The 54,111-nt window shown below is 72.1% G+C and carries 58 protein-coding genes (2 of these 58 cut by a window edge); 27 read left to right on the top strand and 31 right to left on the bottom strand.

Translation table 11 applies throughout. The features are described 5' to 3' along the window. Positions 1-195: the 3' portion of an SAM-dependent methyltransferase gene (locus M8C13_RS16105; RefSeq protein ID WP_252481401.1), read on the top strand. The gene continues 855 nt to the left of window position 1, outside the view; only the last 195 of its 1,050 coding nucleotides appear in the window; its start codon lies beyond the left edge, outside the window; its stop codon occupies positions 193-195. Here the strand turns inward: M8C13_RS16105 and M8C13_RS16100 are convergent. The 7 genes from M8C13_RS16100 to M8C13_RS16070 are packed head-to-tail and all read right to left on the bottom strand — an operon-like array spanning position 167 to position 7,112. Beyond that, complete coding sequence (locus M8C13_RS16100) at positions 167-1,435, bottom strand: glycosyltransferase (RefSeq protein ID WP_252481400.1); 1,269 nt, start codon at positions 1,433-1,435, stop codon at positions 167-169. The genes M8C13_RS16105 and M8C13_RS16100 overlap by 29 nt on opposite strands. Further along, positions 1,428-1,805 carry a cupin domain-containing protein gene (locus M8C13_RS16095; RefSeq protein ID WP_252481399.1) on the bottom strand — a complete coding sequence of 126 codons (378 nt, stop codon included), beginning with the start codon at positions 1,803-1,805 and terminating at the stop codon, positions 1,428-1,430. The genes M8C13_RS16100 and M8C13_RS16095 overlap by 8 nt, the downstream gene beginning before the upstream one ends. A gap of 5 nt (positions 1,806-1,810) precedes the next feature. Further along, positions 1,811-2,560, bottom strand: a complete 750-nt coding sequence (locus M8C13_RS16090) for an SDR family NAD(P)-dependent oxidoreductase (protein ID WP_252481398.1) — start codon at positions 2,558-2,560, stop codon at positions 1,811-1,813. Further along, positions 2,557-4,245 (bottom strand): thiamine pyrophosphate-binding protein, encoded by a 1,689-nt coding sequence (locus tag M8C13_RS16085; RefSeq protein WP_252481512.1) that lies wholly within the window; start codon positions 4,243-4,245, stop codon positions 2,557-2,559. The genes M8C13_RS16090 and M8C13_RS16085 overlap by 4 nt, the downstream gene beginning before the upstream one ends. Continuing rightward, positions 4,208-5,230 (bottom strand): glycosyltransferase family 2 protein, encoded by a 1,023-nt coding sequence (locus M8C13_RS16080; protein WP_252481397.1) that lies wholly within the window; start codon positions 5,228-5,230, stop codon positions 4,208-4,210. The genes M8C13_RS16085 and M8C13_RS16080 overlap by 38 nt, the downstream gene beginning before the upstream one ends. After that, positions 5,227-6,354, bottom strand: a complete 1,128-nt coding sequence (locus M8C13_RS16075) for a histidinol-phosphate transaminase (RefSeq protein ID WP_252481396.1) — start codon at positions 6,352-6,354, stop codon at positions 5,227-5,229. Before M8C13_RS16075 ends, M8C13_RS16080 begins: the two co-directional genes overlap by 4 nt. A 26-nt stretch (positions 6,355-6,380) precedes the next feature. Continuing rightward, the gene (locus tag M8C13_RS16070) at positions 6,381-7,112 is read right to left on the bottom strand and encodes a PIG-L deacetylase family protein (protein ID WP_252481395.1); all 732 of its coding nucleotides are present in this window, start codon (positions 7,110-7,112) and stop codon (positions 6,381-6,383) included. Between the two features lie 690 nt (positions 7,113-7,802). On the opposite strand from M8C13_RS16070, the gene M8C13_RS16065 reads away from it, so the two are divergent. Continuing rightward, on the top strand, positions 7,803-9,632 hold the full coding sequence (locus M8C13_RS16065) for a condensation domain-containing protein (protein ID WP_252481394.1): 1,830 nt from the start codon (positions 7,803-7,805) through the stop codon (positions 9,630-9,632). Here M8C13_RS16065 and ilvA read toward each other — a convergent pair. Next, positions 9,629-10,864 (bottom strand): threonine ammonia-lyase IlvA, encoded by a 1,236-nt coding sequence (gene ilvA, locus M8C13_RS16060; protein WP_252481393.1) that lies wholly within the window; start codon positions 10,862-10,864, stop codon positions 9,629-9,631. The genes M8C13_RS16065 and ilvA overlap by 4 nt on opposite strands. A 95-nt stretch (positions 10,865-10,959) precedes the next feature. Here ilvA and M8C13_RS16055 point away from each other — a divergent pair, with 95 nt between their 5' ends. Continuing rightward, complete coding sequence (locus tag M8C13_RS16055; protein ID WP_252481392.1) at positions 10,960-12,003, top strand: hypothetical protein; 1,044 nt, start codon at positions 10,960-10,962, stop codon at positions 12,001-12,003. Here M8C13_RS16055 and M8C13_RS16050 read toward each other — a convergent pair. After that, positions 11,961-13,316, bottom strand: coding sequence for an MFS transporter (locus M8C13_RS16050; RefSeq protein ID WP_252481391.1), 1,356 nt, complete (start codon positions 13,314-13,316; stop codon positions 11,961-11,963). The two genes, M8C13_RS16055 and M8C13_RS16050, sit on opposite strands and share 43 nt — an antisense overlap. 91 nt (positions 13,317-13,407) lie before the next feature. On the opposite strand from M8C13_RS16050, the gene M8C13_RS16045 reads away from it, so the two are divergent. Together M8C13_RS16045 and M8C13_RS16040 are read left to right on the top strand one after the other, a co-directional pair. Then, positions 13,408-14,382, top strand: coding sequence for an Lrp/AsnC family transcriptional regulator (locus tag M8C13_RS16045; RefSeq protein WP_252481390.1), 975 nt, complete (start codon positions 13,408-13,410; stop codon positions 14,380-14,382). A gap of 99 nt (positions 14,383-14,481) precedes the next feature. After that, a complete protein-coding gene (locus tag M8C13_RS16040; RefSeq protein WP_252481389.1) occupies positions 14,482-15,225 on the top strand; it encodes a VOC family protein in 744 nt (247 codons plus the stop codon). 46 nt (positions 15,226-15,271) lie between these two features. Here the strand turns inward: M8C13_RS16040 and M8C13_RS16035 are convergent, their stop codons facing one another. From M8C13_RS16035 to M8C13_RS45440, 3 genes are all read right to left on the bottom strand, one after another. Further along, a complete protein-coding gene (locus M8C13_RS16035; protein WP_252481388.1) occupies positions 15,272-16,636 on the bottom strand; it encodes a DUF2079 domain-containing protein in 1,365 nt (454 codons plus the stop codon). Positions 16,637-16,931: 295 nt separating this feature from the next. Continuing rightward, positions 16,932-17,156 (bottom strand): DUF3072 domain-containing protein, encoded by a 225-nt coding sequence (locus tag M8C13_RS44530; protein ID WP_256509142.1) that lies wholly within the window; start codon positions 17,154-17,156, stop codon positions 16,932-16,934. Between the two features lie 18 nt (positions 17,157-17,174). Next, the gene (locus M8C13_RS45440; protein WP_252481387.1) at positions 17,175-18,362 is read right to left on the bottom strand and encodes a PP2C family protein-serine/threonine phosphatase; all 1,188 of its coding nucleotides are present in this window, start codon (positions 18,360-18,362) and stop codon (positions 17,175-17,177) included. Between the two features lie 17 nt (positions 18,363-18,379). Here M8C13_RS45440 and M8C13_RS16020 point away from each other — a divergent pair, with 17 nt between their 5' ends. Further along, positions 18,380-18,553: a hypothetical protein gene (locus M8C13_RS16020; protein ID WP_252481386.1), complete on the top strand. Its 174-nt coding sequence runs from the start codon at positions 18,380-18,382 to the stop codon at positions 18,551-18,553. Between the two features lie 33 nt (positions 18,554-18,586). Then, positions 18,587-19,249, top strand: coding sequence for a phosphoribosylanthranilate isomerase (locus tag M8C13_RS16015; RefSeq protein ID WP_252481385.1), 663 nt, complete (start codon positions 18,587-18,589; stop codon positions 19,247-19,249). On the opposite strand, the gene M8C13_RS16010 is transcribed toward M8C13_RS16015, so the two are convergent. Beyond that, entirely contained in the window at positions 19,246-19,860 is a 615-nt protein-coding gene (locus M8C13_RS16010) for a nuclear transport factor 2 family protein (protein ID WP_252481384.1), read from the bottom strand. The two genes, M8C13_RS16015 and M8C13_RS16010, sit on opposite strands and share 4 nt — an antisense overlap. A gap of 166 nt (positions 19,861-20,026) precedes the next feature. On the opposite strand from M8C13_RS16010, the gene M8C13_RS16005 reads away from it, so the two are divergent. Continuing rightward, positions 20,027-20,608 (top strand): TetR/AcrR family transcriptional regulator, encoded by a 582-nt coding sequence (locus M8C13_RS16005; protein WP_252481383.1) that lies wholly within the window; start codon positions 20,027-20,029, stop codon positions 20,606-20,608. 385 nt (positions 20,609-20,993) lie between these two features. Here the strand turns inward: M8C13_RS16005 and M8C13_RS16000 are convergent, their stop codons facing one another. From M8C13_RS16000 to M8C13_RS15985, 4 genes are all read right to left on the bottom strand, one after another. After that, positions 20,994-21,512 (bottom strand): CHRD domain-containing protein, encoded by a 519-nt coding sequence (locus tag M8C13_RS16000; protein ID WP_252481382.1) that lies wholly within the window; start codon positions 21,510-21,512, stop codon positions 20,994-20,996. Between the two features lie 90 nt (positions 21,513-21,602). Beyond that, positions 21,603-22,472 (bottom strand): DUF4394 domain-containing protein, encoded by an 870-nt coding sequence (locus M8C13_RS15995; protein WP_252481381.1) that lies wholly within the window; start codon positions 22,470-22,472, stop codon positions 21,603-21,605. A gap of 105 nt (positions 22,473-22,577) precedes the next feature. Next, entirely contained in the window at positions 22,578-22,898 is a 321-nt protein-coding gene (gene trxA / locus M8C13_RS15990) for a thioredoxin (protein WP_252481380.1), read from the bottom strand. A 17-nt stretch (positions 22,899-22,915) separates the two neighbouring features. Continuing rightward, complete coding sequence (locus tag M8C13_RS15985; protein WP_252481379.1) at positions 22,916-24,631, bottom strand: cytochrome c biogenesis protein DipZ; 1,716 nt, start codon at positions 24,629-24,631, stop codon at positions 22,916-22,918. Between the two features lie 188 nt (positions 24,632-24,819). On the opposite strand from M8C13_RS15985, the gene M8C13_RS15980 reads away from it, so the two are divergent. The 3 genes from M8C13_RS15980 to M8C13_RS15970 all read left to right on the top strand — a co-directional run bounded on the left by M8C13_RS15980 (position 24,820) and on the right by M8C13_RS15970 (position 26,893). Further along, on the top strand, positions 24,820-25,473 hold the full coding sequence (locus M8C13_RS15980; protein ID WP_252481378.1) for a fasciclin domain-containing protein: 654 nt from the start codon (positions 24,820-24,822) through the stop codon (positions 25,471-25,473). Positions 25,474-25,559: 86 nt separating this feature from the next. After that, a complete protein-coding gene (locus M8C13_RS15975) occupies positions 25,560-26,165 on the top strand; it encodes a sigma-70 family RNA polymerase sigma factor (RefSeq protein ID WP_252481377.1) in 606 nt (201 codons plus the stop codon). Beyond that, complete coding sequence (locus M8C13_RS15970; protein ID WP_252481376.1) at positions 26,165-26,893, top strand: anti-sigma factor domain-containing protein; 729 nt, start codon at positions 26,165-26,167, stop codon at positions 26,891-26,893. The genes M8C13_RS15975 and M8C13_RS15970 overlap by 1 nt, the downstream gene beginning before the upstream one ends. A 10-nt stretch (positions 26,894-26,903) precedes the next feature. On the opposite strand, the gene M8C13_RS15965 is transcribed toward M8C13_RS15970, so the two are convergent. The 4 genes from M8C13_RS15965 to M8C13_RS15950 form a co-directional block, all read right to left on the bottom strand. Beyond that, entirely contained in the window at positions 26,904-27,560 is a 657-nt protein-coding gene (locus M8C13_RS15965) for a TetR/AcrR family transcriptional regulator (protein ID WP_252481375.1), read from the bottom strand. 41 nt (positions 27,561-27,601) lie between these two features. Then, a complete protein-coding gene (locus tag M8C13_RS15960) occupies positions 27,602-29,533 on the bottom strand; it encodes a penicillin acylase family protein (protein ID WP_252481374.1) in 1,932 nt (643 codons plus the stop codon). 241 nt (positions 29,534-29,774) lie between these two features. Next, on the bottom strand, positions 29,775-30,377 hold the full coding sequence (locus tag M8C13_RS15955; RefSeq protein ID WP_252481373.1) for a DNA-binding response regulator: 603 nt from the start codon (positions 30,375-30,377) through the stop codon (positions 29,775-29,777). Continuing rightward, positions 30,374-31,498, bottom strand: coding sequence for a sensor histidine kinase (locus tag M8C13_RS15950; RefSeq protein WP_252481372.1), 1,125 nt, complete (start codon positions 31,496-31,498; stop codon positions 30,374-30,376). The genes M8C13_RS15955 and M8C13_RS15950 overlap by 4 nt, the downstream gene beginning before the upstream one ends. A 110-nt stretch (positions 31,499-31,608) precedes the next feature. On the opposite strand from M8C13_RS15950, the gene M8C13_RS15945 reads away from it, so the two are divergent. The 4 genes from M8C13_RS15945 (at position 31,609) to M8C13_RS15930 (ending at position 35,334) form a co-directional block, all read left to right on the top strand. Next, the gene (locus M8C13_RS15945) at positions 31,609-32,490 is read left to right on the top strand and encodes an ABC transporter ATP-binding protein (protein ID WP_252481371.1); all 882 of its coding nucleotides are present in this window, start codon (positions 31,609-31,611) and stop codon (positions 32,488-32,490) included. Between the two features lie 25 nt (positions 32,491-32,515). After that, positions 32,516-33,235 (top strand): ABC transporter permease, encoded by a 720-nt coding sequence (locus M8C13_RS15940; protein WP_252481370.1) that lies wholly within the window; start codon positions 32,516-32,518, stop codon positions 33,233-33,235. 126 nt (positions 33,236-33,361) lie between these two features. Further along, a complete protein-coding gene (locus M8C13_RS15935) occupies positions 33,362-34,339 on the top strand; it encodes an alpha/beta hydrolase (protein WP_252481369.1) in 978 nt (325 codons plus the stop codon). A gap of 20 nt (positions 34,340-34,359) precedes the next feature. Beyond that, on the top strand, positions 34,360-35,334 hold the full coding sequence (locus M8C13_RS15930) for a helix-turn-helix domain-containing protein (protein WP_252481368.1): 975 nt from the start codon (positions 34,360-34,362) through the stop codon (positions 35,332-35,334). A gap of 2 nt (positions 35,335-35,336) precedes the next feature. Here M8C13_RS15930 and M8C13_RS15925 read toward each other — a convergent pair whose 3' ends face one another. Genes M8C13_RS15925 through M8C13_RS15915 form a run of 3 tightly spaced genes read right to left on the bottom strand, consistent with a single transcriptional unit; the run spans position 35,337 to position 38,079 of the window. Beyond that, positions 35,337-35,732, bottom strand: a complete 396-nt coding sequence (locus M8C13_RS15925) for a hypothetical protein (protein ID WP_252481367.1) — start codon at positions 35,730-35,732, stop codon at positions 35,337-35,339. Between the two features lie 46 nt (positions 35,733-35,778). Further along, entirely contained in the window at positions 35,779-36,135 is a 357-nt protein-coding gene (locus M8C13_RS15920) for an STAS domain-containing protein (RefSeq protein ID WP_252481366.1), read from the bottom strand. A 3-nt stretch (positions 36,136-36,138) separates the two neighbouring features. Continuing rightward, positions 36,139-38,079, bottom strand: coding sequence for a heavy metal translocating P-type ATPase (locus M8C13_RS15915; protein WP_308202804.1), 1,941 nt, complete (start codon positions 38,077-38,079; stop codon positions 36,139-36,141). A gap of 93 nt (positions 38,080-38,172) precedes the next feature. On the opposite strand from M8C13_RS15915, the gene M8C13_RS15910 reads away from it, so the two are divergent. Continuing rightward, entirely contained in the window at positions 38,173-38,544 is a 372-nt protein-coding gene (locus M8C13_RS15910; protein WP_252481365.1) for a metalloregulator ArsR/SmtB family transcription factor, read from the top strand. A gap of 16 nt (positions 38,545-38,560) precedes the next feature. On the opposite strand, the gene M8C13_RS15905 is transcribed toward M8C13_RS15910, so the two are convergent. Continuing rightward, positions 38,561-39,943 (bottom strand): ankyrin repeat domain-containing protein, encoded by a 1,383-nt coding sequence (locus tag M8C13_RS15905; protein WP_252481364.1) that lies wholly within the window; start codon positions 39,941-39,943, stop codon positions 38,561-38,563. Between the two features lie 241 nt (positions 39,944-40,184). Between M8C13_RS15905 and M8C13_RS15900 the strand changes: the two genes are divergently transcribed. Then, complete coding sequence (locus M8C13_RS15900) at positions 40,185-41,216, top strand: TrkA family potassium uptake protein (RefSeq protein ID WP_252481363.1); 1,032 nt, start codon at positions 40,185-40,187, stop codon at positions 41,214-41,216. Between the two features lie 15 nt (positions 41,217-41,231). Here M8C13_RS15900 and M8C13_RS15895 read toward each other — a convergent pair whose 3' ends face one another. Then, complete coding sequence (locus M8C13_RS15895; protein WP_252481362.1) at positions 41,232-41,765, bottom strand: hypothetical protein; 534 nt, start codon at positions 41,763-41,765, stop codon at positions 41,232-41,234. A gap of 342 nt (positions 41,766-42,107) precedes the next feature. Between M8C13_RS15895 and M8C13_RS15890 the strand changes: the two genes are divergently transcribed. After that, on the top strand, positions 42,108-42,449 hold the full coding sequence (locus M8C13_RS15890; RefSeq protein ID WP_252481361.1) for a hypothetical protein: 342 nt from the start codon (positions 42,108-42,110) through the stop codon (positions 42,447-42,449). 59 nt (positions 42,450-42,508) lie between these two features. Then, positions 42,509-42,721 (top strand): hypothetical protein, encoded by a 213-nt coding sequence (locus tag M8C13_RS15885; RefSeq protein ID WP_252481360.1) that lies wholly within the window; start codon positions 42,509-42,511, stop codon positions 42,719-42,721. 37 nt (positions 42,722-42,758) lie between these two features. On the opposite strand, the gene M8C13_RS15880 is transcribed toward M8C13_RS15885, so the two are convergent. Further along, positions 42,759-43,412 carry a TetR/AcrR family transcriptional regulator gene (locus M8C13_RS15880; RefSeq protein ID WP_252481359.1) on the bottom strand — a complete coding sequence of 218 codons (654 nt, stop codon included), beginning with the start codon at positions 43,410-43,412 and terminating at the stop codon, positions 42,759-42,761. Between the two features lie 105 nt (positions 43,413-43,517). Between M8C13_RS15880 and M8C13_RS15875 the strand changes: the two genes are divergently transcribed. Both M8C13_RS15875 and M8C13_RS15870 read left to right on the top strand, forming a co-directional pair. Next, complete coding sequence (locus tag M8C13_RS15875) at positions 43,518-43,883, top strand: DUF1761 domain-containing protein (protein ID WP_252481358.1); 366 nt, start codon at positions 43,518-43,520, stop codon at positions 43,881-43,883. A gap of 11 nt (positions 43,884-43,894) precedes the next feature. Beyond that, complete coding sequence (locus M8C13_RS15870) at positions 43,895-44,296, top strand: DUF1801 domain-containing protein (RefSeq protein WP_252481357.1); 402 nt, start codon at positions 43,895-43,897, stop codon at positions 44,294-44,296. A gap of 16 nt (positions 44,297-44,312) precedes the next feature. Here M8C13_RS15870 and M8C13_RS15865 read toward each other — a convergent pair whose 3' ends face one another. Continuing rightward, on the bottom strand, positions 44,313-45,800 hold the full coding sequence (locus M8C13_RS15865) for an MFS transporter (protein WP_252481356.1): 1,488 nt from the start codon (positions 45,798-45,800) through the stop codon (positions 44,313-44,315). 54 nt (positions 45,801-45,854) lie between these two features. Here M8C13_RS15865 and soxR point away from each other — a divergent pair, with 54 nt between their 5' ends. Continuing rightward, complete coding sequence (soxR, locus tag M8C13_RS15860) at positions 45,855-46,316, top strand: redox-sensitive transcriptional activator SoxR (protein WP_252481355.1); 462 nt, start codon at positions 45,855-45,857, stop codon at positions 46,314-46,316. 31 nt (positions 46,317-46,347) lie between these two features. Here the strand turns inward: soxR and M8C13_RS15855 are convergent, their stop codons facing one another. Next, a complete protein-coding gene (locus M8C13_RS15855) occupies positions 46,348-46,518 on the bottom strand; it encodes a hypothetical protein (protein ID WP_252481354.1) in 171 nt (56 codons plus the stop codon). Between the two features lie 154 nt (positions 46,519-46,672). On the opposite strand from M8C13_RS15855, the gene M8C13_RS15850 reads away from it, so the two are divergent. After that, positions 46,673-48,898: a tetratricopeptide repeat protein gene (locus M8C13_RS15850; protein WP_252481353.1), complete on the top strand. Its 2,226-nt coding sequence runs from the start codon at positions 46,673-46,675 to the stop codon at positions 48,896-48,898. Here the strand turns inward: M8C13_RS15850 and M8C13_RS15845 are convergent. After that, entirely contained in the window at positions 48,895-49,872 is a 978-nt protein-coding gene (locus M8C13_RS15845; protein WP_252481352.1) for a YafY family protein, read from the bottom strand. The two genes, M8C13_RS15850 and M8C13_RS15845, sit on opposite strands and share 4 nt — an antisense overlap. A 100-nt stretch (positions 49,873-49,972) precedes the next feature. On the opposite strand from M8C13_RS15845, the gene M8C13_RS15840 reads away from it, so the two are divergent. Beyond that, positions 49,973-50,368 carry a RidA family protein gene (locus M8C13_RS15840; protein ID WP_252481509.1) on the top strand — a complete coding sequence of 132 codons (396 nt, stop codon included), beginning with the start codon at positions 49,973-49,975 and terminating at the stop codon, positions 50,366-50,368. 81 nt (positions 50,369-50,449) lie between these two features. On the opposite strand, the gene M8C13_RS44520 is transcribed toward M8C13_RS15840, so the two are convergent. Beyond that, a complete protein-coding gene (locus M8C13_RS44520) occupies positions 50,450-51,538 on the bottom strand; it encodes an alpha/beta hydrolase (protein WP_256509139.1) in 1,089 nt (362 codons plus the stop codon). Positions 51,539-51,781: 243 nt separating this feature from the next. Between M8C13_RS44520 and M8C13_RS15830 the strand changes: the two genes are divergently transcribed. The 3 genes in view from M8C13_RS15830 to M8C13_RS15820 are tightly spaced (each overlapping or abutting the next) and all read left to right on the top strand, a layout consistent with a single transcriptional unit that may run on beyond the window. Beyond that, positions 51,782-52,786: an aminotransferase class I/II-fold pyridoxal phosphate-dependent enzyme gene (locus M8C13_RS15830; RefSeq protein WP_252481350.1), complete on the top strand. Its 1,005-nt coding sequence runs from the start codon at positions 51,782-51,784 to the stop codon at positions 52,784-52,786. After that, a complete protein-coding gene (locus M8C13_RS15825) occupies positions 52,783-53,790 on the top strand; it encodes a polyprenyl synthetase family protein (protein ID WP_252481349.1) in 1,008 nt (335 codons plus the stop codon). The genes M8C13_RS15830 and M8C13_RS15825 overlap by 4 nt, the downstream gene beginning before the upstream one ends. Continuing rightward, positions 53,780-54,111, top strand: the 5' portion of a protein-coding gene (locus M8C13_RS15820; protein WP_252481348.1) for a UbiA family prenyltransferase. 670 nt of this gene lie beyond the right edge of the window; 332 of the gene's 1,002 nt are visible here — the first part of the coding sequence; its start codon is at positions 53,780-53,782; the stop codon falls past the right edge of the window. The genes M8C13_RS15825 and M8C13_RS15820 overlap by 11 nt, the downstream gene beginning before the upstream one ends.

The raw sequence follows: 54,111 nt of genomic DNA, 5'->3' as shown, positions 1-54,111 counted from the left end.
GTGATGCTGGACGCGGCCGAGCACCTGCTGCCCGGCGCGCTGTGCGTGGTCACCTTCAAGGTGGGCACCTACAAGCCCTACGACACCGTGCGCGTGGTGCTCGACCGGCTGCGCCGCCGGTACGAGATCGTCGAAGCCCGTCAACTTCAGCACAACCGGCACGAGATCACCGTGGTGGGGCGGAAACGAGGCTGAACCCGCGCGGGCGCAGCGCTTCTGAGTAGACCGCCAGCTGGCGGGCGAGGAACTCCGACGGGGCGTTGGCATGGGCTTGCTCCGCGCTCGGGGTGATCAGGGGGATCCGGTGGGCCGGGTCGGCCAGCCGCCGGATGGCCTCGGCCAGGCCTGCCGGGTCGCCGGGTTCGACGATCAGGCCGGTCCGGCCGTGCCGCACGGTCTCCGGCAGCGCGCCGACGCTGGTGCCGATCACCGGCATGGCCGCGGCGAAGGCCTCGGCCGCGGCCAGGCAGTAGGTCTCGGTCCAGGTGCTGGGGCAGACCATCACGTCGGCCCGCCGGAACAGCGCCAGCCTGGCCTGGCCGCGCACCGGCCCGTGGTAGGTGATCCGCGGGTCCAGTGCGGCCCGCTCGCGCACCAGGTCCGCTTTGACGCCCTCGCCGGCGATGTCCACCGCGATGTCCAGCTCCGGCACCCGGGTCAGGGCGTCCAGCAGCACCTCGACGCCCTTGTAGTGGTCCAGCCTGGCCACGAACAGGAACCGCGGCCGGGCCGCGGGCGGTGCGGCCAGCCTGCGCGCGGCCAGTTCCCTCGGCGGTCCCCACTCGTGCGGCGCGGAGTTGGGCAGCACCGTGGCGGGCACCCCGGCGAAGTAGCCGCGCGAGGTGTAGGCGTTGAGCGCGAAGGCCGAGGGCGCGCACACGTGGTCCACCCCGGCGCTGATCCGCTTGTGCCGCTGGGTGATCGGCGCGATCGCCCGGGGCGGCCGGGAGTAGATCTTGTGCGGCAGGTCGGGCAGGAACGGGTCGAAGTCCCACAGCGAGAACAGCTCGTGCGTGGTCTGCACCACCGCGAGGCCGGGGTGCGCGGTGAGCACCCGCAGCGCGCTGGGCGTGAGCGTGCGCAGCATCTGCACGTGGCACAGCTGCGGGCGGAACCGGGCCAGCACCGCGGCCACCCGGCGGGCGACCCACGGGTTCTGCATGGCCAGCAACTGGTTCAGCGTGCGCACCGGCGCGCTCCCGGCCAGTCCGGTCAGCCGTGGCGGGCGGAGGCGGAAGACGGTGACGCCCTCGTGCCGTTCCACCGCGTCGGACTCGCCGAGGCAGAGCACACCCACGGTGCGCCCGACCTCGTGCAGCTGCCGGGCCAGCCGCTCGGTGAAGGACTGCGTGCCGCCGACGGTGCCGTCCTGGTAGTTGCCGTTGACCAGCAACACCCTGGACGGCCCGTCGGGGACGCGCGGCGCCTCAGTCACCGGCGGACACCGCGGCCCCCGGCAGGCTGAACCGGTAGTCCCAGGTGAGGATCTTCCGGTCGGTCTCCAGCAGCGCGGCGGGCCAGTGCCAGTGCCGCAGCACGAGTTCGCCGTCCACCGCGGAGAGGAAGGCGTGCTCGCACCGGGAGCTGAGGATCAACAGGTCGCCTGCCTTGACCGCGCGCTCGTCGCCGTCCAGTGAGATGAACCCGCTGCCCTCCTGCACGAAGGTCAGCTGCCCCATCACCTCGTGCACCACCAGCGGGTGCGGGCTGTCCCTGGTGAGCACCTGGGGCGGCTCGCCCAGCTCGTCGAACATCTCCCGCAGCGAGGGCCACATCGGCTCGTCGATCGAAACCACCTGGTACATAAGGCTTATCCCATCTCCAAAGTTCCGCACACGTTGAAGGCCTGACCGGTCACCGGGCGGTCGTGCCCCTCGGCCAGCCAGCACACGACCTCGGCCACCTCGTCCGCGCTCAACAGCCGGGACAGGCCGGTGGCCTTGGCCATCCGCTGCTGGTAGTCGGCCAGCTCCAAGCCGTGCAGCCGGGAGAGCTGGGCGCGACCGGCCTCGGCCAGCTCGGTGTGCGCCGCGCCGGGGCACACCGCGTTGACCCGGATGCCGTCGGCGACCACCTCGGCGGCCAGGCTCTGGGTGAAGTTGAGCAGCCCGGCCTTGGCCGAGCCGTAGCCGTGCAGGTAGGCCACGCCCCGCCGCCCCGCGGTGGAGGCCACGTTGACCACCACACCCCGCCCGGCCGCCCGCATGCCGGGCAACACGGTGGCGCACAACAACATCGGTGCGACCAGGTTGAGCGTGAGGTCGGCCCGCAGCGTCTCGGCACTCAGCTCGGCGGCCGGGCAGGGCAGGCCGCCACCGGCGTTGTTGATCAGCACCTCGGCGTGCGTGTCCCGCTCGCCGAGGTAGGCCAGCACCGCCGCCCGCGCCGCCGCGACACCGTCCTCTGTGGACAGATCGCAGGGCAGGAAGTCGGCGTCCTGCTTGGCCTGTGGCGCGGAGCGGCCCAGCACCAGCACCCGCCGCCCGGCGGTGAGCAGCCGGGTGAGCACGGCCGCGCCGATGCCGGTGGAGCCGCCGGTGAGGATGGTGACCGGGCTCATGCCACGTCCTCGATCCAGTTCCGCAGGCAGGCGGGCACCTCGTCCGGATGGCACTCGATCTCCACCCCGACCGTGCCCGGGGTGGCGAAGGCCTCGCGCAGCACCGGGTCCACGTCCTCGGGACGGCTGATCCGGAAGGAGCGCACCCCCATCGCGGACATCCACTGGGTGAAGTCGATCTTGGGCAGGCCGGTGCCGATCAGGTCGCCGTCGAAGTCCAGCTTCTGCCCCAGCCGGACCCGGCCGTGCGAGCGGTTGTTGAACACCAGCGCGACCAGGTTCGCCCCGTGCTCGGCGGCCACGGACAGCTCGGTGCCGTGCATCAGCATCGAGCCGTCCCCGGTGACCAGCACGGTGCGCCCGACCTGGCCGGAGAGCGCCAGGCCGACCGAGGCGCCGATGGCCCAGCCCATCGCGCCGAGCCCGACGTTGAGCCGCAGCCCGCCCGCGACCGGCGGCCGGTGCAGGGACAGCGTGTCCAGCCAGTGGTTCCCGGCATCCGGCACCACCACCGCCTCCGGTGGCAGGTACTCGCCGATCCGGCTGAGCACCCCGGACATGGACACGGTGTCGGCGTAGGGCAGCTCCTGCGCCGCCGCGGCCCGCGCCCACCGCGCCCGGAACTCGGCGAGCCGTTGCGGCACAACGGGTTCCCGGGTGGCCGGGACGGCGTCCAGCGCGGCGCGCAGCTCCGGCAGCAGGGTGCGCAGGTCGGCCTGCACCGCGACATCGGGCTGGTGCCGCAGGAAGAGCTGGTCGGGGTCCACGTCCACCCGCACCGTGCGGGCCTTGGCCAGCAGCCCGGCCAGCGGGGCGGCGTAGAAGGCGGACAGGCTGGCCCCCAGGATCAGCACCAGGTCCGGGTCGTAGCCGATGACGAAGGGCAGCAGGTCCGAGCGCTGCCCGGGGCCGAGGTGACCGAGGGAGTGCGCGCTGGCCGGGGACACCGCGGCGACCGCCTTGGTGGAGGAGAGCACCGGCGCGTCCAGCCGCCGGGCCAGCAGCTCGACCTCGGGCCCGACCCCGGCCAGCTCCGCGCCCCAGCCGAGGAGCACCAGTGGGCGGGCGGCCGCGGCCAGCTCCTCGGCCAGCCGGGCCACCCCGTCCTGGGCCTGCCCGCGGAAGGCGCTGGTCACTGCCAGCGGCGGCGCGCTCGCGGCCCGCTCCGGCAGCGCGGCGGCCTGCAGGTCGATCGGGATGCTCAGGTGCACCGGACCGCGGCGGCCGGAGAGGGCCAGCGAGATCGCGGAGTCGATCAGGAAGTCCGCGTTGGCCGCGTCCACGATCTCCAGTGAGGCCTTGGTGATCGGGCGGAACAGCTCGGTCGGCGCGACGCTGCGGTCCAGCGAGTAGGACTCCAGGAACGCGCCCCGGCCCAGGCTGGCGGTGGGCGCCTGCCCGGTGACCACCAGCAGCGGGATGGAGTCGCGGTAGGCGCTGGCCACCCCGGGCACGCAGTTCACCAGGCCGGGTCCGATGGTGGCCAGCACCACGCCCAGGTTGCCGGTGGCCCGGCTCCAGCCGTCGGCCATGAACGCCGCGCCGGTCTCGTGCCGGGACAGCACGATGTCCGGCTTGCCCTTGAAGGTCTGCCAGATCGGCATCACGAACGAACCGGGCACGCCGAAGGCACGCGCGACGCCGGCCTCAGCGAGCCGCCGGTAGAGGTAGGAGTTGAGTTCCATGGCCACGCCTTTCCTGTGTGGTGGTGCGCGTGTCCAGCCGGGCCAGCTCGGTGCTGATGCCCTGGTAGCGGCCGAACCGGGTGATCTCGTGGTAGACCTCCCGGCCGTGGGCGATCAGCCCGCGCGCCCGGCCGAGGCTGGGGCCGCGGCGCAGCATGGTCAGTTGGCGTTCGATCCAGGCCGCCTCGCGCAGCAGCCGGTCGATGTCGAAGACCGGTGGGAAGGCCAGCACCCCGTCCAGGGTGTCGCGCACGCCCAGCGGCAGGGTGTCCTCCAGGTCGGGGTGCCGCCGCACGAAGTGCACGGCCGAGCGGCCCAGCTGCTGCGCGCGGGCGTGCACCGCGGTGGGCCCGAGCTGCTTGTGGTGGGCCACCTTGGCCCCGCCCAGGTGGAACGGGATGCCCGCCTTCTCCGCGCGCCAGGCGAACTCCACGTCCTCGTAGCCGTAGTGGGTGAAGCCCTCGTCGAAGCCGCCCAGCGCCAGGAACTCCTCGCGGGACATGGCGAAGGAGCAGGAGACGAAGTCCCGGAAGGACAGCCCGGTGCGCGCCCTGGCCCGGTAGGTGGTGCGGAAGTAGGCGGGCACGTCGTAGAGGTGGGTGGCCAGGCTGACCTTGGTGCGGGCCGGGAAGACCACGTCGGCCATCACCACGCCCGGCCGCTCGCCGTCGCCCAGCGCGGCAACGGTGTTCGGGCCGGGGTCGATGTCGGAGTCCAGGAACAGCAGCCGGGGCGCGGCGGCCAGCGCGGCGCCCACGTTGCGCGCCTTGGCCTGCGCGCCGTCGTCGACGTACTCGTAGCGCAGCGGGAACGGCCACTCCCGCTGCCGCAGCCACCGGTAGTTGAGCCTGCGGCCGTTCTCCACCACCACGACCTCGAACTCCGGCGCGCCGGTCTGCTCGCCCAGCTTGCCGAGCAGCCTGGCCAGGTCGTGGCGGCGGGCGTAGACCGGCACGATCACCGAGCAGGCGGGGCGGGCGCTCACGGCCGGCCCAGTTCGGTCGCGATCTCGGTCAGCGCCGCCACGAGCTGGTCCAGCTCCTCCTCGGTGCCGACGGAAACCCTGATGTGGCGCGGGAAACCCATGTCCGCACACGGCCGCACCAGCACGCTGCGCTGTTGCAGCTCCTGGCTGACCAGCAGCGCGTCCCAGTCCAGCTCGCAGTGCAGGAAGTTGGTCACGGTGGCCTGCGCGCGGATCCACGGCAGGTCCTCGATGGCGGTCAGGAAGTGCGCCATCGCGGCCCTGGTGCGGGCGCGCACGGTGTCGGCGAAGGCGGTGTCGCCCAGGCTGGCCTCGGCCGCGGCCAGGGCGTAGCGGTTGACGTTGTAGACGGTGACGTGCTTGACCCGGCGCAGCCGGTCGGCCAGTCCCGGCGAGGCCAGCGCGTAGCCGCAGCGCAGCCCGGCCAGTCCGTGCAGCTTGGAGAAGGTGCGCAGCACGATCACCGGCGCGCCCTTGCGCACGTGCTCGGCGGCGCTGCGGGCCTGGTCCGGTTCGGCGAAGTCCATGTAGGCCTCGTCCAGCACCAGCAGCGAGCCGCCGCGTTCGGCCGCCTCCACCAGGATCGCCACCTCCTCGGCGGTGAGCACGGTGCCGGTCGGGTTGTGCGGGTTGCACAGGAACGCGGTGATCGGTCTGCCGCGCAGCGCGGCGGCCACCGCGGGCACGTCGATCCGGTTGCCGCGCAACGGAACCGTCAGCCGCCGCGCGCCCACGGAGTCCACCGCGGACCAGTGCCCGGGGTAGGTGTTGCCGGTGACCATGCCGATCGCGTCGCCGGTGAGGAAGGTGACCGCGCAGAACAGCAGCAGCTCGTCGACCCCGTTGCCCACCACCACCTGCTCGGGCCGCAGCCCGTAGGTCTCGGCCACCCGGCCGGCCAGCGTGGCCGCGGTGGCGTCGGGGTAGCGGTGCGCCCGGCCCGCCTCGGCGGCGATCGCGGCCACCGCGGCGGGGGAGGGGCCGTGGATGCTCTCGTTCTGCGCCAGGCGGATCACGCCGGGCAGGTCGAAGGTCTGGCTGCCGGGGGTGAACGGCGGCAGCGTGCAGCGTTCGAGCATGGCGGTCGAGCCCGGTGCGGGCAGCTGCTGGTCGGTGCTGGTCATCGGTGGAACCCCTCAGCGTCGATGGTTCAGGTGCCGGATGCGCCCGCGCGTGCCGTCGGCACGGCGGCGGGCCACCAGGCCTCGGCAGTGCCCAGTGCGGTCCGCCAGTCCGTGCCCTGCGGGAACAGCACGGGCAGCTGGGACCGGTAGTGCGCGGCGGCGGCGAGCTTGCGGGCCAGGTGCGCGGGTTCCGGCGCGGACTTCGCGGCCGGGTGCGGGTCTGCCTCGGTGAGCGCGTAGGGCAGGTCGGCCCACAGCGTCAGCGGCAGGTCCGCGCGGTCGCATTCCCGGCGTACCAACGCGGTGGTGTGCCGGTGGTCGACGTGCCCGCCGATGCCCGCACAGGTCCAGACCTCCGCCGGAGCCAGCTCCTCGAGCAGCCCGGCGATGGCCGCACCCAGCTCGGCCCGCAGTGCCTGCTCGGCCGGCAGGCCGGGATCGAGCACCGCGCCCGGCCGGTCGTGCAGCGGGCGGCCGTCGACCCACCGGTAGACCGCGTCCGGGAAACCGAGGTGCCGGGGCACCGCGCCGAGCTCGGCCAGTGCGGCGCGGTCCTCCAGCCTGCGCTGGGCGACGGCGTCCTGGCCGAGGCCGCAGTGCCGGTGGAAGGCCGCCGCCCCCGGTGGCACCGGAAGGTCCGGGTCACCGGCGAACAGCGTGCAGACCACGACCTGCCAGCCCTGCTCGATCCGCGCGGCAATTGCCGCGCCGACAGAGAGAACGGCGTCATCCAGATGTGGTGAGAACGCAAGCAGCAAACGATGTCTTGGTAGCACTCAGTGACCCCCCAGAGGACACGATTGCCATTCACTCTTACTCGACCTTGGCGGGTTGTCCAGTTCCCGATCAGGTCCGCTTTGACCCTTTCACTCTGAGCTGAACCCGGTAAGGGTGCGATTCCGGCCACAAATAACGCCGAAAGTCGGTTAATTCACAGCGTTGTTAAAGGGGGATACCTGCCCGGACTGCCTTCCGTAGCGCGGTCTTGCACGGATCGTGACCAGTATCGGCCAGCAGAAGAAGGAAGTTCTGGCTAGTTCTGCATTGTCAGCGGTGGCCGAGGTGTAGTAGTCGCGCGGCGCGCGAGTGGCGCCGTGGCGGTCCTGCAAGGCAGTGGCAATAGCCCTTTGGGGCAGGTATCCTCTGATCCGACGGGTACGAACCACTGGGGGTTTCTGCTGGTCACACTGGGGATTGGGTAGAGCAGCGCGCGCGTCGCGGGTGGCGCGTGGCTGGGTTAGTTGAATCTGCAACGGTTTGCCGGGGCGCTCGTGCGGCGGGCGCTGACTCGGCGTGCCCGCAGACAATGGCGCTATATTGACGAGCTGACGTCCGGTGAGCTCGCGGAGATGGCGCGGCTATTTCGCGGCGCTATCGAAAGTATGTATTCGCGGTGAATCCGGTCCGCCGGATGATGGCCAGTGCACGGCTGAGCGAGGAGATTTGCGTTGAGTGCCGAATTTCGGTCAGGGCCGCTGAGCTGGGCCCAGCAGTACCACTGGCTTGAGCAGCAGCTCGATCCGAGTGAGCGGTTCCTGTCGTTGTCCCTTTCGCTGTACCAACACGTTCCGGTGCCCGAGGGGCTGGACCGGGCGGCGGTGCTGGCGGCATTGCGCGAACTGGTCACCAGGCACGAGGTGCTGCGCAGCCTGTTCCCCAGCGCCGAGCCGGTGCAGCGGGTCTGCGCGCCGGACCTGCCGCCCGTGCTGGAGTCCACTGTGGACGGTGACAGGACGGCCATCGCGGCCGAGCTGACCGGCGATGAGTTCGACCTGGACACCTCCTGGCCGTGCAAGGCCGTGCTGTTCGGCCCGGCGGAGCACCCGAGTGGCGTGGTGCTGGCCCTGCACCACATCGCGGTGGACGGCTGGGGCGCGCAGCTGGCCGCCACCGAGCTGGCCGAGCTGCTGGCCGCCGCCGCGGCAGGCCGCCCCGCCGAACTGGCCGAACCGCGCTGGCACCCGCTGGACCAGGCCGAACGCGAGACCACCGGCAATCAGAAGAGCGCACAGCGGGTGCATGAGCACTGGCTGGAGCTGATCGCCTCGATCCCGGCCAACACCCTCGCCCCGTTCTGCGGCGGGATCCCGGCGGGCCACAGCCACCTGGTCACCCTGCGCTCGGCCTCGCTGGCCACCGCGCTGCGCACGCTCGCCGAGCAGCACCGGGTGAGCCCGGCGACCGTGCTGACCGCGGCACTGGCCCGGCTGGTCGCGGCCCGCACCGGCGAGCACCGGGTGGCCATGGACACCGTGGTGGCCAACCGGTTCGACCAGGCGACCGAGCACAGCGTCGGCTGCTACGCCCTGCTCGGCCAGGCGGTGCTGGAGGTCGACCCGGCGCAGGAGCTGCCCGCGCTGTTCCGGCCCGCCTACTCGGCCAGCCTGCGCGCCTACAAGCACGGCAACTACGACTCGATCGCGCTGCTGGCCGCGGAAGCCCGCGCGACCTTCGACCGGGGCGTCTCGGCGCGCGCGCCGCTGGAGGTCAACTACCACCCGTACCACGAGGACGACGAGGCCGAGGTGCCCGCGGCGGACGAGCTGACCGAGCAGACGGTGCCCGAGCCGGCCGAACAGCTCTACCTCAACATCCACCCAGGCAAGCAGGTCGTGGAGATCTCGCTGCGCGCGGCGGACCACCTGCTCACCCTGGCCGAGTCCAGCCGGCTGCTGCACGCGCTGGCCGAGGACGTCCGGGCCGCCGCGGGCCTGACCCCGCCGCGCGCGCCCGAGCCCGCGCCGCAGGCCCAGCCGGGCTGGACCAGGGTGGGCCGGGACTGGGTCAACACCGAGGCCACCGCCGAGGCCCTGCTGGCCGTGCCCGGCGTGCTGGCCGCCGAGGCGCACGTGGCGGGGGAGCAGCTGGTCGCGGAGGTGCTGACCACCGACCCCGAGCTGGACCCGGCCGACCTGCACGGCCACCTGATGGCCGAGCTCCTGGCCAACCCGCTGGTCGCGGCCCCGCGCCGCTACCGGCTGCGCCTGGCCGGGGAACACACCCCCGGCTGGCGCGAGCTGCCGGTGACCAAGGAGGGCGATGGCCGCCGCAGCCCCGCCGGCCGCGAGCTGACCCCGGAGGAGGCCATCCTGACCAAGGTCCTGGAAGCGAGGTACCCGGACCGCACCTTCGACCTGGCGAACTGCTTCGCGGGCAACGGCGGCAACCTGGCCGACGCGCCCGCCCTGGCCGAGCAGCTGCGCGCGGCCGGGCTTGAGGTCTCCACCGCCCAGTTCCTTTTGCCGCTACCGCTCAACGCGATCGGAGTGTCCGGCTAGACCAGGAACCGGTAGGCCGTGCTGCCCGGCGCGACGTGCTGGATCCGCAGCGGGGACTCCTTCATCCGGCCCCACAGCCGGTCGTAGTCCTCGGCGCGGCTGATCTCGATGCCGACCAGCGCGGCCCCGGTCTCCCGGTTGTCCCGCTTCTGGTACTCGAACAGCACGATGTCGTCGTCGGGCCCCAGCACGCCGTCCAGGAAACGGCGCAGCGCACCGGGTTCCTGCGGGAACTCCACCAGGAAGTAGTGCTTGAGGCCGCGGTGCACCAGCGAGCGCTCCACCACCTCGGCGTAGCGGCTGACATCGTTGTTGCCACCGGAGAGCAGGCACACCACCGTCTCGTCGGGGCCGATCGCCAGCTCGCTGCACAACGCGGCGGAGGCCAGCGCCCCGGCGGGCTCGGCGATGATGCCGTCCACCTGGTAGAGGTCCAGCATCTCGGTGCACACCGCGCCCTCGGCCACCGTCACCAGCTCCGCGCCGCTGTCCCGGACCATCGGGAAGCTCACCTCGCCCACCCGGCGCACCGCCGCGCCGTCGACGAAGGAGTCCACCTCCGGCAGCGTCACCGGCCCGCCACTGGCCAGCGCCGCGGTCATGCTGGCCGCACCCGAGGGCTCGACCCCGACCACCCTGGTCTCCGGGCAGTGCGCCCGCAGCCAGGCCCCCACCCCCGCGAGCAGCCCGCCGCCACCGACCGGCACCACCACGACATCCGGCGCGCCACCCAGCTGCCGCACGATCTCCATGCCCACGGTGCCTTGCCCCGCGATGGTCCGCCGGTCGTCGAAAGCGGGCACCAGCACCGCGCCGGTGGCCGCCGCGTGCTCCTGGGCCAGCGCGGCCGCGTCGTCGTAGGTGTCCCCGTCCACGACCAGCCGCACCCTGCCCTGCCCGAGCGCGGCGATGCGGTCCCGTTTCTGCCGCGGCGTGGTCCGCGGCACGTGCACCTGCCCGTCGATGCCGAGTCGCCGGCACGCGTAGGCCACGCCCTGCCCGTGGTTGCCCGCCGAGGCGCACACCGCCCCGGCCCCGGCGAACTCGGTCTGGGCCAACAGGTTGTACGCCCCGCGCAGCTTGTAGGACCGGCCGACCTGCAAGTCCTCCCGCTTGAACCACACCCGCGCGCCGGTCCGCTCGGACAGCCGCTGGTTGACCTCCAGCGGCGTGGTGCGCGCGACGTTCGCCAGGCGCGCGGCGGCCGAGGAAACCTCATCGACGAAGGACATGGAGACGCATTCTTCCGTGCGCGGTTTGGCGTGTGGTGCTCGGGCATCGTCCATTGTGCACCCACGCCCGGCCGCCCCATGCCAGACTCCGCACCGTGGAGCTGTTCGCCTGCGCAGGCTGCGACACCCCGCTCACCACCGCGGTGACCCGGGTGGCGCTGCCCGGCCACACGCATCAGGTGTGGGGAACCGATGGAGCCTTCACAGCCCTGCTGGACGCCGGAACCTACGTCGTCGACCCAGAACCCAGCGGCCCACCGTGGCGTCCCTTGGCCGAGGTCGGCGCGGCGGAAGCCGCTGCCCTCGGCGTGTTCGCGCCCGTGCACAGCCTGTCCTTCGGCGCACCCGGCGCGATCGGCCTGGCGCCGGGCGACACCAGGAACACGGTGCTGGTCCCCAGCCCTTGCCGAGGCGCCTGCTGTGGCCAGGACGGCGGCGACGGCCCGAACCTGGTCTGTGCCGGCTGCCGTCGGCCGGTGGCCACCCGCGTCGACGACTGCGAGCGGTGGCAGGTGGTCTGGCTGGTCCCGGACGCGGTGCGCCGCCTGCCCGCCACCGGCCCCGCCGAGCCGCCCGCGGACTGGCCCGCCCTGCTGCGCGACCGCGGAGGCATCCCGCCGGTCGAGCCGTCCGGGATGTGGGACCAGCGCTGGGAGGCGGAGCTGGGCGTGACGCTGGCCCACCTGCTGGCCGCCTGCGAAGGTGCCGCGGTGACCGTGCCGGAGGGCCTCCTCGCGGACACCCTCGGCCGCGTGCTCACCGTGTTGCTGCCACCGGGGCCACCGGAGAAGACGCTGGCCCTGGCCGGACCGGGCCTGCCCGCCCCGGACGCCGACCTCGTCCTGGTCCCGCGCCATCCCCAGACCGGCGAGATCTGGTCGCCGCCCGGCGCGGCCGCCCCCGTGCCCGTGGCCGCCGATGTGTGGATCCACCTGGCGTTCCAGCAGAACCGGCCGCTGGTGCCCACGGTCAAGGGAGACCTCCCCGAGGCCGAGTCACCGCGACTGCCGTGGTCGTTCTTCCTGCCCGACACGCGTGTGTTCCTGCGCACGCTGGCCCGCCTGCCCGCTGTGCGCGAACCCTGGCTGCGCGCGATCTACGACCGGGTGAGCGGCGTGCCCTGCTGGCGTCCCTGGTAGTCGCGCGCCGGGATCATCGCGAGGGTGAGGGCCAGCACGGCGGCGATCAGCGCGATCGCGACCAGCACGGCCCCGGGGGCGCCGAACCGGAAGGACACGGTGCCCAGCAGGGCGACCCCGGCCGTCGCGCCGAGCTGCTGCACCGCGTTCAGCAGCCCGGCGGCCGAGCCGGTCTCGGGCGGGGCGACTCCGGCGAGCGCGTTGCCGAAGAACGGCACCGTGAACAAGCCGAGGCCGAGTCCGGTGACCAGCAGCGGCACCGCGGTGACCGACACCGCGATCCCGGCCAGGCCGGCCAGGACCAGGCCGAGACCGGCGCGCATCACCTTCGCGCCGAACCGCGGCACCAGCACCGCGCCCGCGACCCAGGAGCCGGCCGCGAGCCCGGCCGACCACGGCAACAGGGTGAGCGCCGCGCCGGAGGGGGTCTGGCCCAGGCGTAGCTGGAGGTGCAGCACGAGCACGAACAGCAGGCCGTTGAACACCGCGAAGAACAACAGCGAACCGGCCAGCGAGGCGGGGAACACCTTGCCGCGGAACAGACCTGGCTCGACCAGCGGATCGGTCCGGCCGCGCTGGTGCCTGGCGAACCCGGCCAGCGTGGCCAGGCCGAGCGCCGCGCTCAGCCAACGCCACCCGGTGTCGGTGCCGGCCACCAGCGGAAGCACCAGCAGCCCGAGCCCGAGCGAGGCCAGCAGGGTCCCGGTCACGTCCAGCCGTGGCCGGGCGGGGGAGCGGTCCTCCCGGATCAGCGGTGCCGCGGCCAGCACGGCGAGGCCGAGCGGGAGGTTGACCAGGAACACCGGCCGCCAGCCCAGGCCGAGCAGGTCCGCCTCGGTGAGCACGCCGCCGGCCACCGGTCCGCACAGCGCGGACAGCGCCATCACCGGGCCGATCGAGCCCAGCGCCTTGGCCACCTCGGCGCCGGTGAACATGGCGCGGATCAGGCCGAAGGTCTGCGGGATGATCACCGCGGCGCTCGCGCCCTGCACCGCCCTGGCCGCGAGCAGCACCGCCACGTTCGGCGCGGCCGCGCACAGCGCACAGCTGAGCACGAAGACCAGCATGCCCGCGACGAAGACCCGCCTGCGGCCGAAGATGTCGCCTAGCCGGCCACCGGTGATCAGCAGCAGCGCGAACGGGAGCGTGTAACCGGCGGTGAGCCACTGCAACCCGGTCTCGCTCACCGCGAGGTCCGCGCGGATCGCGGGCGCGGCGACCGGGATCACGGTGCTGTCGAGCAGGTTCATCGCCTCGGCGAGCAGCAGCGCGGCCAGCGCGGGCCACCGCCAGCGGTAGTTCTGACTGTCCATGTACGCCAAGCTAGGTTTTCGCGACTCATCCAAGCGCATAACGGCCCAGAGTTGACGGATACCTCCATCAGGAGGCGTCTACTATCGGAATGTGACACTCGACGACCTGGACCGCGCGCTGGTCCACGCGCTGCACATCGACGGCCGGGTCCCGTTCAACCAGGTCGCGGCGGTGCTGGGCACCTCCGCGCAGACCGTGGCCAGGCGGTACCGCAGGCTGCGCGCGGGCGGGGTGCTCCGGGTGGTCGGCATGACCGACGCCCGCCGCCTCGGCCAGGTGGAGTGGTTCCTGCGGCTGCGCTGCACCCCGGACGCGGCGCTGGCGGTGGCGCAGGCGCTGGCGCGGCGGCCGGACACCTCGTGGGTGCAGCTGACCTCGGGCGGCACCGAGATCGCCTGCGTGATCCGCGCGCCGGGCCAGCAGGCGCCGGAAGCCCTGCTGCTGCAACAGCTCCCGCGCACCCCCAGGATCGTGTCGGTGTCCGCGCACTGCCTGCTGCGCTCCTTCGTCGGCGGCCCGGTCGGCTGGCACGGCCCCGCCGACGTGCTCACCCAGGTGCAGATCGACCGGCTGACTCCGGTCTTCGACCCCGTTCCGTCCGAAGTGGACACACGCGAGGACGAGGACCTGCTGGCCGCGCTGCAACAGGACGGCCGCGCCGGCTTCGCCGAGCTCGCCGCGACCACCGGCCGGTCCGAGCCGACCGTGCGCCGCCGGGTCGGCCAGCTGCGCGGCAGCGGCGCCCTCTACCTGGACATCGACCTGGACGCCGCCGCGCTCGGGTACCACGCCGAGGCGGTGCTGTGGCTGTCCGTGCGCCCCGCGCGCCTGGTGGGCGTCGCGCAAGCCCTGGCGCGGCACCCGGAGGCGGCGCTGGTGGCGATCACCACCGGACCGGCCAACCTGCTCGCCAAGGCCGTGTGCCGGGACGTCGACGCGCTCTACGCCTACCTGACCGAACGGGTCGGCACGATCGAGGCGATCGAGCACCTGGAGACCGCCCCGGTGATCAGCACCCTGAAACGCGCCGCGACCACCGGGCCCGGCCGGATCAGGCAGGCTTGATCGCACCGAGAGCGCTTCTCACGCCCCGTCACGAACTGACCTCGGACCGTACTGAGAAGATGTGCCCAGCACCAGCACGCACGAGCACCAGGAGCACAGATGGGCGCAGTCGCACCGGGCACCCCGGGCTGGATCGACGTTCGGTCCCCGGACCTCGCCCAGACCCGCTCCTTCTACATGAGCCTGTTCGACTGGTCCGCGCGAGTGTCCTCCGAGGGATCCGGCGGCTACACCGTCTTCACCAAGGGCGGCAAGGCGGTCGCCGGCGCCGGTCAGCTGCTGGCTCCCAGTCAGGCCACGGCCTGGCGCACGTTCGTGCTCGTGGACGACGCCGAGGCCACCACCGCCAGGGTCGAGCCCGCCGGGGGACAGGTGCTCTTCCCGGCCGGGGACCTGGCCGACACCGGCCGGATCGGCGTGTTCACCGACCGGGCCGGGGCCGAGGTCGGGGTGTGGGAGCCGGGGGAGATGCCCGGCTGCGAGCTGTTCAACGAGTCCGGCACGCTCTGCTGGAACGAGCTGACCACCGGCGACTCGGCCGGTTCCAAGGCCTTCTACGGCGAGGTGTTCGGCTGGGAGGCCAGGGACCGGCGGCTTGGTGACGCCGAGTACTCGCAGTGGCGGTTCGAGGGCCGCACGGTGGCCGGTATGCGACCCGGACACCCCGAGGTGACCACGCCGCACTGGATGGCGTACTTCGCCGTCCGCGACTGCGACGAGTCCGCCAGCCGCGCCGAGCAGCTCGGCGGCCGGGTCACCGTGCCGCCGACGGACACCGTGCTCGGGCGCTCCGCGGTGCTCACCGACCCGCACGGCGCGGTGTTCACCATCATCACCATGTGACCGCCTCAGGCCAGCCCCTGGGGGAAGGCGAACACCCGGGCCGAACCTACGCCGGGTTCTGGGGCGTGCGCGCCAACTCGCTCTGATCGCGGCGGTGCTGGATCAGCAGGTACTTGCCGTCGTAGCGCACCGATCGCGCGACGGCGATGTCCGCCGCCAGCTCACCCTGCCTGCTCACCTCCGCGAGTGTCCACTCTGGACGGTGCTCGGGCTCGATCGGGCACACCCGCGTCCGCGCGACCAGTTGTGGCATGAGGTTGTTCTCCGTGCCGACCGACACCCCGTCCGGGATGAGCGCCAGCAACCGGTGTGCCGCGGCGGTCTCCTCGGTCTGCGCGCCGAACCCGGGCGTGAGCAGTTCGCGCAGCGGGAACCGTGCGGCCAGCACGAGCGCGGCGGTCAGCAGCACGGCCGCGGCCGCGGTGCTGAGCGAGCGCCACCGGGGCACGGCCGGGCGCAGGCGGACCGCCGCGTCGACCAGGGCGAGGAACAGGATGGGCATCAGGACCGCGTCGTAGTGGAAGTCCGGCAGCCAGTACGCCTCGTTCGTGCCCGCCAGCCGCCAGGCCAGCGTGGGCAGGGCGAGCAGGACGAGCGGCGAGCGCAGCGCGAGGAACAGGGTGGGCGCGAGCAGCAGGCCGAGCAGTTCCAGCTTGCGCGGGTCGAACAGCTCGCCGCGGTGGCCCGCCATGGTCGGCGTCAGGCCGCCGGGGCCGAGGTAGCGGTAGGCGCCGTCCGCGCTGAACTGGGGGATCAACACGAACACGGTGAGCAGCGCCGCCGCCAGCCCACTCACCGCGGTGCCCAGGCCGAGCCCGCGATGGCCCCGCCGGGCGGCGATGAGCAGGCCGAGCACGGCCACGGTGAGACCGAGGTCCTCCTTGACCAGCACCAGCGGGGCGGCCCAGGCGACGGCTCGCCGGTAGCGGCCGGACAGGTAGGCGTCCAGGGCCAGGGCGATCAGGGGCACGGCGAAGGCGATCTCGTGGAAGTCGAAGGCCAGTGCCGTCTGCAGGCCCCAGGACAGCCCGTAGCTGGTTCCGATGACCACTCCGGCGACCGGACTCAGCAGCCGGGTGGCGACCCGGGCGACGGTGAACACGGAAAGACCGAACAGCGAGGCCTGGACCACGAGCAGGGTTTCCGCGGTGGGGAAGAGGCGGAACACCGGCGCGATCAGCGCGATGATGGGGCTGAAGTGGTCGCCGAGGAGGATGAGGCCGGGGTCGCGGATGTCGGAGACCGGGAGCCGGCCCTCCGCGTAGCTGCGCACGGCTTGCACGAAGATGCCGAGGTCAAAACCGTAGGTCCGCAGCGTGGCGTGCCTGCCGAGCGCGAACAGGGTGTACGCCGCGGTGAACACCGTCGCGACCAGCGACGGCAGCCAGCTTTTGCTGAGCGAGGTAACCACGGAACATCACCCGGTTGCGTTCGGCGGCGCCGACCCGGTGGTGAAGGGACGGAACTGACCGGATTCCCCTTCGGCCGGCACCTCCACACATAGCAGCGGCCGGAACAACCGTCTCCGCCGTCAGCTCGCTTGTCCCAATTACTTCAGTGTCAACTGAAATAGACCTTCGTGAACCAAGAATCCCAACAACGCCTAGGCGGGCGGTGTCACCAGCGGGAGCGGTCACGACGTGGACGGGGAGCCGGGCGCGGGCGGCGCGGATCTACTCTCCGCCCCTCCCGTTCCGCCCGACCCCTCAGCGGCCCCGCCCGGTCTCCTCCTGCAACTGGTCGATCAGCTGCGAGGCCTCGGCCTTGGTCAGCTCCTCCGGCACTTCCTTGCCTGCCTCCTGGGCCAGTGTGTGCAGGTAGGACTCCTGTGGCCCGGTCATCTCCTCGTCGCCGGTCGTCCAGTCCTCGGGGTCCTTCTCCGGTGTGCGGTTCACGGCAGTCCCCTTCCTTCTCGAACGTGTGTTCGACATGCCCGTGTCCGCGCGGAGTCAAACCCCGCGGCTGACGACCAAGCGCTTTTGCCGGTCGCTGCGCCATTCCAGGAGCAGCACGCTGGCGTCGTCCTGGAGGTGGTCGTCCTGGTGGGCGAGCACGGTGCGCATGAGCCTGCGCAGCGTCTCCGGCGCGGAGTACCCGTCGGCCTCGCGGCGGATGATGAAGTCGGTGAAGCGGCGCAGGCCGAACTCCACGTCGTTGCCGTCCCTGGCCTCGACGATGCCGTCGGTGTAGAACAGCAGCCGGTCACCGGGTTCCAGCTGGTGCCGGCACAGGCGGGGCTGGATGGGGAACCCGAAACCCATGGGCGGCGTGGGTTTGCACTGGAGCTCGGAGAGCCAGCGGCCCCGCCGGATCAGCAGCGGCGGCGGATGGCCCCGGTTGACCCAGGTGAGCAGCCCGCTGCGGGTGTCCAGGTCGGCCAGCACGCCGGTGGTGAACCGGCTGCGCCCGAACTGGGCGTGGATCACCGAGTCGATGGCGGCGCTGGTCTCGACCAGGCCGATGCCACTGCGCCGGGAGTTCCGGCAGGTTCCGGTGGCCAGCGCCACGGTCAGCCCGGCCGACTGGTCGTGGCCCATGGCGTCGAAGACCGACACGTGCAGGGTGTCCCCGGTCAGCGCGTAGTCCAGGGCGTCGCCGCCGACCTCGTAGGCGGGTTCCAGCACGCCGGCGACCACGATGTCCTCGTTGGCGAAGCACAGCGGCGGCATCAGCGGCCGCACCACCTCAGCGGCCAGCGCCATCGGCTGGGAACGGACCAGCCGGGCGTGGGTGTCGCTGTGCGGCCGCTTGCTGACCACCAGCAGCGCGACCAGCGCGGCCAAGGCCTGCAACCGGTCCAGCGTCGCCCGGTCTTTCGCCGGAGCCCACGCGCCCAGCACCCCCACCCGTTCGGTGCCGTCCAGCAGTGGCAGCCAGAAGTGGTGTCCGCCAGGGCCGTCGTCGGTGACCACCAGTTCGATGTGCCGGAACGCCCGGCCCGCGAGGCTGCCGTCCACCGAGCAGCGACCCTCCCCGGTGGTCGGGACCAGCGTCTCCTGCCGCAGATCGGCCAGCAGGATGGTGATCCCGGTGAACCCCGCGGTGTCGCCGTGCTCCTCGACCAGCCCGGTCAGTTGCTCAAAACCGGCGAGATGGCTCGCTTCGAGGAGCCCTGCCAGCATCCTGAAGCCGTCCACCGCGCACCTCCCAGGCAGTGGCTGGCCTACCCGGTGACCGGTGGGGTCAAACAGCCCAGCGGTGGGACCTGGTCGACCGCGCCGAACGCGCGGGCGCGGACCCGGCCGCGATGGCGACCCTGCGGGCGACTCCCGCGCAGCCCTCCGGCAGGCTGACCGAGGTGCTGCGCGTCGTGCCCAAGGGCGCCTAGCACCGCCTGCGCCGGCGTGTACGGTGTGGCCGCATGGGCACCCGAACGGCCGTGAAGATCTGTGGGCTGACCAGGCCGGAGGACGTGGACGCCGCGGTCGAGGCCGGTGCCGACGCCATCGGTTTTGTGCTCTACCCGCCGAGCCCGCGGCACGTGACCCCGCAACGCGCCGCCGAGCTGGCCGCGCGGCTGCCCGCGTTCGTGACCCCGGTGCTGCTGTTCGTGAACACCCCCGCCGAGGAGGTGGTCGCCGCCGCCTCGGCCGTGCCCGGCGCGCTGCTGCAGTTCCACGGCGACGAGACGCCCGCCGACTGCTGGGCCGCCTCGCAGCAGGGTCAGCGCGCCTTCCTGCGGGCCGCGCGCATCCCGCTCGACCCCGGCACACCGCCGTTCGACCTGACCGGTTTCGCGGCGCGGTTCGACCGGGCGCGGGCGATCCTGCTCGACGCGCACGTCCCCGGCTACGGCGGCGGTGGCCGCACCTTCGACTGGTCGCTGCTGCCCGCCGCGCCGGAATCGCACCTGGTGCTCAGCGGCGGGCTGACCCCCGGCAACGTGGCCGAGGGCATCGCCGCGCTGCGGCCGCTGTGCCGGACGCTGTCGGTCGACGTCAGCTCCGGGGTCGAGGCCGCCAAGGGGATCAAGGACGTGGCCAAGATCCGCGACTTCATCGAGGCCGTCCGCGGCGCGTCCTAGCGGCCCAGGGCTTCCTGCACCTTCTTCTTCAGTTCGGGCAGGGGAAGCGAGGCCACGGGGGTGATGAGCTGCTGGCGGATCCGGGTCAGCTTGGAGGTCTTGATGCGCCACTGGCCGTCGGTCTTGACGTAGGTCTCGTGGTAGTGACCGTGGCCGTGCAGGCCGAGCACGGGGGTGAAGTCGACGTAGTCCTCCAGCGCCCAGATTCCCTTGGCCGTGGCGGCCGAGGTCAGCTCGATCTCGGGCATGTGCACCTGGTGCGAGGTGGTCTGGGACGGCTGGCCGATCTGCTTGCGCACGAAGGCGATGAACGCGTCCGCCCCCTTGACCACCTGGCCGCCTGCCGCCGAGGTGTCGCTGACGAAGTCATCGGCGAAGACCTCGCGCCAGGCCTGCCACTGCTTGGTGTCCAGCAGGCGGCAGTAGCGGGCCTTGAGCTCCTGGATCGCCTCGATGTCCTCGAGTGCCACGGTGTCGGCGACGCTGTAGTTCGCCGGCGTGATGCCCTCCAGCGCGCCGTTGCCCGCCGGGGCCGTGCCGCCGTCTTTGCCGCACGCGGTCAGCAGCAGCGCGCCGACCAGCGCGCCAGCCACCACAGGACGAATTCTCATCGCTTTTCTCCTGATGGGAAAGGGACCGACTCGATTGAGTCCACTGTGGACACAAGGTAACGCAGCGGTCGCGCAGAGTCCCCGCTGAGCGCGTGCGACAAATCTCACCGACCGGATCGGTCGGTAAACCTACCAGATCGGTCGGTGATGGTGTAGTGTCGCGCGCATGGCAAGAGTGCACCGGCAGCAGGCCGAAGAGGGCATCCTCGACCAGGCGGCGGCCTTGTTCGCCCAGCACGGCTTCGCGCACACCTCGCTGAAGACCGTGGCCGACGCCGTTGGCCTGTCCAAAGCCGGTCTGCTGCACCACTTCCCGAGCAAGGAGGCGCTGTTTGTGGCGGCCCGTGAGGTCGTCGGCTCGCTCGGGCAGCGGATCCTCGACCAGGTGGACCAGTTGCCGCCCGGACCCATGCGGGACCGGCGTGCCCTGGAACTGCTGACCGAGGTGGCGCTGGACCGGCCCGGCCTGGTGTCCCTGGCATTCAGCGTGACGAACGGGCCCGATCCGGACGCGATCACCGGGGACGTCGTGGAGGACCAGGCGCGGGTGTTCGACATCTTCGCCCTGGACCCCACCGGCGGCGACACCACGCGGCTGGTCCGGGTCATCGGCGCGCTGAGCGCACTGGCCATGCTCTGTGTGATCGCCAACCAGCGGGGCGACAAGGCGGGCTGGCGGCCGCTGATCATCGCGACCTGCTTCGACGCGCTTGGCCACGGCCAGGCATTCGTGCCTGCGGCGGACTGACCGGCCGAGGTCGTTGGCAGCCATGGGTTTGAGCCGCCGACCCAGGAGGCACCACCAAGACAGCGGGTTGAGCGGAACGACTGGGGTGTCGCTCGTGCCGCGTACCTGGCGCGGCGAGGTCCCGGCAGCCGAACAGGTACGGGCGGCCGGCGGCCCGCGCGGGGCGTGGCTGCGGTACCGGTACCTGTTCGGCTGGAGCCGGACCGGGGTGGTGCACCTGCTGGTGGTCACCGGGATGCTCTTGACCTACCTGGCGGTCCGGCTGCACGACGTGTGCTGTGGGGTGTGGTCGCGGCCTTTCACCGGCCCAAGTTCCTCGTGCCGCCGCATCTGCGTGCGCCCGAGAAGGGTTGATCACCCGCACAGCACCGGGTCCCCGGCTGGGTCAGCGTCGCAGCTGACCCCGTACCGCACCGGCCGGGTACTCCGCGTTGTGCACGTTGACGTAGAACTGGCTCGGCGAGCGCCTCAGCTCACGGGCCAGGTCCGGGTCGACGTCGGTGCACGTGCGGCTGCGGCCGTTGCCCGGCGTGCGCAGCTCCAGCGCCACCGGTCCGGCGGTCCCGGCCGCGCCGCGGTGCACGTGCGCGGCGGTCGGGGTGCCGATCCTGGTCACGGCAAGGGAAACGCAGACCTCGTCGTAGCCGACCACTACGCGGGCGGTGCCGCGGCCGTCGGGGTCACCGGGGCCGGGAACCTCGGCGGCGCCGGTCAGCCAGGCCGAGCGGTACGAGCCACCGAGCAGGTTGCCCAGGTCGAGATCGATGCCGATGCCAATGCCGATCCCGATGTCCGGCCCGCGGTCGCGGTCCTGGGGTGCGGCGGCGGCGCCGGGTGCGGTGGCGAGCAGTGCCAGGCAGGCGGCCACCGCCGGAAGGGTGAGGGTGCGGATGGACAGACGCATCGGAACGGCCTCCAGAATTGTCGGAAAGTCCCTGCGATCGGACGTTCGTGGCTCGGGTCCCCGTGGTTCATGGCCCGATGGGGTGAAAGCTCAGGGCGCGAAGGTCAGGCCGACCGCGCCGCTCAGCAGCGGCGAGACGGCGCCGGCGCGGCCGGTGGCAAGGTTGATCCGAACCAGCAGGGTCAGGCCGTGCACGCGCACGATGGCCGCGGCCCGGTAGTCCTGCGGCCGGTAGGCGCCCGCGCCGGCCTTGCCCGCGATGTCGAAGCCGTTGACCGCGCTGATGTTCAGGCCCAGCTTGCCGATCGTGCTCAGCTGACCGGTGTTGGGCGAGACGGCCGGCGTCTCGCCCGGCAGGCTGCCCTGCTTGACCAGCGTGTCCCGCGCGGAGTCCAGGCCGTAGAGGGCGGTGCTGGTGGCTCCGGCGACACTGTTGGTGTAGCCGGCGGCGGCCACCTTGGGCGCGGGCCCGCCGGTGGGGTAGTTCAGCGGGGTGTCGGTGGCCGCGAGCGCGCCGGTGTCGGGGTGCAGGCGCAGGTTCTGGCCCTGGTCGGTGACCACCCGGATGCGGTCGACGGTGGGGTTGAAGTCGAAGCCGATCGCCTTGCCGGACAAGGAGATCGGCGCGCCGATCGCGGTGGCGGCCGCGGTGCCGGGGTGGATCCGGTAGAGCTGTCCGGAGCTGGCGAGGGTGTAGAGCTCGCCGTTGGCCGGCCGGGTGTCCAGGCCGACGAGGCGTTCGCCGCGGGCCAGGCCGGTGATCCGCTTGCGCTGCTTGGCCAGCAGCGCAAGGCCGGCGTCGTGCCGGCTGAGCACGCCGTTCTCGCTGAGCACGAGCAGGTCACCGGATTTGGCGGCGGGCGTGGCCGCCGAGGCGGTGCCGCCGCCGACCAGGACGGTGGTCAGCACGGTGGCCGACACGGTCGCGCCGGTCACCAGCAGACGCGTGGTTCTGCGCATTCTCACTCCAAGGTGTCGAAGGGTCGTGTGGAACGTTCGAGGGCCGAGGGCGGATGGTTCACCACTTCTCGCGGCCGCGCCGTGCATCAGGAAGGGCACGAGGTGTCAGAGCCAGGGCGCCAAGCCCTCCAGGATGGCCGCTTTCGTCTTGGCCCCGGTCAGCGTGGTGGCCAGTTCTCCGTCGACGAACAGCGAGAGCGTCGGGATGGACATGATCTGGTACCGCACCGCGATGGCGGGCTCGGCGTCGATGTCGAGCTTGACCACGGTGAGCCGGTCGGCGTGCTCCTCGGCGATCTGCGCCACCACCGGCGCCAGCGCCTTGCACGGCCCGCACCAGGGGGCCCAGAAGTCGACCAGCACCGGCCGGTCGCTGTCCAGCACCGCGGTGCCGAAGTCGTTGGTGGTCACAGAGGTGAGGTTCATGGGTGTCCTGTTCTGTCTCAGCCGAAGGTGAACGAGTAGGCCTGCACGCCCGCGCCGACGGTCACCGCGACCCTGCCGGTGCGAATGTCCGAAGTGGACAGCAGTTGGTAGGAGTTCGGCGTGCCGTCGACCTGGATGGTCTTGGTCTCGCCGTTGCTCTCGTAGCTGACGGTTCCCTTGCCGGAGAGCACCATCCGCACCTCCTTGGCGCGGTAGTCCAGCCGGATCCGGCCGCGGTCCGTGGCGGGGGAGATGTGCTGGGTGTCCAGCAGCCACTCGCCGTCCAGGGTGAAGGTGTCCGCGGCCTGGTTCTCCGGGAACTGGAAGGACTTCTGGCCGCTGGTGTAGTTCTCGGGGCCGGCGAAGTTCACGCGTTTGGTGGAGCCGAGGAAGGTCTCGCGGGTGATCTTGGCGATGTCCGGGGTCTCGTCGGTGGTTTCCGTCGCGGCGGGCAGGTTCTGCCCGGGCTTGGCTTCGGTGAGCAGCTGGCGGATCAGCTTCTCGGTGGTCTGGTAGTCGCCCTCGCCGAACTTGATGTGCCGCACGGTGCCGGTGGCGTCGATGAGGTAGTGCGCGGGCCAGTAGCGGTTGCGGTAGTTGGTCCAGGTGGACAGGGTGTTGTCCAGGGCGACCGGGTAGGTGATGCCGAAGTTCTTCGCCGCGGCGGCGACGTTGGCCGGTTCCTTCTCGAAGGCGTACTCGGGGGAGTGCACGCCGATGACCTGGAGCCCAGCGTCGCGGTAGGCCTTGTCCCAGGCGGTGACGTGCGGCAGGGAGCGCTGGCAGTTGATGCAGGAGTAGGCCCAGAAGTCCAGCAGCACCACCTTGCCGCGCAACTGCTTCAGGTCCACACCGCTGCCGTCGGGGGTGTTGAGCCACTGCTGGATGCCGGTGACATCCGGTGCGGTGCCACAGCTTTCCAGCTCCTTGGCCCCGTCGGAGCACTTGTCCAGGTCCTTGTTCTGCTCGTTGACCAGACCACCGAGGTTGAGCGCCTTGCGCACCTGCTCGGAGTTGTTCACCTTGTCCTGCAAGGCACTGGTGTAGTCCGGGATGACCCGCTGGAGCAGCTGCGGCAGGTTGAACACCAGGCCGAGCGACAGCGCGATCATCACCACGCCCGCGGTGATCCGGATGCCGCGCTGGCGCTTGCGGAAGGCCTGCACGCGTTCGGCGACCCGCCGCCCGGCCAGGGCGAAGACGAGCAGGGGAGTGGCCGCGCCGATGGCGAAGGCCGCGGTGAGCACCACGGTGTCCACGCCGACCTTGCCGGTGGCGCCCGCGACGGTGATCGCGGCCAGCACCGGGCCCGCGCAGGGCACGTAGATGGCGCCAAGCGCCAGGCCGAGGGCGAAGCCGCCCTTGGTGGAGTCGGGACGGCGCTGCGGGATCCAGCTGAACGGCTTTTCCAGCAGGTGCTCGAAGGCGGGCACGATCAGGCCGATGCCGATCAGCACCAGCACCACGATTCCGCCCCAGCGCAACACATCCTGCGGCAGGCCGAGCACCGAGAGCAGCAGCGAGCCGAACAGGGTGACCAGGGTGAAGCTGACCACCAGGCCCGCGATCACCAGGTAGGGGCGGGAACGCGAAGCGGCGACGGTCTTGGTCTCGGTGGTCCGGGCGCTTTGCGCGCCGCCGGAGAAGAAGATGACGGGCAGCACCGGCAGGATGCACGGTGAGATGCCGGTGACCAGGCCTCCGATGAGGCCGATCAGGGCGAGTGTCAGCACGGGGGCCTCACACAGTTGACGGGGACGCGATGACCTGTGTTCGCACGCCGGGGACAAACGGTTCGGTGTTCCTTCCGCGACCGAGCCGGTTGTAACGGGTGGATAACGACGGGCCGACGGGTCGATCCGGGCCGATCCGGGCGGCGAATGCAGAGTGTTCGTCCGACAGACCGGAAGAGAGCCCAGATATGAACACCACTGCCCGTCGCACCATCGCCGCCGCCGGCGTCGCCTCGCTCGCCCTGCTCGCCGGAGCCTGCGGTTCCGGGGACACTCCCGCGAACTCCAGCAGCCCCTCGGCCGCCCCGAGCAGCTCCGCGGCGCCCACCTCCAGCGCGATGGCCGACCCTGCCCGCGACCTGGTCGGTTCGGGTTGTGCTGACTACGCCAAGCAGGTCCCCAGCGGCCCTGGCTCGGTCTCCGGCATGTCCGCCGACCCGGTCGCGGTGGCCGCCAGCAACAACCCGCTGCTCAAGACGCTGGTGAGCGCGGTCTCCGGCAAGCTGAACCCGAAGGTGAACCTGGTCTCCACGCTCAACGGCAGCGAGTTCACCGTCTTCGCGCCGATCGACTCGGCCTTCGCCAAGATCGATGCCGCGACCATCGAGAAGCTCAAGACCGATGACGCGCTGCTGAGCAAGATCCTGACCTATCACGTGGTGCCGGGCCAGATCGCGCCGGACAAGATCGCCGGTGACAAGACCACGGTGCAGTCCGGCGTGGTGAAGGTGACCGGCTCGGGCAACGCGCTGAAGGTCAATGACGCCAACGTGGTCTGCGGTGGCGTGCACACCGCCAACGCCACCGTCTACCTGATCGACTCGGTGCTCATGCCCAAGTGACCCCCGCCCCGGCCGCCGGAGTCCACTGTGGACCACCGGCGGCCAGCGGGCTGTCCGAACTGTCCACAGTGGATGACCGTCGGCCCATGAGGGAGCCAGTCGCCGTGCCGGATTTCGCCCGCCTCCGCCGTGTCCAGCCGGAGACTCCCGCGTCGCGACCGCGGGTTCCGGAGCAGCCGGAGGAGTTGCTGGTGCTGGCCGCTCGCGGAGACCGGGAGGCGTTCGCGCGCTTCTACGACACGGTGATCGGCCCGGTGTGGGGCGTCATCCGGCAGGTGGTGCGGGACCAGACCCGCTCTGCGGAGATCGCGGAGTCGGTGTTCCTGGCGGCCTGGCGCGAGGCCGCTGCCTTCGACCCGGCGGGGGAGAGCGCGCTGGCCTGGATTGTGGCCCGCGCGCACGGTGCCGCCGTGCGCGGCATCCGAACCCCTGGCCCGGCGCCCGTTCCGCGCCCGGCCGCGACACCCGAGCCGGACCTGCCCGAGCCGGTCGGCACGAGCCTGCTCCGGCACCAGTTCCACCGGCATCTGGCCACCCTCACCCAAGAACAGCGCGACTGCCTGGTCCTGGCCTACTACCAAGGGCGGGACTGCCGACAGATCGCGGCGCTGCTGGACCTGCCCGCGTCCACGGTTCGCACCCGCCTGCGGGACGCCATGATCCGGCTCCGCGACTGCCTGGGAGTGACCTGATGAACCCGCCTGCCGATGTGCACGCCCTCACCGGCGCCTACGTGCTCAACGGGCTTTCCCCGGCCGAACGCGAACAGTTCGAGCGCCACCTGCACGCCTGCCCCACCTGCGCGCTGGAGGTCACCGAGTTCACCGAGACCAGCGCCTGGCTGGGCAACGCGGTCGCGGAAGCCCCGCCGCCCGCGCTGCGCGCGCGAGTGCTGGCCGTCGCCGAGTTCACCTCCCAGATCCCACCGCTCACCGAAATCCCCCGCGTGGCGGGAAATCGGCGACGAAGACGCGCCGTGCTGTTGGCCGCCGCCTCGGCCGTGATCGGGATGGCGGTGCTCGGCTTGCACAGCACCGCGCCCAGCGACCAGCTCGACCGCCAGGCAGGTGCGTTGGCCAATCGCGCTGACGCGGCAGCGCTGCTGGCCGCCGCCGACGCCCGCGTGCTGAGCGCGCCCGGCCCCGGCGGCGGCACCCTGTCCGTCGTGCACGTCCCGGGTCACGCGGCCGCGGTGCTCATCGCCAGCGGCCTGCCAGCCCCGCCACCGGGACACGTCTACCAGGCCTGGGTGATCGGCCCGCGCGGCGCGCGCTCGGCCGGTCTGCTCCCGGCCGCCGCACCCCTGGTCGCACCCGGGGTGGCGCCCGGGGACCGGATCGGCCTGACCGTCGAACCCGCGGGCGGTTCCCCGCAGCCCACCTCGCTACCGGTGATCACCACCGCGCTGCCCGCCGCCTGAGGCGACCTCATCACGCGACCGGGTCGCCGATGACGCCGCCGGTGGCCCGCCGCATGGCGCGCGCGATCTGGCCGAACGGGTTGCTGAGCTCGGTCAGCGGAGTGCCTGCCAGGTAGGCCCGGCTGACGTCCTCGTTGATCACGCGCAGGGCCGCGCCCGCCGCGGCCACGTGCAGCCTGAGCTCCAGATCCTGCTTGGGGCGCTTGAGGCGGTCCGCGATGATCTCGATGAGCTCGGCCTCGGCCTGGTCGCAGGCCATCAGCCAGGCGGTGCGCAACGCGGGCTCGGTCATCCCGAGCACGATCATCTTCATCGCCGCGACGTCGTCGGCCTGGTAGAAGGGGTCCTGGCGGTAACGGTCGCCGACCTGGTGCGCGAGCTGCTGTTCCATCGAGCGGTGCGGTGGCCAGTCCCGCAGCATCCGTACGAAGGTCTCCACGCTGTGCGCGACCACGGGTTCGGCGCAGGCCTCCTTGCTGCGGAAGTGCCGCCAGATGGTGCGCACGGACAGGCCGACGGCCTCGGCGATCTGCTCGCCGGTGGTGTTGTCCACCCCGTGCTCCCAGAACAGCCGGGCCGCCTCCCGCGATATCTCCAGGCGGATCCGCTGCCGGCGCTGCTCGCTCATCCCGCCGGGTTTGCGCTCGGCCGTCGCTGGATCTGCCATGAGTGTCATGGTGTCACTGTGTGACATCGCCAGCAAGAACGTTACTCGCGCAGCCGGTCGGCGGCCCAGACCGCGAACTGCGACTTCGCGGGCGGGGCGCCCGGTTCGGTGGTGTTGCCGTAGACCAGCAGGCTTCGCGCGGTGGTTCCGCCGCCGGGCCGGAACTCGACCAGGGAGACCCAGGTGTCGCCGAGCACCAGCTTGATCCCGTGCTCGGCGGCGCCGATCTCCAGCGACTTCAGCACGCCCACCAGTCCGGAGCCGCCGTCGGCGGGCACCGCGTCCGGCCCGCTGCCCAGGGTGCAGATCTCGCCGATGGCGGCGTCCACGGGCAGGCCCAGGGCGGTCAGCGTGGCGACGGCGATGCGGAGCTTGGCCACCGCGGCCGCCGGGTCGGCCAGGCCGGTCGGCACCGCGCCCGGCTCGGACTCGGCCCGGAACAACGACTTGTCGGCCAGCTCGGCGAAGTTGAGCGCGGCCCAGAAGAAGAACAGCACGTACCCGTTGCTGTCCTGGTTCGCGCACCGGTCCCAAGTGGTGAGCACCTTGGCCGCCTCGCGCAGGTCCTCCTCGGCCGAGGCGGCCTGGCAGAGCTCGTCCAGCACGATGTCGGCCAGCAGCGCGCGCTTGCTGAACTTCAACCCCAGCACGGCTTCCGGGGTGATCTTCTGCTGCGCGGCCAGCCAGTTGCGGGAGACCACCGAACGCAGGTCGTCCACCTGCCGCACGCTCGGCGCGATCGCCGATGGCCAGTCCCGCGCGTCCAGCGGTGGGCTGGTGAACAGGAACGGGGTCTCGTTGCAGTTCTGCACCCACCCGGACTCCGGGTTGACCACCCTCGGCATGGCGGCGGCCGGATGCACGTCCTCCCACAGCCACCGCGGGTCCTCGCCGGGCAGGCGGCGCCTGCTGTCGTCGAAGTCCCCGGCCACGCGCACCGGCGGGGTGCCGCAGAACAGCGCCCCGATCGAGCCGTGCGCGTCCGCGGTGACCAGGGTGAACAGCGGCAGCGGCATTTCCTCCTGCTGGGCGATGACCTCCTGCACGCTGGTGGCCAGCGACATCCGCCACCACGACTCCAGCGCCGAGGTCGTCGGGTGGTGCAGCACGCCCGCGACGCGCACCGCGACCTGTGCCCCGTCCGGAGCGGTCACCACCGGGCCGTGCACCGTGCGCCGCTCCACCACGGTGACCGGGTCCGCTCCGCGCACCTCGATCCGGTGCTCGACCTGGTGCAGGGCCCGCCGCTGCCCGTCGAAGAGGTAGCCCTCCTCGGTGAGGTCCAGCTGGTAGACGGACATGTTCGGGATCGGGTTGACCGTGTGTCCCCAGCCGACGGCGGGGTTGTAGCCCATGTTCTGCCAGGGCAGGCCGATCAGCGAGATGCCGTGGAACTCGCGGCCGGGGGAGACCGAGCGGTACTCGAAGAACCGCTGGTAGCCCCGCCAGACCAGGTGCGGGTTGATCACCAGCAGCGCGTTGCCGGTGGCGGACCGCGCGGCGGAGACCGCCCACCCATTGGACCCGGCCGACTCGGCGAAGGACTCCGGCCGGAACGCCAGTCCCTTGGCGTCCATGGTGGTGAACCGGACGAACACGCGCAGCATGTGCGCCACGACGTCCTCCGGGGTCACCGGCAGCACGGCGCGGAACTCCCCGCCCAGCCCGGTGTTCTCGGCGCAGGCGGCGTTGAAGCCCGCGCAGAAGGCGGCGATCCGGTCGACGGTTTGCTTGGCCTGGGCCTGGAACCAGACCTCGGTCGCGCTGCGCAGGCCCAGTTCCGCGGTGAACCGGTCCTCGGCCACGAAGTCGGGTCCCCACAGGGCCGCCGCGGTCCCGCGCGCGGTGCCGTAGAGCCGCAGCACCAGGCTCGCGTTGGTCACCGCCTGGGCGTGGCCGGTGCCGTAGGTGACGTCCAGCTCGTCGTCGCCGGTGATGGTGGGCACCGCCCAGCGGTCCCATTCGATCCGCATGTGTTCTCCGATCTTGGAAAGGGTCGCACAGCCGAGTATGTCATAAAGTGACATGGTGGCACTAAGTGTCAACCCGTTCGTGCATCCCGAATGACTGAACAGGCTGGTCGTGCGCCCGCCGGCCGGGGCGGGCGGATCCAGCTCGCCGTCTCACGCCTGGCCACCGGGCCACCGAGTTCCTGGTGGCGGGCAGGCGAATCGACCGGGCCTGGCCTGCGGGACGGAGACCGGCGAGGCCCGCTCACAGCCAGTCGTGCTCGCGGGCGTACCTGGCGGCTTCGTGCCGGGTCTGCGTCTGGGTCTTCTGCATGGCGTTGGACAGGTAGTTGCGCACGGTGCCCTGGGCCAGGTGCAGCTGGGCGGCGATGTCGGCCACGGAGTAGCCCTCGCGGGTCGCGCGCAGCACGTCCAGCTCGCGGTCGGTGAGCGGGCAGTCGTCTACCACGGCGAGGGCGGAGACGTCCGGGTCGATCCAGCGCTTGCCCTCGTGCAGGGTGGCGATGACCGTGGCGATGTGCGCGGGTTCGGCCGCCTTGCTGACGAAGCCCTGGACGCCGAGCTTGAGGGCCTTGCGCAGCACCCCGGGCTTGGCGTGCCGGGTGAGCATCAGGATGACCTGCTCCGGCCGGGACTGGCGGATCCGCGCGACGGCGGCGAGACCGTCCACGCCGGGCATCTCCAGGTCGATGACGAGCACGTCGGGCCGGTGCCGCAGGGTGGCCTGGACGGCCTGCTCGCCGTCGGCCGCCTCGGCCAGCACGGTGATCTGGCCCTCCAGCGGCAGCAGCGCGGCCATCGCCTTGCGCAGCAGGGCTTCGTCGTCGGCGAGCACCACGGTGGTCATCGGTTCTCCCGTGCTGTCAGACGGTGCGGGAAGGCCGCGGCGGTCCGGAACTGCCCGTCGTCCTGTTCCACGGTCAGCTCTCCACCGTCGGCGGCTAGACGTTGCCGGAGGCTGGCCAGGCCGCGCAGCCCGGGCAGCGGTGCTCGCTGCGCGCCGTCGTTGACGATGCTGATGCTCAACGCGGACAAGGTGATCCGCACCCGGGTGGCCTGGGCGTGGCGCAGGATGTTGGTGGTCGTCTCGCGCAGGACCTGGCCGAGCAGCTCGCTCGCGCCCTGGTCGACCTCGGCTTCGCGGTCCACGCGCACGTCGATGCCCGCGGCCTCGAAGAGGTTGCGCGCGTTCTCCAGCTCGGCGGAGAGGTTGAGCCGGCGTTGCGCGTAGGCCAGTTCCTTGGTCTGGGTGATGGTTTCGCTGACCAGGGCGTGGATCTCGCGCAGCTCCTGCTTCGCTCGTTCGGTGTCGCTGTCCACCAGCTTCTGGGCCAGTGCGGTCTTCAGCTTCACCACGTGCAGGGTGTGGCCCTGGATGTCGTGCAGGTCGCTGGCGAACCGGACGCGTTCGCGGGTCACGGCCAGCTCCGCCTCCCGCTCCCGCGCCTGCTCCAGCTCGTCGACCACGTCGTAGAACCGCTTGTTGGGAAACATCAAACCCACCACGGCCACGGTGATGCCGGTGGGCACGAGGACGTACTGCAACAGCACACCGGGAACGTCCTCAGTGGACACCAGCAGCCGCATCGCGCCCACCGCGGCCACGTAGCCGGTGAGCGCGGCGATCGCCGCGCCCCGGTGGCGGGACAGCTGGGGGATGACGTGCGAGCCGACGCAGCAGATGCCGAAGACCGCCGCCGGGCTGCCGACCACCAGCACCCCGAAGGGCCACACGGCCGCGGTGACGAGCAGGCAGGGCAGCGCGACCCGCAGCACCTCGCCCGCCGCCCACCGGGTGAACGTGGTCATGGTCGCCGCCACACCCGCGCCCAGGACGAGGGCGTGCCACCAGGTCCGGGCGTCGATGGCCACCGTGAACACCCCGGCCACGGTGAGCAGCGGCAGGAACAGGGTGAGGTTGAGCTTGCGGAACTGTTCCTGCGCCGGCTCAGCGGGTGTCGGGCTCACTGGCCCAGCATCGTTCAACTCCGGGGGCCAGCGCCAGTGACACCACGTCATATCTTCCCGCCAAGGAATGTCACTGGCGACCGTCCACTGTGGCTGATGAGGTCATGGGCATGACTTCGGCAGCAGTGATCGACGTGGACCGGTTGAACGTCAGGTACGGCGACTTCCACGCGGTGCAAGACCTTTCCTTCCAGGTGCGGCGGGGCGAGTTCTACGCCCTGCTCGGCACGAACGGCGCGGGCAAGACCTCCACCCTGGAGACCATCGAGGGCCACCGCGCGCCCACCTCGGGCACGGTCCGGGTGCTCGGGCAGAGCCCGGCGGACCGGGCCGCGGTCCGGCCGAGGATGGGGATCATGTTGCAGGAGAGCGGATTCTCCCCGGACCTCACCGTGCGCGAGTCGGTCCGGCTGATCGGCGAGCTCACCCGGCGCACCGACCGGGTCGAGCGGGTGCTCGGCATCGTCGACCTCACCCGCAAGGCCGGCACCAAGGTCTCCCAGCTCTCCGGCGGGGAGAAGCGACGGCTGGACTTCGCCACCGCCGTGTACGGCACGCCCGAACTGGTGTTCCTGGACGAACCGACCACGGGCCTGGACATCCAGTCCAGGGACGCGTTGTGGGAGGCGGTGGACAAGCTACGCGAGGAGGGCTCGACCATCGTGCTCACCACGCACTACCTGGAGGAGGCGCAGCAGCGCGCCGACCGCATCGGCCTGATGCACCGCGGCAAGTTCCACCGCGAGGGCACCGTGGCCGAGCTGACCCGGACCCTGCCCGCGGTGATCCGCTTCGCCCTGCCGCCGACCGCGCCCCCGCCGCCGCTGCCGGGCAACCGGGAGGGCGACGGCACGTTCCTGGTCGAAACCCACCAACTGCAACGGGACCTGTCCACCCTGCTGCGGTGGGCCGAGGACCACTCGCTGGAGCTGCCCCAGCTGCAAGCGGGCCCGACCGGGCTCGACGACGTCTTCCGCGCCATCAACTCCTGACCGCACTTTTCCCAGAAGGGGAGCCATGTTTCCGATCGCTCGTGGTGAGCTGATCCAGATCTTCCGCAACCGCTCGGTGCTGATCAACAGCTTTGTGGTGCCGGTCGTGGTCAGCGCGTTCTTCATCTACCAGCACGACGTCTTCAGCCGGCTCGCCAGCCTCGGCTACATCGCGGCGGTCGTGCTGTTCACGGTGTGCGCCTTCGGTCTCTACGCCAGCGCGGTGACCACACTGGCCGCCCGCAGGCAGAACCTGTTCCTCAAGCGGCTGCGCTCCACCGCGGCCGGTGACGCGGGCATCCTGACCGGGCTGGTGCTGCCGGTCACCGCACTGGCGCTGGTCCAGGTGGCGATGATCCTGACCGTGCTGGGCGTGGTCACCGGCAGGCCGGACAACATCGCCCTGCTGGTGGTGGCGGTGCTGGCCACGGTGGCCATGATGGTCGGGCTGGGCCTGGCCACCGCCGGGCTGACCAACTCGCCGGAGCACGCCCAGGTCACCACCCTGCCGGTCAGCCTCGGCGTGATCGCGGTGGCCAGCTGGATCGGCATCACCGGCACCGAGGACCTCACCCTGCTCAAACGGCTGCTGCCCGGCGGCTCGGCCACCGAGCTGGTGATCAACGCCTGGAACGGCGGCGTCCCGGTCAGCGAGTCGCTGCTGCTGCTCGCGCCCACGCTGGCCTGGGTGGTGGTGGCCGTCGCCCTGGCCTTCCGGCTGTTCCGCTGGGAACCCCGCCGCTGAGCCAGGAGCAGTGGGACCTGCCCCTCTCCTGGCCCGGCCCGCCAACTGGCGGCTGATTCCCGCCACCTGGCTGCCCGCGGGTTCCCGATGATGAAAGCTGTCCACCGACAGCGAAGGAAGTCACCGATGACCCCCGCATCCCTGACCCCGGTCCCGTTCGACCCCGAGCTCGCGGCCGGACTCGACGCCACGCTGACCGAACAGATCGCGCAGCTCTCCTTCGAGGCGCTGCCCGAGATCCGGGAGCGCTCCGCCGAGCGGGACCTGACGGATGAGCAGCTGCGGCAGGACGGGCGGTTCGAGGTCACCTCGCACACCACGCCCAGCGTCGACGGCGCCGAGGTGCCGCTGCTGGTGTGCCGCCCGGCCGGGCTGGCGCGCCCGGCCGCCACGCTCTACGTCATCCACGGCGGCGGCATGGTGGCCGGCACCAACCGCGGCCCGGAGATGACCACGATGCTCGACTGGGCCGAGCGGTTCGACCTGCTCGTGGTGTCCGTGGACTACCGGCTGGCGCCGGTGCACCAGTACCCGCTGCCGGTGCAGGACTGCCACGCCGGTCTGCGGTGGACGGCGGCCGACCCCGAGGGCTTCGGCGTTGATCCGGACCGGATCGTGGTGCTCGGCGGCAGCGCCGGCGGTGGGCTGGCGGCGGCCACCACGCTGCTCGCCCGCGACCAGGAAACCGTGCGCCCCATGGCCCAGCTGCTGATCTGCCCGATGCTGGACGACCGCAACGACACCCTGTCCTCGATCCAGATGGCCGGCCTCGGGATCTGGGACCGGGACGCCAACCAGCTGGGCTGGACCGCGCTGCTCGGTGACCGGCGCGGTGGCCCCGACGTCTCGCCGTACGCCGCGCCTGCCCGCGCCACCGACCTCTCCGGCCTGCCACCGACCTTCATCGACGTCGGCTCGGCGGAGACCTTCCGCGACGAGGCCGTGGCCTACGCATCCCGGATCTGGGCCTGCGGCGGCCGGGCGGAGCTGCACGTGTGGCCCGGCGGTTTCCACGGCTTCGACGCTTTTGTGCCGCAGGCGGCGGTCTCCCAGGCCGCGCTGGCGGCACGGGAGAACTGGCTGCGCCGGGTGCTGGCCGCCTGAGGCGGGGTGATGATGGAGCGATGAGAGAACTCCTCGGCCGCCTCGACGCGCTTGATCCCGACGCCGGGGCCGCGGTCAATGTGATCGCCTACTTCGACCGGCTGGTCGAGGCCAGGGCCGGGCTGGAGGCGATCGTGCGCGGGGCCGCGGTGCTCTCCGGTCACACCGCCCGGCTGGTCGAGGACGACCGGGGTGTGCGGTTGCGGATCGATCCGGGCGGCAGGCTGCTCGAACCGGGCCCACCCCCCGGCGACTGGCCCAGCGCACCGGTGCTCCCCGGCGGGCCACCCGCGCTCTGGCTGGAAAGCGCCGGTCCCGCGGGCCCGGTCGGCGAGATGGTGCTCGAACGGGCCGCGGTGGCCGCCCGCGGCGTGCTCGACCGGGCACACCGGCCGGTCAGCAGGCACAGCTCGGCGCAGACCCTGCTGGACACCGCCGCGCCGGAGGCCGCCCGCCGCCAGGCCGCCCAGCGCCTCGGCCTCGGCGCGCGGGCCCGCGCGTTTGTGCTCGACGGCGGCGAGGTCCAGCTCGTGCCCAGCTCCGGTTCCGCGCCGCCGCCAGGTGTCCGGGCCGGGGTCGGCCCGGCCGTGCCCGTGCTGGAGCTGCCCGGCTCGGTGGCCGCCGCCCGGGTCGCGCTCAGGTTCGCCGCGGCAGGCACCCCGCAGGACCCCGGTCCCTCGGTGGTCTTCGCCGAGGAACTGGGCGGGCTCGCGGTGCTCGCCTCGGCCGTCGGCCCGGACACCGAACCGGCGCCCGACGTCCGCGCGCTGGCCAAGGCCGCGCAGTCCGCGCCCTGGGTGCTGTCGACCCTGGTCGCGGTCGCGGACAGCCCCAGCCTGCGCACCGCCGCCACCACCCTGCTCGTGCACCACTCGACCCTGCAGGAACGCCTGTCCCAGGCCGAGGACGAACTGGGCTGGCCGGTCCGGAGCCCGCAGGGCCGTCTGCGCCTGCAACTGGCCATCGCGCTGCTGCGGTTGCACCGGCACGGGTGAGGTCAGGCGGGCAGCAGGCCCGGTGGCGGCCACCGGCCCGCGAGCCGCTGGCGCAGCAGCCACACCCCGGCGCGCACCTGCACCTGGCTCAGCCCGGTCCGCTCGGCCAGCACCTCCACGGTCAACCGGTCCGCGGGCGGCGCGGTGGCCCAGGCGCGCTCGACGCGCCCGGCCCACAGTTCGGCCGGGATCCACGGGCGAGCCCGGTAGGCGGCGACCAGCTCCCGCAGGTGCTGGTCACCGCAGGCGACCACCAGCCGCCAGCCGTCGGCGCAGGCGCTGACCACCCGGACCGCCGAGGAGTCCTGGACCACGGCGAACCGCGCCTCCGCCAACGGATCCAGGACGCGGGCGCACACATCGCACAGCTCCCAGTCCGGCTCGGTCTCCTCCCGCATGCGAGTCGGGATACCCGGCCCGGCCGCACTGATGCCTCCGGCGGGGTCAGCTTGCGAAAGCCTGATCCACGGTGGCGAAGACCGGCAGCAGGTCGGTCAGTCCGGTCACGGTCAGCGGCCGGACGACCGCGAGGCTGGTGGCCACCACCCGGACCTTGGTGCCCTGCTCGGCCGCGGGCAGGGTCTGCACGAGCGCGGCCAGGCCCACCGAGCCGAGAAAGCTGACCTCGGTGAGGTCCACGACGAGCACCGGCGGGCGCGCGGCCACCGCCTGGTCCAGGGCCTGCTGGAGGGCGGGGGTGGTGAGCAGGTCGATCTCGCCGGTGGCCGCGACCACGACGCCGTGCTCGGACTCGGTGGTGGTGACCTTGATGGGCAGGTCGGAGGCGGCGTCACTGCTCATGCCCTAGACCGTACCGCCCCGGCGGTCGCCTGCCTCCTCGACGGCCCGCTGCCAGGCCGAACGGCGCAGCAGCCGCAGGCCGTTGAGCGCCACCAGCACGGTGGAGCCCTCATGCCCGGCCACGCCCAGCGGCAGCGGCAGGGTGCCGAACAGGTCCCAGATCACCAGGCCCGCGATGCAGGTCCCGGCGATGACCAGGTTGGCGCGCACCACGCGGCGGGCCCTGCGGGCCAGGGCCAGGGTGGCCGGGATCGCGGTCAGGTCGTCGCGCACCACCACGGCGTCCGCGGTCTGCAGGGTCAGGTCCGCGCCCGCGCCGCCCATGGCGATCCCGGTGTGCGCGGTGGCCAGCGCGGGGGCGTCGTTGATGCCGTCGCCGACCATGGCCACCCGGTGACCGGCCTCGATCAAGGCTGTCACCTCGGTGGCCTTGTCCTGGGGAAGCAGGCCTGCGCGGACGTCCTCGATGCCCACCCGCCGGGCGAGCTGGGCGGCGGTGAGGTCGTTGTCGCCGGTGAGCAGCACGGGCGGGTGGCCGGTCAGCCGGGCGGTGGCCAGCACGGCGCCGACGGCTTCGGCGCGGGGACGGTCGGTGAGGCCGAGCACGCCGATCAGCTCGCCGTCCACGCGCACCGCGACGGCGGTCTCCCCGCGCTGCCGCAGCTCCACCGCCAGATCCGGGACGGGCGCGCCGACCGTGACGCGCGCACCGGCGACGGTGGCCCGGACGCCGCGGCCGGGCTCGGCGGCGAACTCCGTGGCGGCGGGCAGCTCCAGGCCGCGGGCGCGGGCCGCCTGCACGATGGCCGCGCCCAGCGGGTGCTCGCTGGGCACCTCCGCCGCGGCGGCCAGGCGCAGCAGATCGTCCTCGGAGCGGCCGGTGAGCGGGCGGATGGTGCTCAGCTCGGGCGCGCCGGTGGTGAGGGTGCCGGTCTTGTCGAAGGCGACCAGCGTGGTCGTGCCGAGGCCCTCCATCACCACCGCGGACTTCACCAGGACGCCGTGCCGCCCGGCGTTGGCGATGGCGGCCAGCAGTGGCGGCATGGTGGCCAGCACCAGCGCGCAGGGTGAGGCCACGATCATGAACGTCATGGCGCGCAGCAGGGACTCCTGCAGCCCGGCGCCCCAGATCAGCGGGATGGCGAACAGCGCGAGCGTGGCGGCGACCATCGCGACGGAGTAGCGCTGTTCGACGCGTTCGATGAACAGCTGGGTCTTCGCCTTGGTGCGACTGGCCTGTTCGACCAGCCCGGCGATCCGGGCGACCACGGAGTCCTCGGCCCGGCGGGCGACCCGCACGGTGAGCGCGCCGGTGCCGTTGAGGGTGCCGGCGAAGACCTCGTCACCGGCCAGCTTGGCCGTGGGCGTGCCCTCGCCGGTGATGGTGGCCTGGTCGACCTCGCTGGCCCCGGAGACCACCTCGCCGTCGGCGGGCACCCGCTCACCCGGGCGCACGAACACGGTGTCGCCCACCGCCAGCTCGGTCACCGGCACCGTCTCCTCGGCATCGCCGGTGACCCGGGTCGCCGTTTCCGGGGCCAGGTCGAGCAGGTCCCGCACGGAGGCCTCGGTGCGCGCGGTGGCGAAGGCCTCCAGCGCGCCCGAGGTGGCGAAGATGACGATGAGCAGGCCGCCGTCCATGACCTGCCCGATGGCCGCCGCGCCGATCGCGGCCACCACCATCAGCAGGTCCACGTCCAGGGTCTTCTCCCGCAGCGCGCGCAGCCCGGATAGCCCCGGCTCCCAGCCGCCCGCGGCGTAACAGGCCAGGTAGAGCGACCACCACAGCCAGGACGGGCCGCCGAGCAGCTGGGCGGCCAGCGCGGCCAGGAACAGCGCCAGGGCCGCGGCGGCCCAGCGGGCCTCCGGCAGGGCGAGCAGCGCCGCGCGCGCCGGGCGGGGCGCGGTGGCGGTGGTGGGCGGCGCGGCGAGAGCCGAGGCCACGGGAACCTCCCGGGGTTGTGGTCGAGACGCGCCAGACAATAGCAGCACACCTGAAGAGGTCTTCAGATGTTCGCGGGTGAGTAGGATCTCCGCATGGGACATGGGAAGGGCGAGCGCGGGCACCCGGCCGCGCGCCTGGACGCCGAGACCGCCGCCAGGGTGGCCGCGACGTTGCAGGCCCTGGCCACGCCCAGCCGCCTGCTGATCCTCACCGAGCTGCGGCAGGCCCCGCTCCCGGTCAGCGACCTCGCCGAGGCGGTCGGCATGGAGCCCTCCGCGGTCTCCCACCAGCTGCGCCTGCTGCGCACCCTCGGCTTGGTCGCCGGCGAGCGGGACGGGCGCAGCATCATCTATCGCCTCTACGACAACCACGTGGCCCAGCTGCTGGACGAGGCGATCTACCACAGCGAGCACCTGCGCCTGGGCATCAGCGACCAGGCGGGGACCGCCGACCGCGAGCGGTAGCGGTCCCCACCGGCGGCTACCGGCCGAGCAGTTCGAGCACCTCCGCGCGGCCGAAGTGCTCGGCCCAGGACCTGGCGTCCCCGTCGAAGCGGCAGTCCCGGATGCCGGGGTCCGCGCCCAGCCGCAACAGCAGCCGGACCACCTCGGTGTCCCCGACCTGGATCGCGGTGTGCAGCGCGGTCTGCCACGGCTGCTCCAGCGGCACATCGCCGCGCCCCCGCGCGTTGACGTCAAACCCGTTGTCCACCAACAGCTTCACCGACTCCGGACGACGCAGTCCCGCGGCCCAGACCACCAGACCGGGCCGGGCCGCCCGCGCGGCCTCGACGACGGCCGCCGGGGTGGCGGCCACGGCGGCGGCGTCCCCGGCCAGCGCCGCGGCGAGGAAGGCGTCCACCGGATCCAGTTCGGCCTCCCGCGCGCCCAGCCGCCGCAACAGCTCCGCCAGTTCGCGGTGGCCGTTGCGCAGCGCGATTTCCAGCGGCGTGGCCCCGTCGGCGAGCGGGCTGGTCACATCGACCCCGTGCGCGGCCAGCAGTGCCACCCGCTGCCGCTGGTCGTGGGTGAGCGCCCACTCCAGCAAGCCCCGCACCATCTCCTCGGGGGAGCCGAGCAGATCGGGCACCAGTCGCCGCCACGGACCGCCGTCACCCCGGCCAAGCCCGAACTCCAGCAGCAGTTCGGCGAAGTCGTCCTGTTCGTCGAACATGCGGTTGTAGAGGCTCTGCCCGTCATTGGGATCAGCGCCCGCCTCCAGCAACAGCCTGGCCAGCGCGATTCCGTGCGGGTGCGGCGGCTGATCGTCCTCCCCGCCACCCAGCGCCCCGGTCAGCACGGTGAAAGGCGTTGGCAGACCGAGGAAGAACCGGCCGTCGTTGGGATCCGCACCGGCGTCCAACAGCATCCGGGCCGCGGCGAGGGTGTCCTCGCGACTCACCTCCAAGCGGGCGTAGGCGAGGTACATCAGCGGCGGCCAGCCAAACGGGCCGGTGGGCCGCGCCGCCGACGCCCCGGAGGCCAGATGTTGTTGCAGCGCGGGCACATCGGCGCACACCGCGGCCACCGCCATGCTCGCCGCCGGTAGCTCCGGGTGCCGGCGCCACAGCTGTGCCGCCTGCTCCCACCGCTCGGGGTCGTCCTCGGCGAAGTTCAGGCAGGCCAAGCGCAGGAAGCGATCCGCCAGCGACTCCCCGGCCACCGGCTCGGTGTACACCCAGGACCGGGAGTTGATCGCCTCGACGTGCCGCCGCAGCCGCGCCCAGCTGGCCAGTCCATAACGGCGCGCCAGCATCCGCTGCGCATCGGCGAGGGTGGCGCCAGGAGTCGCCCGGCGCAGCTGTTTGGCCTGCTTGCGGAGCTGGCCCAGATCGGGTCGTTCGGGCAGTGGGATGGTCGGCAACGCGACCTCCTTTCGTCTCCCCGTGGTCCGCGAAACGGGGTGAAAGGAGGTGGGGTGACCAGGGCACTACCCGCCTTCGAAGGGCAGGCTCAGCCTTTTCCGCGGACCCGGAGGCGACCCAACTCGCCTGCGGGCAGGGTACCAACCCCCGGCAACGATGTGCGCACAAACGCCAAGTGAAGCGCGCTCACCTGCCTAGACTGCTCCGACCCCGCCGCCGAGCAGACCCGATGGGAGCACCATGCCGCTGTTCCTGTCCCGGCTGCTCACCCGGCTGGCCTTCCTCAGCAGCTGGGCGACCCCGGCCGCGGTGATCGTCTTCGTCTTCGCCACCAGCTGGCCGCTGATGGCCTTGGCCGAACCGGCGGGCAGCGCGCTCGTCCAGCCGGCCAACTACTGGTGGTACTTCGTGGTCACCGCCGCCACCGTCGGCTACGGCGACCTCTACCCCGAGAGTGGCTGGGGCCACCTGGTGGGCGCGTACGTCATCGTGGGCGGCATCGCCGCGCTGACCACCGTGTTCACCAAACTGGCCTCGGTGCTGGAACAAGCGAGAGGACGGCGCATGCAGGGCAGCAACACCGTGCACGCCAGCGAGCACATCGTGCTGGTGGGCTACGAGCCCGGCCGCACCGAGCGCATCGTCAGCCAGCTGCTGGCCGAGCAGGAGCACCGGATCGTGCTGTGCGCCCCGGATGAGGTGGGCACGCACCCGCTGCCCAATCCCGAGGTGGAGTTCGTCCGCGGCGAGCTGACCGACGAGGCGGTGCTGCGGCGGGCCGGGGTGCACCGCGCGGCCGTGGTGCTCATCGACGCCCACGACGACAACGAGGCGCTGGCCATCGCGGTGGCCGTGGACCACCTCGAACCGAGCGCCCACGTGGTGGCCGCCCTGCGGGACATGGACCGGACCGCGCTGATGCACTACGTCGACCGGGCCATCCACTGCGTGCCCTGGCACCTCCCGCGCATGATCATCGAGGAGCTGACCTCGCCCGGCATCGCCGAGGTCTACGCCGAGCTGATGAGCGACGGCCAGGCCAGCACCTACTCGGTGCGGATCCCGGAGGCGGTGGGGCCGGTGCCGATCGAGGACTGCCAGCTGGCGCTGGGCCGCAAGCACGGCGCGACCGTGCTCGCCGTCCGCGACGCCGACGGCCGCCTGGTGGTCAACCCTAGCTGGCAGAGCAAGGCCGGGCCGGGCTCGGTGCTGTACTACGTCAGCCCGCGCAAGCTGTCCGCCCGCCAGATCAGCGAGGCCCTGCACGGGTAGCCGCGCGGCCGAGGCTCACCGGCTCACCGCCGCGTGCCGCCGGACCAGCTCGCACACCTCGGCCGCCTGTTCGACGTCGTGCAGGATCAGGGGCCTGCGCTGCCACTCCGGGGCGAACGCCGCGTCCAGCAACGAGGGCAGCGAGCCGAAGACCACGGTGCCGGTGCCGTCGGGACGCGCGCGGACCACGGTGGGCGCGCTGCGGTGCGTGTGCGCCACGCTGCGCTCATTGCGTTTGCCGGTCGCGCCGCTGATGGCCAGCGCGCGGCGGTCGGTGACCACGTACTCGGTGTCGCGCAGCCGCCAGGCCCGCACCAGGATCGGCACGATGCCGTTGCCCGCGAAGACCAGGACGCACAGCGCGAGGTAGATCGAGGAGAAGACCGAGTCGTAGACCTGGCTGATGATCCGGTGCAGCAAGGCGGCCAGGGTGATGGCCACCAGCGCCAGCGCCAAGCGGGCCAGGTCCGTGCGTTCGAACACCAGCGTCCGGTTGGCCTGACCGCGCCACAGCACGCGCTCACCCGCCCAGCAGGTGGTCTCCTCCATGCGGGAACCCCAGTCTCGTTGATCCGCCGTCCCGTTGTCGGGGGGCGGATGCCGACCAGACTTCCCGGCGCACCACGCGTAAAGATGCCGTAAATGCCGACGTCAGGCAAGTCCGCCGCGGGCACCTAGATCAATGCCCGCAATCCACCGCACGATCTGCTCAACTTTGCCCCATCGCGATATGAGGGTTGTTCGACCGACATTGACTGCCGGTTCTGTCGAATTCTCTTCCGGGTCTGGCAACGGTGGCCGGTCACTGTTTGAATACCGATGACGACCTGGCGTCGTCACCACACAGGGGTTTTCGTTTTGGGGGAAACCCGAAGATCTGGGGAGGAAATCATGAGGGTTGGCAGGCGTATTGTCGCCGGGGCTGTTATCTCGGGAATCATGCTGACGGGAAGCGCTACGTTGGCGAATGCTCAGCAGGCTGACTCGCGGGCGGCGGGCGTGACGACGCTGTCGGTCGAGGGTGAGCAGGGCATCAGCGCCATCATCAGGGCGATCAAGAAGTTCGGCGCGCCGGTCTGGAACAAGTGCGTCACGGCGGTCAAGGGTGGCTGGCACGCCTTCAAGAAGTGGTACGACGGCCTTCCCGCGCCGGTGCGGTGGGCGATCCGGGCCGCTTCGCCCGCCATGGATCTGTACGAGATCTTCCAGGCGCTCAGCCAGGCCATCGGCTGAGCGAACAGGAAAAGTCAGCCGGGCCAAGTGAAGCGGCCGTCATCGTTATTGTTTTCGCTTTGGCCGGGGCGGGCTTTCTGATGAAAGCCGGTTCGCTGCCCGCTTTTGGTTCGGTTTTTGGTCTGCTTGTCGCATTGGCCGGACTGATCGCAGGCGGCGTGCTGCTCAGCGGCAGGGTAGGAGGCAGACGGCCGTCACCGGTGCTGACTCTGGTGCTGGGTATCGCCATGGCGGCGGCGGTCCTGCGCGCGGTACTGCTCATCGTGGCCTGACTGCCTGCCGGGCGGGCGTGGCGTTCCAGTGAGGACGTCACACCCGCCCGGTTTTGTCGCGGGCGCCGGCCCCGTACGCGGCGAGGAAGACGCGGGCGCCCTCGTCGGCGACCTCGTCCAGCTCGGCCTTCGTGCAGACCGCCGCACTGCCCATGAACGCGCTGCGCTGCAACGGGATCGACACCACGAGCCAGGTGAACAGGTAGGCCGCGCGCTCGGGGTCGTCGACCTGGAGGAGGCCGCGCTCGGTCAGGCGTGTCAGGGTTTCCGCCAGCAGGCCGGTGGTGCGCACCCAGCTGCGTTCGTAGTACTGGCGGCCCACCTCGGGGAACCGGTCCGCCTCGGCCATCACCAGGCGGCGCATCTGGAGCACCTCGGGGTTCATGATCCCGGCGACGGTGACGCGGGCGTGCCGCCGCAACGCGTTCTCCAGGTCGTCGGTCTCGGCGAGGGCGAGGATGTGCGGCCGGAAGAACTCGTAGCCGCGGTCCACCGTCTCCAGGACGACCGCGGCGAACAGCTCCTCCTTGTCCGCGAAGTACTGGTACACGGTCCGCTTGGACGCGCCTGCCGCCGCGGCCACCGCGTCCATGCTGGTGCCGAGGTAGCCGTGCGTGGTGAAGACCGTGCGCGCGGCGGCCACGATCTCCGCGCGCTTGGCGGCCGACTGCTCCTCGCGGCGCCCTGCCATGGACAACCCCCTTGACTGGCGGAAACTACCCGGTTTAGTTTTCTGGCATGAACACTAGCCAGTGTAGTTTTCTCCGCGCCTCCTCAGCCAGCCGGGCGGTCTGAGATGACCGTCGTCGCCGCGGTCCTGACCTCGGCGCTCGCCTCCTTCGTGATCAGCAGCGTCTGGTACTCCGTGCTGGACCGCGACCGCGCCGCCGACGGCCGCCCCTCCCCGCTGCGGATCGTCGCCGAGTTCGGCCGCAGCGCCCTGGTCGCGGGCGCCATGGTCGGGCTGGCCAAGGCCATGGAGATCACCACAATCGGCCCGATGCTGCTGCTCGCGCTCGTGCTGTGGGTGGCCTTCCCGTTCGTGCTGCTGTCCGGATCGGTCATGTGGGACAAGGTTCCGGTGGCCACCGCGGCCCGGCACGGCGGAGACTGGCTGATCAAGCTGCTCGCCGTGGGCGCCATCGTCGGCCTGTGGCTGTAGAGGAGGAGATCGTGAGCTACCACAAGGACCCACGCGTCGACGACTACATCAACAAGCTGCCGGACTGGCAGCAGCAGATCTGTCGGCAGGTGCGCGACATCGCGCACGCGGCCGACCCCGAGGTGGTCGAGACGATCAAGCGGACGGTCCAGCCCTACTTCGTGCTCAACGGCAACGTCTGCGCGCTGCTCGCCGCCAAGAACCACGTGAACGTGTTCCTCTACGACGGCGGCATCGTGCCCGACCCGGAGGGCATCATCACGGCCGGGCACGGGAACAAGACCGGCCGGATGATCTCCTACCACCAGGGCGAGCCGATCAACGTGCCCGCGCTCACCCGGTACCTCCAGCACATCATCGCGAACAACCGCGCGGGCGGCTGGCGCAAGATCAAGGCCGCGCAAGGGCTGTGACGCCCGGCCCTGCGGGTCACCGCCGGCGCAGCACCAGCAGGACCGCGCAGGCGAGCAGCACCGCCAGTGCGGCCGAGACCAGCGCGCTGACCTCGAATCCGGCGGTGAAGGCGGCACGGGCCGTGCTGAGCAGGGTTTCGCTCTCGGCCGCAGGCAGGCTGCCCGCGGCGGCGACCGCTCCGGTGAGGGTGTCGCCAGCCGGTCCGGCGACCCCGCCCATGTCCGCGCGGTAGGTGGCCGTGATCACGCTGCCCAGGATCGCGATGCCCAGCCCGCCGCCCAGCTGGGGTGCGGCCGAGGCGATGGCCGACGCCGCGCCCGCTCGCTCGGCCGGGGCGCTGCCCACGATGATGCTGGTGGCCAGCGCCATCATCGGTCCGAGCCCGGCCGAGACGATGATCGTCCCGGTCACCAGCACGCTCAGCGGGGTGGCCGGTCCGATGGTGGCGAGCACGCCGAACCCGGTGGCCGACAGCAGCAGCCCACCGCCGATGACCCAGCCCGGTGGCAGGCGGCGCGCGAGCCGGGTCGCACTGAGTGAGCCGACGATGATCCCGATCGCGGACGGCGCCGTCCAGAGCCCGGCGGTCAGCGGCGTCAGCCCGGCCACCAGCTGGAGGTACTGCGCCACCGCGTAGTTCGTGCCCCACAGCACGAAGATGCCGAGCATCAGCGTGAGGGTGGCCGTGGTGAACGCCGGGGAGGCGAACAGGTGCAGATCGATCATCGGGTCGGCCAGCCGGCGCTGGCGGCGGACGAACACCAGGGCGCAGGCCAGCCCGAGGGCGATGGTGGCGAAGGCGATCGGGTCCGGACCAGCGGCGGCGACCTGCTTGAGCCCGTAGACGATCGGCAGCACGGTGGCGATGGAGAGCACGGCGCTGGGCAGGTCCAGGCGGCGTCCGCCGGGGGAGCGGCCCTCGGGCAGGGTCGCGGGCCCGATGACGAGCAGCACGAGCATCAGCGGGATCGGCAGCAGGAACGCCGAGCCCCACCAGAAGTGGTCGAGCAGCCAGCCGCCGACGAGCGGGCCGATCGCGGTGCCTGCCGAGACGGTGGCGATGACGATGCCGACGGCCTGCGCGCGCTGGCGCGGCTCGGTGAACAGCGCCACGGCGAGCGCGAGCACCGAGGGCATGAGGGTCGCGCCCGCCACGCCGAGCAGGGCGCGCACCGCGACCAGCACCTCCGGGTTCGGCGCGTACGCGGCGACCACGGACAGCACGCTGAACGCGGTCGCGCCACCGAGCAGCAGCCTGCGCCGCCCGATCCGGTCGCCCAGGGTGCCCATCATCACCAGCGTGCCTGCCAGCAGGAACGCGTAACCGTCGACGATCCACAGCAGCTGGGTGCTGGAGGCGCCCAGGTCGCGCCCGATCGCGGGCAGCGCGAGGTGGGTGATGGTCAGCTCGAGCGAGGCCAGCAGCGCGGGTAGCAGGAGCACGGCGAGGCCGAGCCACTCCCGCCGGCCGGCCAGCGGGGGACCGGTGATGTCACGAGTCATGCGAACAGCTTCAAACCTCAGGTAAACCCAAGGTCAAGGGGTAAAGTTCCGCAGGTGGTGGATCCGGAAGCCGAACTGACCGTCGGCCAACTCGCCCGGCGAGCTGGCGTGACCGTCACGGCGCTGCACTTCTACGAGGAACAGGGCCTGTTGAACAGCAGGCGCACGGCAGGCAACCAGCGGCGGTTCCCTCGGCACGCGCTGCGCCGGGTCGCGCTGATCAGGGTCGCCCAGCGGGTGGGCATCCCGCTGCGTGAGATCGGCGAGGCGCTGTCCGAACTGCCCGCGGACCACGCGCCGACGCAGGAGGACTGGGAACAGCTCGCGGCACGCTGGCACGCGGACCTGGACCTGCGGATCAGCCAGCTCGTCCGGTTGCGCGACAAGCTCACCGACTGCATCGGCTGCGGCTGCCTCTCACTGCAGAACTGCCTGCTGCGCAACCGGGACGACCGGCTGGGCGCGGCAGGCGCCGGACCGCGGCGGCTCTGGCTGACCCGGGAGGACCGCCGGTGAGGCGAAGCCGCGGCTTCGCCTCACCGAGTGATCAACCGATCTTCGCCAGGTCGGTGTGCTTGATCCACTGGCTGGTGCCGATCTTGTGGAAACCGTTCTGCTGCCAGTTCGAGCAGAGCACCACCCTGCCCTGCGGCAGCACGTACTGCCGGTGCGAGTTCTTGTCCGGGTCGGCGTACACCTCACCCTTCTTGCCGGTCACCACGTAGTAGCCATACGTCTCATCGGCGGGCGCCGAAATGGCTCCACCGCAATTCCCGGTGGCGATCTCAGCATCACCTCCGGCCACCCGGAGCGGGAGAGGTTGCCCGTTGTCTGAGCCGGTTGGCAAAATGGCAACGAGGCGAGGGGGAGGCATGGCCGAGGTCTTCGGCGCGCGCTTGCGACAGGCCCGGATCGCCGCCGGCTGGTCGCTGCGCGAACTGGCGCAACGGGTGCACTACAGCGTGGCCTACCTCAGCCGGGTCGAGAACGGCCATCGCGCGCCCACCGTCGCGCTGGCCCGCCGCTGCGACCACGAACTGGCCACCGGCGACACGCTGGCCGGCCTGGTGCGCCCGGCGCCACCGGCCGCGGCCCGCAACCGGGCGCGGCCGGTGCCCCGCCAGCTGCCCGCGAACACGCCGTACTTCGTGGGCCGCGGCGCGGATCTGGCCCGGCTGGACGCGGTGCGCGCCAAGCCCCGCGACAGCACCACGATCATCGCGATCACCGGCACCGCCGGCGTCGGCAAGTCCACCCTCGCCCTGCACTGGGCGCACCGGATCCAGGGCGACTTCCCGGACGGGCAACTGCACCTGAGCCTGCGCGGCTTCGGCCCGCAGCCGCCGCTGGAGAGCGGCCAGGCACTGCACGGGGTGCTCGGCGACCTCGGCCTGGCCACGGAGGCGATCCCGGCGGAGCTGGCGGCACGGGCCGCGCTGTACCGCAGCCTGCTGGCCGACCGGCGCATGCTCGTCGTGCTGGACAACGCCCGCGACGCCGAGCAGGTCCGGCCGCTGCTGCCGGGCGGTCCCGGCTGCGTGGTGCTGATCACCAGCCGGGACCGCCTGGACGGCCTGGTGGCAAAGGAGGGCGGGCATCGCGTGCCGCTGGAGCTGTTCACCGTCGAGCAGGGCAGGGCGCTGCTGGCCGAGCGGGTCGGTCCGGGTGTGGCCGCGCCGCCGGGCACCGTCGCCGAACTGGTCCGGCTGTGCGCGGGGCTACCGCTCGCGCTGAGCGTGGTCGCGGCCCGCGCCGCCGACTCGCCCGGCTGCGCGCGGCTGGTCGAGGAGCTGCGGGACGCCAGGGGCAGGCTGGACGCGCTCGACCTCGGCGCGGGCGAGGAGGACCTGCGCGCGGTGTTCTCCTGGTCCTACCAGCAGCTTGGGCCGGCGGCCGCGCGGCTGTTCCGCCTGCTGGGCGGGCATCCCGGGCCGGACATCGGCGTGCACGCCGCTGCCGCACTCGCCGGAGTCCCATTCGCCAAGGCGCGCAAGGCGATCGCGGAGCTGGTGCGGGCGAACCTGCTCGCCGAGCACTGGCCGGGCCGCTTCCGCGCGCATGACCTGCTCCGGGTGTACGCGGCGGAGCTGCCCGACCCCGAGGGGGAGCGGAACCCGGGCCTGCACCGGGTTTTTGAGCACTACCTGCACACCGCGCGGGCCGCGGCGGAGCTGCTGCACCCGCACTGGGCGGAGGTGACCCTGCCGGAACCGGGCCCACACGCCCAGCCCCGGGAGCTGGCCGACTACCCGCAGGCCATGCGCTGGTTCGACGAGGAACGCCTGGTGCTGCTCGCCTGCGTGCACCAGGCGCGGGACCAGAACTGGCACTCCGACACCTGGCGGCTGGCCTGGGCGATGGCGAAGTTCTTGCAGCTGCGGGGTTTCTGGCCGGACTGGGTGGCGACCCAGCGGCTCGCGCTGGAGGCGGCCGACCGGCTCGGCGACCGGGCGGCCCAGGCGGTGGCGCACCGGCTGCTGGGCCACGCGTTCCTGCGGTTGCGCCGCTACGCCGAGTCGATCAAGCATGCCGAGGCGGCCGGTGAGCGGTACCGGGAGCTGGGCGACCCGGCCGGGCAGGCCTACGTGCACCGGACGCTGGCGTGGGTTCACCAGGAGCAGCAAGACTTTCCGCGCGCCGTCACCCACCACCGGCAGGCACTCGCGCTGTACCGGCAGACCGGGTTCCGGCCGGGCCAGGCCAGCAGCCTCAACGGCCTCGGCTGGACCAGCGCGCACCTCGGCGAGCACGAACGGGCCTTCGAGCTGTGCGGGCAAGCCCTGGCGGTGGCCACCGAGATCGGTGATCGCAACACCGAGGCCGCGGTGCACGACAGCCTCGGGTTCATCCACCACCGCCTGGGCGAGCACACCGAGGCCACCGCGAACTACCACCGCGCGATCACCATCTTCGACCAGCTGAGCAACCGCCACGAGGCCGCCCTCAGCCTGCACCGCCTGGGCGACACCCAACTGGCCGCGGGCGATCCCTTGGCCGCGGGGGAGTCCTGGCGATCCTCACTGTCCTTTTTGGACAGTCGAAGGCATCCACAGGCCGAGGAGGTACGCGGCAAGCTCGCCGGCCTCCGGTCGCGCTAGGTCGTGTCCGCTGTGTAGCGACTGGCGATCGCGGCGGCGCGTTCCCGCAGCTTGGCGCGCAACCATTGCGGGGCAAGGGCTTCCGCGTCCGTGCTGAGCTGCCACAGGGCCCATTCGGCGTGCCGGGCGTCCTGGAAGCTCACCTCCAGCCGCAGCCAGCCATCCGCGTCGGTTTCCTCGGCGCGCACGGCCAGCGCGGTGTCCACCAGCTCCTCCCGCCGCACCGGGCTCACCCTGGCCAGCACGGCGACCTGGTCGCCGCCGGTGCGGAACCGCGTGCTGCGTTCCCGCCAGGCCCGGTCCAGATCGACCCGGGCCGCGCGCTCCGCGGGTTCGGCGAGCGCCTCGGCGGCCAGCACCCGGAACAGCCGATAGGTGCGCTCCGCGCCAGACCTGGTGGCCAGCAGGTAACCCTGCTCCCGCACGGTGACCAGGCCGATCGGATCCACCGTGCGCCACTGGGGCGCCTGGCCGGTGGCCGCGTAGTGGATGCGCAGCTTGCGCCCGGCGAACACCGCGCGCCGGACCTCGGCCACTACGGTGTCCGGCGCCTCCTCGGCGGCCACGCGGCGGGAGAGCAGGTCGGTCTCCGGGTCGATGAGCAATCGCTCGGCCACGCCGGCCGCGGTGTCCCGATGACCTTCCGGCAGCGCGTCCACCACCTTGAGCATGGCCGAAGCCAGCGCCGAGCCGAGGCCGAACACCTGCGCGCCGCGCCGTGATCCGGCCACCAGCAGGGCGAGCGCCTCGTCGTGGTTCAGCCCGGTGAGCTCGGTGTGGAAGCCGGGCAACAGGGCAAAACCGCCGTGCCTGCCGCGTTCGGCGTAGACCGGAACGCCGGCCGCGGACAGCGCCTCGATGTCCCGCAGCACGGTGCGGGTGGACACCTCCAACTCGCGGGCCAGCGTGCCCGCGGACAGCCGGCCGCGCTGGCGCAGCAGCAGCACCAGTGAGACCAACCGGTCGGCGCGCATACGGAAACGGTAGCGGAATACACGACACAGGATGTCGTGATTCGGTGGCAGGTTCAGGGCGACAGGGCACCTCGATGAACCAGATGGAGCTGATGTGGCAGTGCGGCGAACGGCGGTCAACCCGTGGCAGTGGTCGGTGGAGCTGGGGTACAACCAGGGCGAACTGGTCTCCGGGCACACCCGGACCCTGTACTGCTCCGGGCAGACCGCGATGAGCGAGGACGGCCAGGCCCAGCACGCCGGTGACCTGGCGGCACAGCTGGCCCTGACCCTGGACAATCTGGAGGCCGTGCTCGCCGAAGCGGGCATGTCCCTGGCGAACCTGGTCCGGCTCAACGTCTACACCACCGACGTCGACCAGCTGTTCCCGCACTACGGCGTGCTGGCCGCGCGACTGGCCGCGGCCGGGGTCGCCCCGGCCACCACGATGCTCGGGGTGAACCGGCTGGCGATCCCCGGCCTGATGGTCGAGCTGGAGGGGACCGCGGTCGCGTGATGCGGTGTTCGGTGCGGTAGGTCCCAACACCAAGGGGCAGGAGTGGGTGGCTGCTCGCACGGGGCGAGCAGCCACCGCTGGTCAGAAGGCGGACAGCCCGGCTGTGAACGCGGTGCCGTCGAACACCCCGGTCACCGTGATCTCCCGGCCGGGGTCCAGACTCGCCCAGGAGAAGGACAGCGCGCTGTTCGCCAGGCGCAGCTCGGCCAGCGCGCGTTGCGGGCCGGCAAAAGTGATCTTGCCGGACACCGCCAGGTCCCTGACGTGGCGGACCTCCTCGAGCGCGATGTCGTTGCTGTCACTGGGAAAGATGAGCTCACCGCCGCGCAGTCCCGGCAGCCGCGCCGGGGTGAAGTTGCCGGGCTGGCGGTGCATGGCGGCATCCCGGGCCGTGGCGAAGGCCGCGGCCAGGATGGTGCGCTGGCGCGGGGACAGCTCGGCGGTCGCCGCCGCGGGGATGTCGGTGGCGTGCAGCGGATACCGGCCGAGCACCTGGTAGGCGGGTGACTGGCAGCCCTGGCCCACCGGCCGGTGCGGGTGGGTCAGGAACTCGCGCAGGAAGTCGCGCTGGCACCAACTGCCGGTGGGGTCCGGCTGCGCCCAGGAAGCGTGCGAGACGTAGCCGTGCTCGACGAAGACCCCGCGCGGAAAGCGGTCCGCCACCGGCTTGGCCCGTACCGGCGGGGTGTTCGCATCCAGCTGGCCGCCGGTCACCAGGACCGGCACCGCCGGGTACGCGGTGGCGACCGGCGGACTGTGCCGCGGGGTCGGCAGTGCAGGCAGAGGTTGAGGCGCGTGCCGAACTCGCCCTCCGCCTCCGCCGCGGTGAACGGGGCGTACGGCTTTTCCCGGGCGTAGAACGCAGCCAGCTCGGCCTTGCGCTGAGCGGGCGCCGAGCTTCGCCGGAATGGGTACTGGGCGTCGCCGCACGTGTAGCTCAGCGAAGCCGCGAACATGGCAGGGGCCGGCGGGATGGTGGTGGGCAGCCCGTCGCGCAGGGCGTCGAGCTCCTGCCGCAGCGGCGCCTTGTCCCCATTCAGGTAGGCGCCGATGGCGGCGTTGAGCGACCGCTTGACCGCCGCGCCGCCGAGGGCTCGGGGAAGTCCCTGACCGCACCCCGGTCCCGCGCGCGCCGCAGACCGTCCAGGTACCTCGGCAACAGTAGGGCATCTGCCAGATTTTTGTATTGCATTCATTTGACAAGTGCCTTTGCGGCAGAAGGCAAGCGCTGTGCTTGGCGGGTTCTCGTCAAATTCCGGGAATCTTGCCCGAAGGGGCAAATGGCTTGTCGAAGCGGGCAAAGCGCGCTGAGTGGTGTCACAAATGCGTGCCCGCCGTGCGTAGGGTCGACATTCTGATCAGTCATCTTGTTTTCCGAGGAAGGCATGTGAATTGGATCGGATAATTCATCAATTGGCGCTGAACGAGAACCACTGGCCGATGTTGCCGGGGGTGCGCGAGGCCCTGGTGGACTCGCTCGGCTCGGTCAACCTGACCGGGGACGCGCTCGCCGCCCGGCTGGAGGACCGGCTGGCCGCCGAGCTCGGTGTCACGGCCGGCCGGGTGGTCGCCGGGGCTGGGTCCGGGGCGCTGTTGCAGCAGTTCCTGACCGCGCACTGCGGGCCGGGCAGCGAGGTGCTGCACACCTGGCCCTCCTTCGACCTCTACCCGCTGCTGATCCGCAACGCCGGCGCCGAACCGGTCGCCGTGCCCGGGGACAGCCGGGGCGGTCAGGACCTGGACGCCCTGGCCGCGGCGGTCACCGACCGGACCCGGGTTGTGCTGGTGTGCAACCCCAACAATCCCACCGGCGAGGTGCTCGGCACCGGCGAGCTGACCGCGTTGCTGGCGGCGCTGCCCGCGCACGTGGTGCTGCTCGTCGACGAGGCCTACCGGGAGTTCGCCGATCCGGCCGCCATCGCGGACGCGGCGGGGTTGTCCACAAAGGACCGTCGGGTGGCTGTGGTGCGCACGTTCTCCAAGTCGCACGGGCTGATCGGGCTACGCGTCGGTTACCTCACCGGTGCCGAGGAGCTGGTGGCCCCGCTGCGCCGGACGAGTCCGTTCCACCGGGTGCCGACGGTGGCCCAGGCCGCGGCGCTGGCCGCGCTGGATGCCGGTGCCCGCATGCGCGAGCAGTGCCGCGAGGTCGCCGCCGAGCGCGACCGGGTGCGCCGGGGGCTGACCGAGCTGGGCTTCGACGTGCCACCCAGTGGCGGGAACTACCTGTGGGTCCGGCTGGGCGCGCGCAACCAGGAGTTCATCGCGCACCTGGCCGGGCACGGCGTGGCCGTGCGCGAGGTGGCGGGCGGGGTGCGGGTGAGCACCGGGCTGCCGCACGCAAACGATGTTGTGCTGGCCGCCGCCCGGGCCTTCGCCGCGCTGGCCGCCCCGCAGACCGAGGGGGCACTCCGGTGACTGGCACGGTCAGCCCGGCGCTGCGCCCGCCTGCCGGGGACGCCCTCGCGCTGATCCGGGAGGCGCTGGCCGACCGCCGCCGCGGCGGCGACCGGCTTGACGAGCTGACCCGCTACGCCATGGCGGTGCCGGGCAAGCTGCTGCGCCCGCTGATGCTCATCGCGGCCGCGGAAGCCGTCGGCGGCCAGGCAGGCGCCGTGCTGCCCGCGGCGGTGGCGGTGGAGCACCTGCACGTGGCCTCGCTGGTGCACGACGACATCATTGACGGCGACGACCTGCGCCGGGGCCGGCCCTCGGTGCACGCCCGGCACGGCATTGCGGACGCGATCGTCACCGGCGACGCGCTGCTGTTCGACCTGTTCGCCGCCGCGGCCGAGAGTGCCGCGCCCCCGCAGGCGGTCGTCGCGGCCGTGGCCGAGCTGGCCCGCGCGGGCGGTGACCTCTGCCGCGGCCAGGTGCTCGAGTCCGCGATGGTGCCGCCGGGCGCGGGGCGGCCCGGCAGCGGCCTGAGCGACTACCTCGACGTGGCCGCGTTCAAGACCGGCGCGCTGTTCCGCGCCGCCTGCCGGGTCGGCGCGCTGCTCGGCGGCGGCACGGCCGGGCAGGCCGACCTGCTCGCCGACTTCGGCCACCACACCGGGGTGGCCTTCCAGATGTACGACGACCTGCTGCCCTACCTGGACGGCTGCGCCGCCGCGGGCAAGCCCACCACCAGCGACGCGGCCAACCTCCGGCCGACCTGGCCGGTGCTGATCGCCCACCGCGACGGCGAGACCGGGCACCGGCGGGCGGTGGAGACCGCGCTGTCCGGCTCGGTCGAACCCGCCGAGGCGCTGGAGCTGCTCCGCTTCGCCGTGCTCGGCAGTGGCGCGCTCGGCACCGCCAGGGAGGGCGCGCGGGAGCGGTCCGCGCTCGCCGTGGCGCGGCTGCCCGAACTGCCGGGGACCGCCGCCGCGGGCAGGCTCGCCGCCCTTGCCGAGATCGCGGTCGACCGTGACCGCTGATCTGCGCGAGCTCGGTCGCAGCGGCAGGCCGGTGCGCGAGCGGGCACTGGCGCACTGGCAGACCTGGCGGCCGTACACGACGTGTTATCCGGCGCTGCTGGGGCTGGCCGGCGCGCTGGCGGCAGGTGGTGCGGGACCCGCCGGGCTGCTCGTCGCGGTGCTGTCGCCGGTGCTGGGCTGGCTGTCCGGGCACTACCTGGGCGACTACTTCGACCGGGACCTGGACGCGATCGCCAAACCTCAGCGCCCGATCCCCTCCGGCAGGCTCGCCCCCGGCACGGCGCTGTGGTGCGGGATCGGCTGCGCGGCAGCCTCGCTGGC

It is taken from the genome of Crossiella sp. SN42, assembly GCF_023897065.1.
Classification (GTDB): Bacteria; Actinomycetota; Actinomycetes; order Mycobacteriales; family Pseudonocardiaceae; genus Crossiella.
Note: the sequence above shows the minus strand (reverse complement) of the source record. Positions and strands in the feature narration are given on the sequence as shown.

What these genes read in the sequence shown, in the direction of transcription:
- M8C13_RS15895 (WP_252481362.1), bottom strand. Translation starts at nt 41,765, where the DNA reads ATGGAGGAGACCACCTGCTGGGCGGGTGAGCGCGTGCTGTGGCGCGGT.
- M8C13_RS44520 (WP_256509139.1), bottom strand. Translation starts at nt 51,538, where the DNA reads ATGCCCTACTGTTGCCGAGGTACCTGGACGGTCTGCGGCGCGCGCGGG.
- M8C13_RS15955 (WP_252481373.1), bottom strand. Translation starts at nt 30,377, where the DNA reads ATGACCACCGTGGTGCTCGCCGACGACGAAGCCCTGCTGCGCAAGGCG.
- M8C13_RS15865 (WP_252481356.1), bottom strand. Translation starts at nt 45,800, where the DNA reads ATGACTCGTGACATCACCGGTCCCCCGCTGGCCGGCCGGCGGGAGTGG.
- M8C13_RS15875 (WP_252481358.1), top strand. Translation starts at nt 43,518, where the DNA reads ATGACCGTCGTCGCCGCGGTCCTGACCTCGGCGCTCGCCTCCTTCGTG.
- M8C13_RS16050 (WP_252481391.1), bottom strand. Translation starts at nt 13,316, where the DNA reads ATGGACAGTCAGAACTACCGCTGGCGGTGGCCCGCGCTGGCCGCGCTG.
- ilvA (WP_252481393.1), bottom strand. Translation starts at nt 10,864, where the DNA reads ATGTCCTTCGTCGATGAGGTTTCCTCGGCCGCCGCGCGCCTGGCGAAC.
- M8C13_RS16000 (WP_252481382.1), bottom strand. Translation starts at nt 21,512, where the DNA reads ATGCGTCTGTCCATCCGCACCCTCACCCTTCCGGCGGTGGCCGCCTGC.
- M8C13_RS15910 (WP_252481365.1), top strand. Translation starts at nt 38,173, where the DNA reads ATGGGACATGGGAAGGGCGAGCGCGGGCACCCGGCCGCGCGCCTGGAC.
- M8C13_RS15925 (WP_252481367.1), bottom strand. Translation starts at nt 35,732, where the DNA reads ATGCGGGAGGAGACCGAGCCGGACTGGGAGCTGTGCGATGTGTGCGCC.
- M8C13_RS16005 (WP_252481383.1), top strand. Translation starts at nt 20,027, where the DNA reads ATGGCAAGAGTGCACCGGCAGCAGGCCGAAGAGGGCATCCTCGACCAG.
- M8C13_RS15995 (WP_252481381.1), bottom strand. Translation starts at nt 22,472, where the DNA reads ATGCGCAGAACCACGCGTCTGCTGGTGACCGGCGCGACCGTGTCGGCC.
- trxA (WP_252481380.1), bottom strand. Translation starts at nt 22,898, where the DNA reads ATGAACCTCACCTCTGTGACCACCAACGACTTCGGCACCGCGGTGCTG.
- M8C13_RS15960 (WP_252481374.1), bottom strand. Translation starts at nt 29,533, where the DNA reads ATGCGGATCGAATGGGACCGCTGGGCGGTGCCCACCATCACCGGCGAC.
- M8C13_RS15965 (WP_252481375.1), bottom strand. Translation starts at nt 27,560, where the DNA reads ATGGCAGATCCAGCGACGGCCGAGCGCAAACCCGGCGGGATGAGCGAG.
- M8C13_RS15970 (WP_252481376.1), top strand. Translation starts at nt 26,165, where the DNA reads ATGAACCCGCCTGCCGATGTGCACGCCCTCACCGGCGCCTACGTGCTC.
- M8C13_RS16015 (WP_252481385.1), top strand. Translation starts at nt 18,587, where the DNA reads ATGGGCACCCGAACGGCCGTGAAGATCTGTGGGCTGACCAGGCCGGAG.
- M8C13_RS15845 (WP_252481352.1), bottom strand. Translation starts at nt 49,872, where the DNA reads ATGCGCGCCGACCGGTTGGTCTCACTGGTGCTGCTGCTGCGCCAGCGC.
- M8C13_RS15930 (WP_252481368.1), top strand. Translation starts at nt 34,360, where the DNA reads ATGAGAGAACTCCTCGGCCGCCTCGACGCGCTTGATCCCGACGCCGGG.
- M8C13_RS15940 (WP_252481370.1), top strand. Translation starts at nt 32,516, where the DNA reads ATGTTTCCGATCGCTCGTGGTGAGCTGATCCAGATCTTCCGCAACCGC.
- M8C13_RS16090 (WP_252481398.1), bottom strand. Translation starts at nt 2,560, where the DNA reads ATGAGCCCGGTCACCATCCTCACCGGCGGCTCCACCGGCATCGGCGCG.
- M8C13_RS44530 (WP_256509142.1), bottom strand. Translation starts at nt 17,156, where the DNA reads ATGTCGAACACACGTTCGAGAAGGAAGGGGACTGCCGTGAACCGCACA.
- M8C13_RS15975 (WP_252481377.1), top strand. Translation starts at nt 25,560, where the DNA reads ATGAGGGAGCCAGTCGCCGTGCCGGATTTCGCCCGCCTCCGCCGTGTC.
- M8C13_RS16095 (WP_252481399.1), bottom strand. Translation starts at nt 1,805, where the DNA reads ATGTACCAGGTGGTTTCGATCGACGAGCCGATGTGGCCCTCGCTGCGG.
- M8C13_RS15880 (WP_252481359.1), bottom strand. Translation starts at nt 43,412, where the DNA reads ATGGCAGGGCGCCGCGAGGAGCAGTCGGCCGCCAAGCGCGCGGAGATC.
- M8C13_RS15850 (WP_252481353.1), top strand. Translation starts at nt 46,673, where the DNA reads ATGGCCGAGGTCTTCGGCGCGCGCTTGCGACAGGCCCGGATCGCCGCC.
- M8C13_RS15890 (WP_252481361.1), top strand. Translation starts at nt 42,108, where the DNA reads ATGAGGGTTGGCAGGCGTATTGTCGCCGGGGCTGTTATCTCGGGAATC.
- M8C13_RS15935 (WP_252481369.1), top strand. Translation starts at nt 33,362, where the DNA reads ATGACCCCCGCATCCCTGACCCCGGTCCCGTTCGACCCCGAGCTCGCG.
- M8C13_RS15900 (WP_252481363.1), top strand. Translation starts at nt 40,185, where the DNA reads ATGCCGCTGTTCCTGTCCCGGCTGCTCACCCGGCTGGCCTTCCTCAGC.
- M8C13_RS16010 (WP_252481384.1), bottom strand. Translation starts at nt 19,860, where the DNA reads ATGAGAATTCGTCCTGTGGTGGCTGGCGCGCTGGTCGGCGCGCTGCTG.
- M8C13_RS15980 (WP_252481378.1), top strand. Translation starts at nt 24,820, where the DNA reads ATGAACACCACTGCCCGTCGCACCATCGCCGCCGCCGGCGTCGCCTCG.
- M8C13_RS15945 (WP_252481371.1), top strand. Translation starts at nt 31,609, where the DNA reads ATGACTTCGGCAGCAGTGATCGACGTGGACCGGTTGAACGTCAGGTAC.
- M8C13_RS16075 (WP_252481396.1), bottom strand. Translation starts at nt 6,354, where the DNA reads ATGACCAGCACCGACCAGCAGCTGCCCGCACCGGGCTCGACCGCCATG.
- M8C13_RS16040 (WP_252481389.1), top strand. Translation starts at nt 14,482, where the DNA reads ATGGGCGCAGTCGCACCGGGCACCCCGGGCTGGATCGACGTTCGGTCC.
- M8C13_RS15920 (WP_252481366.1), bottom strand. Translation starts at nt 36,135, where the DNA reads ATGAGCAGTGACGCCGCCTCCGACCTGCCCATCAAGGTCACCACCACC.
- M8C13_RS16085 (WP_252481512.1), bottom strand. Translation starts at nt 4,245, where the DNA reads ATGGAACTCAACTCCTACCTCTACCGGCGGCTCGCTGAGGCCGGCGTC.